We start from the raw sequence: 56,010 nt of genomic DNA, 5'->3' as shown, positions 1-56,010 counted from the left end.
ATTGTGCGGCGTTTGTTCGCGCCGCGAAAAGCGCCGTGGAAGCTCGCGGTTGCGCTGCACGGCACGCCGTTCCAAACGGCTGTGTGGAAGGCCCTGGCGAAAATCCCGCACGGGCAAACCGTGTCTTATGCCGATATCGCGCGGCGCGTGGGCAAGCCGAAGGCCGTGCGCGCCGTCGGCACCGCCGTGGGCTCGAACCCGGTTTCGGTGATCATCCCCTGTCACCGCGTGATCGGCAGCGACGGCGGCCTGCACGGCTTCGGCTGGGGCCTGCCCATGAAGCGCGCGCTGCTTGCGGCGGAAGGCGCGGATTGCGTGAAACCGGATCTGTTCGCGAAAGAAGCGGCGTAAGAATAATATGCGGCTTATCTATGTTGATGAATCCGGCAACACTGGCCTTAATCTAAAAGACCAACATCAGCCATACCTTGTTTTGACCGCCCTTATGGTGCCCCCAGACAAGGTATGTTTGATTGAAAATGCAATACGCAGCGTAGCCGAGAAATATTTTGGCCCGTAAGCGCGCAACACTGATTTTGAATTTCACGGCGCAAATATATATGGGCGCAAGGGCAGATATTTTAAAAACATTGACGCCAACAAAAGCTTTAAGCTTTTCGATGAGCTCATAGACCTTGCAATTTCCTTTGAAGACATGGCCGTAGGCTATGTTTGCATCAAGAAATGCAAATATTTTGCCCGGCCCCACATTCATCAAACAGCTTTTACCCTTCTTGTTGAAAAGGCGGAAGAGCGCCTCAAGCAATTGGATGTACACGGGCTGCTCATTGCCGACGAAAATCAGGAATTTGAACAACGGCTCATTGATGATCTGGATCGATACAAGCAGCTGGGAACGGATTTCGGATACAAGAAAATTCCCATAGAGAAAATCATCGACTCAGTTCACTTTGTAAAATCGAACAATAATTATATTGTTCAGCTGTGCGATGTTCTTTGTTTTATTCTCAACAAATCCTTCATAGCACATGATGAATTATCCAGCTTGTTTGAGACAGCCAAGAAAAGCAGCCCGGCCTTGGTTTTTAACACATGGCTGGATGACGTAGAAGCGCCAAAGGGCAAGGTTTATTTTTACAAGGCTAGGTATAAATTGAATGCAGCCAAGCCTTGGACCTTTTCTAAGGAATTTCCATAAAAAATGCCAACCAAGGTCATTGAAGACTGGAGCTCGCGTTGGCAAACCCTCTCTCGGCTGGCAGGGACAATGTAACACAAAATTCGTGTACAAAAACACAAAATTCGTGTGAGAAGAAAGAAATATACTTATATAACAAAGCGATAGCTACTTCCGCAGCGTTTCCTTGATTTTACCGACGATCCCGCCGCCGCCTTTTTCACCCTCGCGCGCAAATTCCTCAAGCAGCTCTTTTTGCCGCTTGCTCAGCTTGACAGGCGTTTCGACCGCGAGCTCGACATAAAGATCGCCGCGCGTGGCGGTACGCAAAACGCTCATGCCCTTCTGGCGCAGGCGCATTTGCTGCCCCGGCTGCGTGCCGGGCTCGATCTTGATTTCCATCTCCCCGCCCTCGATCAGCGGCACGTTCACGGCCCCGCCAAGCGCCGCCGAAGTCATTGCAACCGGCACGCGGCAAAACAGGTTGGCGCCTTCGCGCTGATATGATTTGTGCGGGTCGATGGTAAGGATCACATAAAGATCGCCCGGCTGGTTGCCGCGCATGCCGGCCTCGCCCTCGCCCGAAAGGCGGATGCGCGTGCCGTCTTCCACGCCCGCCGGCACGTTGACGGAAAGTTTGCGTTCGTTCCGCACGCGGCCCTGCCCGGCGCAATTGCGGCACGGATCCTTGATCACCTGCCCCTGTCCGGCGCAGCTGGCGCAGGCGCGCTCGATCGTAAAAAAGCCCTGCTGCGCGCGCACGCGGCCCCGGCCGTTGCAGGTCGTGCAATCGCTCGCGCCGCTGCCCGGTTTTGCGCCGGTGCCGGCGCAGCTTTCGCAGCTGATCGAGGAAACGACGTTGATAACCTTTTCCACGCCGGCAAAGGCTTCCTCAAGCGTCAGCGGCAAATCGTGGCGCAGATCGGCGCCGCGCCCCTGCCCGGCGCGCCCCCGCGCGCCGCCCATGATATCGCCGAACATCTCGTCGAAAATATCGGCAAAGCCGGTGGCAAAATCGAAGCCGCCGAAACCTGCGCCGCCGAAACCGCCGGGGCCGCCTTGTTCGAACGCGGCATGGCCGAACCGGTCATAGGCGGCGCGCTTTTCGCCGTCCTGCAAGACCGCATAGGCTTCGTTGATTTCCTTGAACTTGGATTCCGCCGCCTTGTCGCCCGGGTTCTTGTCCGGATGGAACTGCATCGCCAGCTTGCGGTAGGCCTTTTTTATTTCGGCCGTATCCACGTCCTTGGCGATGCCAAGCGTCTGGTAATAGCAAACTTTCATGCCAAGCCTGCATCGGGGTTGCGCCCGGTGTTACGCGCCTGCGTCATGCGCACTCTCCGTCAATCAGGCGGATTTGCTTTGCTTGCCGTCGTCGCCGCCCACTTCGGAAAATTCGGCGTCCACAACCTGCTCCTCGCCCTGCTTGGCCGCGCCATCACCGGCGGGTGCCGTGCCTTCGGCGCCCGCTTCCTGCTGCTGCTTGTACATGGCCTCGCCGAGCTTCATCGAAGCCTGCGCCAGCGCGTCTGTCTTGCTGCGGATGGTATCGGCCTCGCCGCTGTCGAGCACGGCCTTCAGATCGGCCGTTGCCGCTTCGATCGCACTCTTGTCCTCGGCGCTCACCTTGTCGCCCGCGTCCGCAAGCGTCTTTTCGGTGCTGTGGATCAACGCGTCGGCATGGTTCCGGGCCTCGATGCTCTCGCGGCGCTTCTTGTCGCCTTCCGCGTTCGCCTCGGCCTCCTTGACCATCTTGTCGATCTCGCTGTCCGAAAGGCCGCCCGAAGCCTGAATGCGGATCGTCTGTTCCTTGTTCGTGGCCTTGTCCTTTGCCGCCACATGCACGATGCCGTTGGCGTCGATATCGAACGTCACCTCGATCTGCGGCACGCCGCGCGGCGCGGGCGGGATACCGACAAGATCGAATTGCCCCAAAAGCTTGTTATCGGCCGCCATTTCGCGTTCGCCCTGGAACACCCGGATCGTCACCGCATTCTGGCTGTCCTCGGCGGTCGAAAACACCTGGCTTTTCTTGGTCGGGATCGTGGTGTTGCGATCGATCAGGCGCGTGAACACGCCGCCAAGCGTTTCGATGCCCAGCGAAAGCGGGGTAACATCGAGCAACAGAACGTCCTTCACCTCGCCCTTCAGCACGCCGCCCTGAATGGCGGCACCGATGGCGACCACCTCGTCCGGGTTCACGCCGCGATGGGGTTCCTTGCCGAAAATTTCCTTCACCGTTTCGATCACCTTGGGCATGCGCGTCATGCCGCCGACCAAAATCACCTCGTCGATATCCGAAGGCTTCAGATCGGCATCCTTCAGCGCTTTTTCGCACGGGCCCTTGGTGCGGGCGATCAGTTCGCCCACCAGCGCTTCCAGCTTGGCGCGCGTGAGCTTCACGCTCAGATGCTTCGGCCCCGAAGCGTCGGCGGTGATAAAGGGCAGGTTCACTTCGGTCTGCAACTGCGTCGAAAGCTCGATCTTCGCCTTCTCGGCCGCTTCCTTCAAACGTTGCAACGCCAGCCTGTCCTGGCGCAGATCGATGCTCTGTTCCTTTTTGAACTCGTCTGCCAGAAAATCGATGATGCGGTTATCGAAATCTTCGCCGCCGAGGAAGGTATCGCCGTTGGTCGATTTCACCTCATACACGCCTTCGCTGATCTCAAGGATCGAAACGTCGAACGTGCCGCCGCCAAGGTCATAAACCGCGATCTTGCCCTGGCCCTTTTTTTCCATGCCGTAGGCAAGCGCGGCGGCCGTCGGCTCGTTGATAATGCGCAGAACCTCAAGCCCGGCGATCTTGCCGGCATCCTTGGTCGCCTGCCGCTGGCTGTCGTTAAAATAGGCGGGCACGGTGATCACGGCCTGCGTGACCTTTTCGCCCAAATAGGCTTCGGCGGTTTCCTTCATCTTGATCAGAATGAACGCGGAAATTTCGGAAGGGCTGTATTGCTTGCCGCCCGCATCGACCCACGCATCGCCGTTATTGTGCTTGACGATCTTGTAGGGCATGAGGCCGAGATCTTTTTGCACCATCGGGTCGCTATAGGGGCGGCCGATCAGGCGCTTCACGGCATAGACGGTGTTTTGGGAATTGGTCACGGCCTGGCGCTTCGCGGCCTGACCGACCAGGCGTTCACCGGCATTGGAAAAGGCAACGATGGATGGCGTGGTGCGCGCGCCTTCGGTGTTTTCGATCACCTTGGTCGATGAACCTTCCATCACGGCGACGCAGGAATTGGTGGTGCCGAGATCGATGCCGATAACTTTTCCCATAATCTATATCCTTCTTGTTCTTCGGTTTGATGGTGACGGCCGCGCCTTCGGGCGGGGCCAAAAATCCTTTGCTTCCATGTATATAGGTGCCCGCCTGCGGCTCTGCAATGGGCAGGGCCAATTTTTTATACCCAAGGCCTCTGAAAAACCTATATGAAACAGATGGTTACAGATGACGCCGGCAAATTTTTATGCCGTTTCGTCCACCTTGTGCGGCGGCGCTTCGGCGCCGCCCTTTGAAACGCCGACCAAGGCTTCGCGCAGCAAACGATCATGGATCATATAGCCGGCCTGCATCACCTGCACCACGGTGCCGGCGGGATGGCCGGGGTCGTCGATCTCGACCATCACGCGGTGGAAATTGGGGTCGAACGGCTGGCCCAGCGGTTCCATTTTGATAATGCCGAAGCGTTCCAGCACGGACACAAGCTGCCGCCCGGTCGCCTGCACGCCCGCCAGCAAATTCTTGAAGCCGGGGTCCTGATCGCCTTCCGGCACGGCGGCGGTCGCGCGATCAAGGTTATCGCCGACCGCCAGCATTTCCTTGGCGAAGTTGCTCACGGCGTATTTCGCCATGTCTTCGCGTTCTTTGGCCGCGCGCTTGCGGGTGTTTTCGGCATCCGCCAGTGCGCGCAGCGCCTGTTCCTTCAGCTGCGCCGCTTGCGCTTCAAGCAGGGCGGCGCGGTCTTCGGCTTCCGGCTGCTGGTCGGCGGCGATATCTTCGGTTTCCGGCTTCTCGGTCATACAGCCTTATATAGGGCGCGCGGGCGGCTTTGCCAAGCCGGGCAAAACACTTTAGCTTCACGCCATGCAAGCGGAAACCAATATGGAAATTCATAAAATCGCCGTCATCGTCGGGGTCGATCTGATCGGCGATGCGCTCGTGAAGCTGCCTTTCGCGCGCGCGCTGCGCGCCGCATGGCCGCAGGCCAAAATCCATTGGCTGACCAGCAAGGGCAAAAGCGCCTATGGCGGCCCGCTGCGCGCCGAAACGCGCGGCCTTATCGATGAAGTGATCGAACAGCCCGCATGGCTGCCGCACACCGGCAACCGCACGGCCGATACAGCCGCCGCGCCGCATTACGATCTTATCATCGACACGCGCGGGCGCTGGAAGGAAGCGTTGCTTGCCAGAAAACTGCCGCACAAGCTTTTCATCACGCCCGCCTGGCGCTTTCTGTTTTCCGACCGCAAACCCGGCTTGATCGCGCCGCTGCTGCAGCCGAAGAAACCGCATCTCGTCGATCGGCTGCTGCAGCTCGTCGCGCTCGCGAGCGGGCGTGAACCGAAACCGGAAGGCAAACTGCAGCTCGATCAGGCTTTGGTGCAAAAGGCGCGCGCGCTGCTGCCGCACGGGCGCACCTATGTGGGCTTTGCACCCGGCGCCGGCAACCGCCTTAAGGTCTGGCCGCGCGAAAAATTCATTGCCGCCGCGCAGGCGCAAACCGCGCAGCCAAGCGGCGCACGGCAACGCGTGCCTGTCTTCGTCCTTGGCCCGGACGAAATCGACTGGCGCGCGCCGATAGCCGAAGCTGTGCCGCAGGCGCTGTTCCCGCTGCAGGACCGCGCGCACTGGGAAAACGAGAAAATCAGCCTCGGGGAAACGCTGGCGCTGGGCGCGACGCTGACATGTTGCGCCGCCAACGACAGCGGCACGTCGCACATGCTGGCAGCGGCGGGTTGCCCGCTCGTCAGCCTGTTCGGGCCGACAGACCCCGCCAAGCTTGCGCCGCGCGCGCCGCGGGGGCGCATTTTGCGCGCGCAAAATTTCGGCATGCGCGCAGATATGGATGCGATCCCGGTCGAAGCCGTGACCGGCGCGCTCGACGATTTGCTGAAAGAAATTATCTAGGCGACTTCGATGCGGTTGCGTCCCGCCTTTTTCGCGCGGTACAGCGCCTGATCGGCGGCGTGCAGCATTTCCTCGATCGTATGTTCGCGCTTCGATTCGATCAGCCCGAATGACGCGGTGACCGAAAGCGGCTGTTTGCCGGTCACGGCAATGGGGGTTTCGGCGAACGCGCCGCGCAAACGTTCGACCACCACCTGCGCCTGCGCCAGCGGCGTTTCCTTGAGGCAGATCAGGAACTCCTCGCCGCCCAGCCGGTATGCGTCGTCGAACGAACGAATCGAGCGGCTGATGATATCGGCGGCGGCGGCCAGCACATGATCGCCCACATCGTGGCCGTGATTGTCGTTGATCGCCTTGAAGTGGTCGATATCGGCGATGGCAAGGCAGAAGGCTTGCCCGGTGCGCGCGAAACGTCCCTGCTCGCGCATCAGGTCTTCCGCAAGACCGACGCGGGAACGCAGCCCCGTCAAAAGATCAAGCCCGGAAGCCGCGACCGCGAAGGCGCGCTCGAGCCGGCGCACACCGTTCATGAAGGCGTGGTATTTGCCGGTGACGGCGTTGTAATCGGCCTCGCTCACGCTTTCGCCTTCCGGCGCCTTCATCAGCACCAGCCGTGCGAGCGTATGCAGCTGGTCATGCAGAACGGCGATGCGGTCGATCACCGGCTGGTCTTGCGGCAATTGCTGCGCGGGGCCCTTGAACCATGCGGCAAAGCCGGGCGGGGGCAGAAAATTCTTGGCCTGTTCGGCGCGCCCGGCAATGGCGATAAAGGCCAAACGGTGCCATGCGACGAACCAATCGATATGGTCGTCGATCACGCGGGCCAGCGATGTTTCGCCTGTCAGGATCATGGGCGGCCATTATGGATGCGCGCGGGTAAAGTTTCGCTTAAAGGTAAGCCTGCCAGCAGTTTATGGCAAATTTTACGCCGCATACGCCTGTTATGCGGCCCCAAAAGCAAAACGGCCGCACCGCCATGGTTGCATGGGGCGACCGTTTCGAACTTAGCAGGAAAAATCGTTACGCGGCCTTTTTGGCCTTCTGCGCCTTTTCAATGCGCTTCTTCAGCTTCTTGGTCACGGGCGTCAGCTCGCTCGGCTTGGCGCCAAGCAGATAGGCGTCGATGCCGCCGCGGTGTTCCACCGTGCGCACGCCGTTCGCGGTCAGGCGCAACGGCACCATGGTGCCGAGAATTTCGGACGGAAAGCTGCACTGCTGCAGGTTCGGCTGCCAGCGGCGGCGCGTCTTGTTGTTGGCGTGGCTGACGTTGTTGCCGAAATGCGGCTTCTTGCCGGTTACGGCGCATTGGCGTGCCATGACGAAGTTCCTTCAAGTCAAAAAACGTTATCGAAGCGGGGTTTATAGGGAAGCCGGGGGCACGGAGTCAAGCTGTTTCTATCCCGCCTTAGGCTATTCAACCTTGTAAATCAATCACTTAAAGAAAAAGGCCGCAGGGTTTCCCCTGCGGCCCATGTTCTCTGGCGTATGCCGGGATTTAGAAGTCCATCCCGCCCATGCCGCCCATACCACCCATACCGCCGCCCATACCGGCACCGCCGGCTTCTTCCTTCTTGGGCTTTTCGGCGATCATGGCTTCGGTGGTGATCAGCAGCGCCGCGACGCTCGAGGCGTTCTGCAGCGCGCTGCGCACGACCTTGGCCGGATCGATAATGCCAGCCTTCAGAAGGTCGCAATATTCGCCCTTCTGCGCATCGAAGCCGTAGCTGGTGTCGTTCTGGTCGGTCAAACGGCCGACGATGACCGAACCGTCCTGACCGGCGTTTTCGGCGATCTGACGCACCGGCGCTTGCAGCGCGCGGCGGACAATCTCGATGCCGCGGCGTTCGTCGTCGTTGCCGGCACGCAGCTTCTCGATCGCCTTCGCGGCGTACAGAAGCGCGGTGCCGCCCCCGGCGACAATGCCTTCCTCGACCGCGGCGCGGGTCGCGTGCATCGCGTCATCGACGCGATCCTTGCGTTCCTTCACCTCAACCTCGGTCGCACCGCCGACGCGGATCACGGCCACGCCGCCCGCCAGCTTGGCGAGGCGTTCCTGCAGCTTTTCGCGATCATAGTCGGAAGAGGTTTCTTCAACCTGCTGGCGGATCTGGCCGCAGCGGGCTTCGATATCCTTCTTCTTGCCGGCGCCGTCGATGACGGTGGTGTTGTCCTTGTCGATACGGACCTTCTTCGAAGTGCCGAGCATATCGACCGTGACATTCTCAAGCTTGATCCCGAGATCTTCGGAAATCACCTGGCCGCCGGTCAAAATCGCCATGTCTTCCAGCATCGCCTTGCGACGATCGCCGAAGCCCGGCGCCTTGACGGCCGCGACCTTGAGGCCGCCGCGCAGCTTGTTGACCACGAGCGTGGCAAGCGCCTCGCCCTCGACCTCTTCCGCGACAATCAGCAGCGGACGGCCGGATTGCACGACGCTTTCCAAAACCGGCAACAACGATTGCAGGCTCGAAAGCTTCTTTTCGTGCAGCAGGATGTAGGGGTTTTCCAGCTCGCAGATCATTTTTTCCGCGTTGGTGATGAAGTAGGGGCTGAGATAGCCGCGATCGAACTGCATGCCTTCGACGACATCCAGCTCGGTCTCGAGGCTCTTGGCTTCCTCGATCGTGATCACGCCTTCCTTGCCGACCTTTTCCATCGCGTCGGCAAGCATTTTGCCGATTTCCTTGTCGCCGTTGGCGGAAATGGTGCCGACCTGCGCGATCTGCTCGCTGGTCGAAACCTTCTTCGCAAGGCCCTGGATGTATTCGACGACGGCTTCGACAGCCTTATCGACGCCGCGCTTCAGGTCCATCGGGTTCATGCCCGCGGCCACGGCCTTCGCGCCTTCGGTCACGATTTCGCGCGCCAGCACGGTCGCGGTGGTGGTGCCGTCGCCGGCACCGTCGCCCGTCTTGCTTGCGGCTTCGCGCACGATCTGCGCGCCCATGTTTTCGAACTTGTCGGCAAGCTCGACTTCCTTCGCAACCGTCACACCGTCCTTGGTGATACGGGGTGCGCCGAACGATTTTTCGATCAGCACGTTACGGCCCTTGGGACCGAGCGTGACGGAAACCGCGTTGGCGATGATCTGCACGCCGCGAAGCATGCGGTCGCGCGCGTCGGATGAAAAACGTACTTCCTTGGCAGCCATGGTATTTTCCTCTCTCTAAGCTTGTGGTGTTATTCGTGTGTGGTTCAGGCCGCCTTCTTGGCCTTGCCGGCGTTTTCGATCACGCCCATGATGTCGCTTTCCTTCATGATCAGGAATTCGGAACCATCGATCTTCACTTCGGTGCCCGACCATTTGCCGAACAGCACGCGCTCGCCCGCCTTCACATCGCACGGGACCAGCTTGCCGCTTTCGTCGCGCGCGCCGGGGCCGACGGCGACAACCTCGCCTTCCTGCGGCTTTTCCTGGGCGGTGTCGGGAATGATGATGCCGCCGGATGTCTTGGTTTCGCCTTCGAGGCGGCGTACGACCACGCGGTCATGCAGGGGACGGAATTTCATATTTTCTGCTCCTTATTTGCAGTTGGGTTGTTTCTGGCCCGGAACATACGCCTGTTAGCACTCTGTTCCGGCGAGTGCCAGAGATGTAGGGCATTGCCATCCGGGTTTCAAGGCCTGTGTCATACTAAAAATATCTATATTTATCATATATTTATCAATGATTTAACCGCCGCTTAACAGCCCTGGCATATGATTTACCTATATTAAACAGCTGTTACGGGCTGCGGCAGCTTTTGGCGCAGGTATTTTTTAAAAGGATTTAGGCCATGAATTTTCGCCACGCCCTGATAGCTTCGCTCGCACTCTGTTGCCTCGCGCTGCCCGCAGCCGCCATGGATGACACCCGCGATAACGGCCAGAGCGAAACCGTGCAAACCGAACCGCAATGCTTCGCCCTGCAGGGCGGATCCAGCAATACGCTCGCCAGCCGGTTAAACTGCAACATTGCGACTGCGTCGTTCCCGGGCGTTTCGGGCACGCCCATCCGCCCGTTCGGTGAATGCGTCTATATCGACAACAGCAGCGAGAGAACCTATTTCGTCCCGCTTGCGACGGCAATGGAATGGGGCGAGTTCAAAAAACATCCGCCGCAGGGCGTGAGCTTTCGTTCATGCGTGGAAACCGAGGAGCCGCCGCCCACCGTCACGCCGCCAACAGAAGAATGTATTTTCGGGTGTGACAAAGGCTATGCGCTCGGCAACGTGTATAAACTCAAGGGATGGGATACGGCTTCCTGCGTCAACAGCACCTCCGGTTGCTGGGGTTATGGCGTGGCCGAGGAAACCGTACCGAATGATATTTGCACACGCTCCATCGTTACAACCGTAGAAAGCAAAACCATCAATGTGCCAAACCGCGATTTCCGCCGCGGCTTCCCGCATGTGCCCAATCTGGTTGAAGGTTTTGTGATCGACTACAACGGCGCAATCACCGCCGAACAGGAAGGCGATTATACCTTCTATGTAAACGCGGACGACGCCGCAATCCTGAAGGTTGACGGCAGGCTGCTGGTCAACATGAACAGGATCCAAGGTCAGCGCGCGGCCTACGCCACCATACACCTGACCAAGGGCGATCATGATTTCCGTCTGATCTATGCGCAGATGCCACGCTACTTTATCGCACTGGAATTCCACTGGCGCACGCCGGGCAGCGGCATCTTCAAGCCGGTGCCGTTGAAAAAACGCGCCACTACGCCGGTCTGCGAACCGATCTACTAAGCCAGCCGCATTGCCCCCGGCTCCGGCCGGGGGCTGTGCCGCGCCGGCCACGGCGAGGGGCTTTCGCACTGCAAAAAGCACAAAAATGGCGGCCAGGGGCCAAGAATCAGCTTATGATGGGCTGTCATGTTAATAAATTTTGAGAGATTAGCCTTTACGATGGTTAACGGGAGCAGGGTGACATAAGCAGACGCAGGAGGCGTTGGTTCATGGCTAGCTTGCATTTACAACTGTCCGATTACCGGCTGACGACGGCAGAAATTATCTACCGCCTGCCCGATCACCCCGACCTTCTTCAAAGCTACATATGGCAGGAACTTGATCTGGCGCCGAAATTCCCGGTGCTCAAGAAATTCCTGCGTTTCTGGGAAACCAACCTCGAGGGCAAGCTTTATATGGTCAAGGTTGCGCACAAGCAGCTGATCTCGCCCTGCGAAACGCGCTTCTTCGAAGGTGAATTCGCGGTTCACTAAGCCGCGCCGGATCGCAGCGGGCGGGCCCCGCACGCCCCCATAATGCCCCAATTCCCGCCTTGCGCGCAGCCCGCAAAAACTGCTTTCATGCGCGCATGCAAACTGCGCCGTTCGATATCGCTGCTTTCTGGCTTGCCCACACGCAAGTCGCGCTCGCCGTCATGGCCGTCATGGCCGCGCTGCTGCCGCTGACGTCGCCGATGTTTTCCCCGCGCTACCGCTTCGGCATCCATCTTTTTATCGGCATCAATCTGGTCGCGCTGCCGCTTGGTATTGCGGTGGCATGGATGCAGCATGCGTTGCTGCTGTTTTGCTTCCACGGCTTTATGCTTTACCTGTTGTTGTCAGGCTGGCGCGCCATGAACGCCGCAACGCCGGGTCTGATCGATCGCTGCATTCCGGGGCTTCTCGCTGCGGTCGGGGCGGCTGTTCTGCTTGAAACGCTTTCTGGCCCCGTCAATGCACGCGGTTTTCTGCTTTTGCTGTTCGCGCTGCAAGCCTTCGCGCTGGCCGCCTATGATTGGCGCTTGCTCGCGCGGCCCGTCGCGCCATGGCTGACGCGCCATGTTGGCGGCATGCTCGGCGCGCTCGCCGCCAACATATCGGTGCTTGCAGTCGCCTTCATGCCCCAAACCTGGCAATTTGTGTGGCCCGCATTGCTGATCGTCGCGGCGGGCGTTATGGCGTGGCGGCGCATGCAGGCACGCAGCCGCACGGGTGTGCTTTATGCCAGCCCGCGCGTAATGGGCGCGGCCCGCTTCCCGGGCAAATAGCCCCGTGCCCGCCGCCAATCGCGCGCTTATCGTCTGGCTTCTGTTCTGTTGCGCGCTGGTCGCTGGCGTCACATCGGTCGGCGCGGTGACGCGGCTGACCGAATCCGGCCTTTCGATCACGCAATGGAAGCCCGTGACCGGCGCGCTGCCGCCTTTGTCCGCCGCGGCATGGGAAACGGAATTTGCCGCCTACCGCGAAACCCCGCAATACCGGCTGCTGAATGCGGGTATGGAGCTTCCCGCCTTCAAGCGCATCTATTTCTGGGAATGGAGCCACCGTTTGCTGGCCCGGCTGGCCGGGCTTACCTTCGCGCTGCCGTTTTTCTTTTTCCTTGCGCGCGGCATGGTGCCGCGGCAATTGCGCCCGCGTCTTTGGCTGATCCTCGGCCTCGGCGCGCTGCAAGGCGGCATCGGCTGGCTCATGGTGCAAAGCGGGCTTACGGGCAATATGGTCAGCGTCAGCCATTTGCGGCTCGCGCTGCATCTTTCCATGGCGCTGATCGTGTTTGCGCTGCTGCTGTGGACCGCGCTCGATATTTTGCGCGCGGGCGCGGCGAAAAACCCGGCCATCACCTTTTGCCTGCGCCGGCATGGCTGGTCCGGGCTTGTGTTCCTCGCGCTCGCCATCATATACGGCGCGCTGGTCGCGGGCCTGGATGCCGGGCTGGCCTACAACACCTTCCCGCTGATGAACGGGCATATCCTGCCGCCCGAAGCGTGGACGCTGCAGCCATGGTGGAAAAATTTTCTCGATAACACCGCGCTGGTGCAATTCACGCACCGCACACTGGCGATCATCGCCGCGCTGCTGGCTTTCACTTGGGGTTTAAGGTTGCGGGCGCTTGGCGCGCGCGGCGCGGCTGGCTGGCTGCTGGCGTTTGCGCTGTTTCAACCCGCGCTTGGTATCGCAACCGTGTTGTTTGCGGCGCCGCTGGCGCTGGCGGCCATGCACCAGATGGGCGCGTTGGTGCTGCTCGCGGTCATGCTCGTGAACCTGCATATGGTGGAGACGGCAAAAACCGAAGCGGCCTGCCTGAAAAGAAAAACAAAAAAGATTCGCTAGGCTGTGACAGATGCGAAGGAGCGGCGAGAACCGGCGCACAACGTACTTTTGGGGTACGTGAGCACCGGAAGCGCAGCCATCCCGAGCAGATGGCGGCCTAGTAGAATTTCTACGCGGCGCGGCGGATAACGTCGCTGTCGGCAACCATCTGCAAGGTTTCTTCCACCCATGCTTGCGGGGCCGGACCTTGCGCAGTCAGGATGTTGCCGTCAACCGAGGTTGCATCGTCGTCGATCTCGGCACCCGCCGCCAGCAAATCGGCGCGCTGCGCTTGCGGCGCTGTCACGGTGCGGCCGCCGATGCGGGCCCCGAGCGCCAGAAGGGCAACGCCTTCGCCGATCGCGCTGATGGGCTTGCCGGCATCGAGGAAGTGATTGACGATGCGGCGCGTATGCAGGTTTTCCTTAAGCTTGTCGATGCCACGCTGGCCGCCGGGCAGCACCAGAACTTCGAAATCGGAACCGAGCGCTTCGTTGATCGCGCCATCGACCGGGTAATAATGGCCCCAGCTGTCGCCATGCCAGCTGTTCACCAGGCCCTGTTCGGGGGCGATGGTGCGCACGGTCGCGCCCGCCCTGGTCAGCGCGCGCTGGATTTCGGTGAGCTGCGGTTCATCGACCCCGTTCGCAACAAGGATGGCGACCGGCTTGCCTGCAAGCGATGAACTCATTTTTGGCTCCCTTTTTTCATGTTTTCTGTGCGCAAGAGACTCGGAAACGCCTGCGCCGGTATTTTCCCGGCACCGCGATGGTTGTCTGTTGTCACGATTCGACGCGGCTTATGCCATAAACGCGGCGCGGAAAGCAACCCAAAAGCGCGATTTTTTTCGCTTTTTTTTCCGCGATATCATAACGGTAACCATAAATGCCGTATTTGCTGCATGCGCTGCATGCGACGGGCGCACGCTTGGCGCGCGGCGTGCGCGCCTGTTATACCGTTTCTGCCCGCACGAGGTTGCCGCCATGCCCGATTCGTTTTTATCCCTGCTCGCTTCGCCGCATATCAGCTATATCGCCGCCGCCTATGGCGCGTGGCTGCTTGGCGTATGCGGGCTCGTATTCTGCGCATTAACGGAACGGCGGAAAAACCTTGCCCGCTTGCGCGCAGCCGCAAGCGGGCGCGGCGCCTATATTGATAAGGTCGCCTGAGCCATGCCGATTGTCTCGCCCCATGCGGCGCGGCGGCGTTGGCGGCTGTTCGGCGTGCTGGGCACGCTGTTCGGGCTTGGGCTCGCGGCCGCGCTGGTGCTGCTGGCGCTCGGCGATGATCTATCCTACTTCCGCACGCCAAGCGATATCGCGGCGGGTACGGTAGGCGAAATGCCCGCGCATCGCAGCTTCCGGCTCGGCGGCATGGTGGAAAAAGGCAGCCTCGCGCGCGACGAAGCCGATAACCTTGTCATCATCTTCACCATCACCGATTTTAAAAACAGCGTATCCGTACGCTATCGCGGCATCCCGCCCGATCTGTTCCGCGAAGGGCAGGGCGTGATCGCGGAAGGCAAAATGGGCAAAGACGGCGTGTTCACGGCGGCGCGGCTGCTTGCGAAACACGATGAAAACTACATGCCGCCCGAACTTGCGAAGGCGCTGGGAAAACCGTGATCATCGAACTTGGCCATTTTGCCGTTATCCTCGCGCTGCTTGCCGCGCTGCTGCAAGCCGCGCTGCCGCTCGCGGGCGCCGTAAACGGCAACGGCGCATGGATGGCGGTCGCGCGGCCGGCGGCCTATGTGCAATGCGCGCTGATCGCTTGCGGTTTCCTCGCGCTCATGGCCGCGCATGTGACCGACGATTTCAGCGTGCTGAATGTCGTGCAGCATAGCCATACGCTCAAGCCGCTTTTGTATAAATTCGCGGGCGTGTGGGGCAACCATGAAGGGTCCTTGCTGCTGTGGGTGCTTCTGCTGGCACTGTTCGGCGCGGCGCTGGCGCGGTTTCCGGGCGCGCTCGCGCCCGCGCAAATCGCGCGCATTCTTTCCGTGCAAGGCATGGTCGGTGCGGGGTTTTTGCTGTTCATACTTTTTACCTCGAACCCGTTCGCGCGTCTGTTCCCGCCCGCGCTGAACGGCGAAGATCTCAACCCGCTGCTGCAAGACCCGGCGCTCGCGCTGCATCCGCCCCTGCTTTATGCGGGCTATGTCGGTTTCTCGCTCGCGTTTTCCTTTTCCGCCGCCGCGCTTCTGGAAGGCAGGCTTGCGCAAGCCTGGGCGCGGACGCTGCGTCCGTGGGTGCTGACGGCCTGGGGTTTTCTCACGGCCGGCATCGCGCTCGGGTCCTTCTGGGCCTATTACGAACTTGGCTGGGGCGGCTGGTGGTTCTGGGATCCGGTTGAAAATGCTTCCTTGCTGCCGTGGCTTTCGGGCACGGCGCTGGTGCATTGCGTCGCCGCCGTGGCGGCGCGCGGCACGCTGCGCACATGGGCGGCTTTGCTTGCCATCATCACGTTCGGCTTCAGCCTGCTCGGCACCTTTCTCGTGCGCTCGGGCGTGCTGACATCGGTGCACGCCTTCGCGGTCGATCCGCTGCGCGGCATCTTTATCCTTGTCCTGCTGGCGCTGGCGGTGGGCGGCGGGCTTGCGCTGTTCGCGGCGCGCGCGCCGCGGCTTGGTACGGACGCCGGTTTCGCGCCCGTAAGCCGCGAAGGCGGGCTTGTGCTCAACAATCTTTTTCTGCTGACCGCTTGCGCCACCGTTTTGCTTGGCACGCTCTATCCGCTCGCGCTCGATGCGCTGGGCGCGGGCGCGGTTTCGGTCGGCGCGCCCTATTTCAACAAACTCTTCGTGCCGCTGGCGCTGCCGCTGCTTGTCATCATGGCGGCGGGGCCGGGGCTGCCCTGGCGGCGGGGGGATTTGCTGCCCGCGCTGAAACGGCTGCGCGCCGCAGGGCTTTTGACATTCTGCATACTGATCCTCGCCGCTTATCTTGCGGGCGGGCGCAATGTTCTAGCCATCGCCGCGCTGGCGGCGGGCTTCTGGGTGATTGCCGCAAGCGTAAGCGACCGCGCAATCTGGCGCGCGCCGCGCACGCTGCCGGCTGCGCAGTGGCGGCGCATTTTCGCCCATGCCGGGCTCGGGCTTGCGGTCATCGGCATGGCGGGCAGCGCCTTCACCAGCGAAACCGTAACGGCCATGCGCGCGGGGCAGAAAGCGCAAATCGCCGGCCATACCGTGCAATTTGATGGCGCCCATGCCGTCGCGGGGCCGAATTACGGCGCGTGGCGGGGCGATTTCGCGCTCTGGCGCGGCACCGGCTTCGTCGCGCCGTTGCAGACGGAAAAACGTTACTACCCGGTCGCGAACATGCACACCACCGAAGCGGCGATCGCGCCCGGCTGGCGCGGCAATATCTTTGCCACGCTCGGGGAGAAGCTGGAGGGCGAGGGGAAGGATGCCGTCTGGAGCGTGCGCATCGCCTTCCACCCGCTGATCATGCTGATCTGGCTCGGCGCGCTTTTCATGGCGGGCGCGGGCCTGCTAGGCTGGGCGGGTAAACGCGCCCATGAAAAACCGGAAAAAGAATAATGCACGAACAATCGCCGCCGCCCGCAAAGCGCAAGCCGCTCGCCTTCATTCCGCTGCTGGTGTTCGGCGCGATCGCATGCCTGTTCGCCTTTTCCTTGCTGGCATCGCCGCCCGAAAGCCGGACCGCAAGCCGCGTGGGCGAATCCGCGCCCGATTACAGCTTCCCGCTGCTGGCTGAAAAAGCCCACACCAAGGGCGAATTTTCGCCCGTTTCCATGCGCGGCCGCGCCTATGTGATCAACTTTTTCGCTTCATGGTGCATGCCCTGCCGCGCCGAACACCCGCTTTTGCAAGAACTGGCGAAAGAAAAAGGGGTCGAGCTTATCGGCATCGCCTACAAGGATTTTCCGCGCAATCTCGATAAATTCCTTTTGCAAATGGGCAATCCGTTCAGCGCCGTGGCTGTCGATACGCCCGGCCGCGGCGGGATCGAATGGGGCCTGACCGGCGTGCCGGAAACCTATGTGATCGACGCTTCGGGCGTGATCGCGTGGCACCATGTCGGCCCGCTTACGGAAAAAAAGATCGCGGAGGGCCTGCTGCCTACGCTGGCGGCTTTGCGCGAACAAACGGCGCCATGATCGCGCGCGTTTTCCTTGCGTTCCTTTTTCTGCTTTGCGCGGGCAGCGCATCGGCCATAGAAGCTGACGAAATCTTGCCGGATGCCGCGCTCGAAGCGCGCGCGGTTGCGGTTGGCGCGCAATTGCGCTGCGTCGTGTGCAAGATGCAATCGATCAACGATTCGCCCGCGCCGCTGGCGCGCGATCTGCGGTTGCTGGTGCGGCAAAAAATAACGGACGGCATGAATGATGATGCGGTGATCGGTTTCGTGCGTGCACGATACGGGGATTACGTATTGCTGGAACCGCCGGTGCAGCCCAACACGTGGGCGTTATGGCTCGGACCGTTGATCATTTTGGCGGCGGGCGGGGGGCTCGCGCTGGCTTATGTGCGGCGGCGCGCGAAGGCGGGGGCATGACGCCGGATCTTGCGTTGTTCTGGGCGCTTGCCGCATTTATCGCGGCCCTGGCCATTGGCGCGCTGCTCGGGCCGCTTATGCGCGGGCACGGCAGCGGGCTTGGTTGGGCGCTTGTGATTGCGCTGCCGCTGGCGGCGGTGGCGCTGTACCTGCTGCTTGGCAATCCGCAACTGGCATCAGGCTAACGCGGCGATAAAGCGGCCAACAGGCGCGCAAGCATGCCGGTCGTGGCCGTGCGGCTTTCATTGCGCTCCACAAAACTGCCGAGATAGCCTTCGTCCGGCTCCCCGTCCTTGCCGCCTTCCGGGCCGGCGCCCGAAGGTTCGTAAGAACCGTTCGGGTGAATGATCAGCACATCATCGCTGTAAATGCTTTCTATTCTCACGCCGCCGTCCGGCGTGCGGGTGATATCATAGCTGCCGGCGTCGCCATCAATAATATTGCCGTTCGCATCCACCGTCACATCCATGCCGGGGTTGCCGGAGGTCGTCAGATTTACACTGCCGTCGCTGTCAAAAACCGCGGTGATGCCGTAATCGCCGGTATCAACGACGGCGGTCGTGTAGCCGTTCACAAGCGGGTCGGGCCTGCTTTCTGTCCCCGACACATCCAAGGGGTGCTGTGCCTCGGCGCCGGATAAATGCGGCAAGCCAATCATCAGCCCTGCCGCCGCATAGCCTTGCGGCGCGGTTGCATGCGGTAGCGTCGCAAATCCCAAACAGGCGGAAGCGGCACCGATTATCGCAGACCAAACCCCGAAGACATTCCGGTTCGCGGGATCAAGCAGGCGCGTGGCGGCCAGAACACCGAAACCGATGGCAAGGAAGGGCGCAATGACAGCGGCGCCGGGAATAAACATCGCCGAAGCGGCGCCAAGAAAACCGGCGGCCGCGATCGAAGTCCCGATGCCGTCCTTGCGCAACGCGCCGTTCATGAACCCGCGTACGAAGCCCGCGCCGGCAAACAAAAGCAAGGCCGGGCCAAGCACGGACAGCGTGGCCGCCGCCCACGGCGCGGCAAGGCCCAGCACAAGGGCAAACTTCAACCCCACCGCCAGCGTGGCCGCTGACAGGAGAATGGTTTTGGTGATTTCCTCGCTGCCGAGCTTGAAACTGTCGGCAATTGGCGGTGGCGTGCCCGCTATGCTTGCTGTTGTCATCCCTGTCCTTTTTTGGCCTGTCCCGGTTTCAGGTTCTTTATGGCCAAACCCCTATTACCTTTTTAAAGGAATAAATTGCATATAGTATTTTTCGGCCCCGGAATATGCCAAAATGGCTCATGGTATGAAAGAAAATTGTTTGTCCGGGGTTTTGCAGTAATAAAATTATAAAAGGCGGTTTTTATGCATTTCATGTCATAAAATATGCCGTTCATAAGGAGTTTATGGCTATCAAGGCCCGTATTTCATGTCCATATGTCAGAATAAAGCTATAAAACCCCAGATTTCACGGTCAAAAACACGTTTTTTCTGTAAAATCTTGATAAATTAGCGTTCTAACCTGCAATTTCCCGATTAAACACACGATTTTTCGTGTTTTTGTGCATAGTTACCGTGAAAACTCGTTCCATCAGCGAAAAAAATCTAGGGGAATCCGCGCCCGGCATGCTATGCATGCTGCCCGGCGGGATATTGATGGCCAATAAAGGCGGCCCGCGGCCGCATAAAAGCTATAAATATCAGCAAGTTGTGTAGCTGTCCGGGTACACCGGCCAGCGCCGCCCGAGGCATATATCAGGGATCAGGGTGAAGGAAATGACCATGGCCGCAGCAAAGAAAACCAAGAAAGCCCCCGCAAAGGCGAGCGCCAAGAAACCCAAGGCCGCCAAGAAACCCAAGGCGGGCAAGAAGTCCAAATTCAAAGGCAATGTGGTGGCCTTCAAACTGCCGCGCCCGAGCCTGATTTCCCAGTTCACCGCCTCCTCCACCAGCCCGACCGGCAAGTTTCCGCCGCGCGTGCAGGTTTTGATCGACAAGGAAGAAATCACCAACGCCGTGTACGGCTATTGCCGTTCGCTCGACCGCGCCGACGAACATTTGCTGCGTTCGATCTTCCATCCGGATGCGACACTCGATTTCGGCCCCGGCCTGTTTCAGGGCGCGGGCAGCGATTTCATGGGCTGGATCGCCTCGGTGATGCAGCAGGTAAAATCCTCGCACACCAATGTCGGCAATCTCCGCATCGAGGTAAAGGGCGATGCCGCCTATGTCGAAAGCTATTTCACCGCGCATCATCGTCTCGATAAGCCCACGGGCCGCGAAGATCTTTTCATCGCCGGCCGCTGGCTCGACCGGTTCGAACGCCGCCCCAGCGGCAGCGCGGGCGTCTGGAAGATCGTCCACCGCAAGCAACTGATGGATTGGGTCCGCACCGAACCGGTGGCCGATATCTTCTACCACCTGAACCCGGATGCCTTGTGGGGCCATCGCGGCAAAAGCGATATGTCCTACAACATGGAACAGTTCCCCGGTAACAACGGCGGCGGCAAAATGCCCGCTTTCCTTGGCCGCCGCTACGAAGGCAAAAGCATCAAGTTCTAGGGCGGGCGCAAGCGCCGGTCTTCCAACAGCCGGGGCGGCGCGGCTAGCCATGCCGCCCGGGCCTTTCTATACTGTTGTCCCATGTGGCTGACGCTGATCCTCAATTACTTCACCGCATGGCCGCGCGTGCTGGCCGTGCTTGCGCTTGCCTGCGGCGGTGCGCTGGCGACCGCGCTTGTATCCCAATATGCCTTCGGGGCCGAACCCTGCGTGCTTTGCATCTTGCAGCGCTGGCCGCTGGCGCTGGCCTTCGCGCTGTCGCTCGCGGGGCTTGTGCTGCAGATCGGCGGACATACGGTAAGGCGCCGGGCGCGCGTGCTTCTGCTTGGCGTTGCGGCGCTGGCCTTGCTTGCCGCGGCGGCGCTGGCCTTTTTCCACACCGGGGTCGAACAGCACTGGTGGGCGGGCACGGCGGGCTGCACGATTGATCACGCGGGCGCGGCCGATGCGGCGGCGCTGCGCGAACAGTTGCTCGCGCGCATCACGGCGCGCTGCGACGAAATCAGCTGGACCTTCCTTGGTTTTTCCATGGCCAACTGGAACATGCCTTTCTCGCTTGCACTTTCCACCCTCGCGGTGCTTGCCGCGCGGCGCGCGCGGCGCGAAAAATTCAAATAGGAACCCGCTCATGCCGCGCGCAAACAAGAAGCCACAAAAAAAAGCGGCTGCGCCACACCTGCCGGGCGGGCGGGCTTTGCACGATGAAATCGCGCGCATGATCCGCGTCGATCATGCGGGGGAATTCGGCGCGCAGCGCATCTATGCCGGTCAAATCGCGGTGCTGGGCAAAAGCAAAGCCGGCCCGGTGCTCCGCCATATGGCGGAGCAGGAGGAGGCGCACCTGCAGGCTTTCTCGCGGTTACTGGTGGAGCGCGCGGCGCGGCCCACCGCGCTGCACCCGCTCTGGCGCGTGCTCGGTTTCGCGCTCGGCGCCGGTACGGCCGCGCTCGGGGAAAAAGCGGCGATGGCCTGCACCGTCGCGGTCGAGGAAGTGATCGATGAGCATTACGCGAAGCAATTGCGCAAACTGGGCAAGGACGATCCCGAACTCGCGGGCCTTATCGCCAAATTCCGCGCCGAGGAGATCGAGCATAAAAATATCGGCCTCGACCACGATGCCGAAAAACTTCCCTATTACCGCGGGCTGCGCGCCCTGATACGCCGCGGCGCAAAAACCGCGATCTGGCTTTCGGAGCATATCTAATTGTCTGTTGCGTTCTCTTTCACGGCCTTTCTTATTCTATACAGCTCCAACAATGAGCGCGTAATCTTGCCCTCGTAATTCTCTAGTCCATAAGCTTCCAAGACTGTTCGGTCCAAGTTTCTCCGGTCTTCCATATGTAGCTCATCCCTTACATGTAAAACATCTCTGTTTTTTATTACATCAAATGCTTCTTTTATATCACTGCGTTGTTGTTCTGCTAATAGAGCCGGATTAAGCATGTAAAATACACTTCTAAGCTTTGTTGGTTGCAAATCTAAAGCACCAAGAGCCCTGCCAAAGCCAGCCGCTTCTATAAAGAACATGCCCAACGTAGTATTAAGAAGTGCATGCGCCAACGCTACATCAAGATGACTGGAAAGCTTTGTCATTCTGATAAGTCGTTGATCAACAAAACCCTGTCGACTCATCATGGCTGCAAACAGACGATCTTCTGGATTCATGCCCAACACTATATCCGCCAACGTGTTTGGCGCCATTTCATACCAATAGCACCCCGGACTGGCCAGAACTTCCGTTAGCGGCTGGCCACTATTATTATAGGCTCCCTCAAAACTTCTTATCCAACGGACGGCCCCATGATGTCCGAGCCTTTCCAGATCCTCAATACTTTCTGAACAACAGAACGCCTCTACATCAGATCTTGCCATGTAAGTATGAACATCAGCCATGGTTCTAAGAACCGACACAATGTAGTCAGATTCAATCCCGTGACCCTGCTGAGGGTAGAACAGGTTATTCCAGCCTCTCCGTTGTCCGCGTGCTATCTGGAACAGACTGGAAACCTTGGTCAAACTGGTTCTAATATCCAGAATCCAGCGAACATCAGAAAAGAAACATGCCCAGCTAGCACATACCTGTTCGATTTCTGCCAGCTCTTCATCAGAGTAAGTGTTAATGCGCAAAAGATCACTGACATGATCACCTGTAGATGCAAGTACATCGGCAATCATTGCGTTCGTTTTGTCCACATTCCAATCCGATAACGGTTTAAGGGTTGTTACAAATTTTACTGGCTCCTGCCTTGTATGTTCAGATTTTTTCTCGAGCACAAGCAATGTTGTAACAACCTCAGCATTTTCAAACCACCTCCCGGCACCAGATATAACGACAGTTCTTATACAGAAACGTTGCGCCATCACGGCACGCAACTTCTTTCCCCACTCCGTACCCAGCCATGCGTTCGAAACAATGACACCAGCCCTGCCTTGCGGTTGCAGCAATTTTTCTAAATAAACAATAATATAAGCAAACAAGTCGGATTTTTTGGATATTTGATCCTCTTCTTCTATGGACTGTAAAAATAATCTTATTCCTTGATCATCATGTTCAATGCTCTCAAATCTTACGAATGGCAGGTTGGAAACAATGCTAGACATTAAAGGAAGCATACGAGAAATCTTATTACCTGTATTGGGATCTGCGAGAACAACGGCATTGTTTTCTCGTAAATCAAACACATCGCTGCAGAATATTTGCACAACACTGCCCATAGCCTGAGGATCTGCAAGTGCCATGGTGCATAATGACAAAGGGAATTGGAATTTATCCGAAGCCCAAAGTGTCGAAAGGGCGCCCTCAACGGTCTGGTTACGGCTGCGTTTCAGTTCGTAAGCAGCGCGCACTATTGTACCGGTTCCACAGCAAGGGTCCATGACGTGTCCGATGCGGTTCTCCACAGCCAGCCCAACTAGAAAACACGCAAGTGCATTGGGTGTTGCATATTGGCCTGCCGCTTTGCGGCGGGAAAGTTGCAAAGCGTTCTCCATGACCCTCTGCAAAACCTCCTGCGAAACGGAAACACGGCCCGCTTCGGTCAAAAGGTCGTTAACTTGACACAAGCCCTGCCATGCCTCTTCTCCGATATGTTCACTTGCTATGGTCGGAAAGAGAATCTGTAAGAAGTCACATTGTACAGAAATATTTTGGAAAATTCTTGCTGCTTCTGTCAAACTGCATCCTAAAGATACCGTCTCTACAACAACAGCAACTTGATGAAAACTTTTTAAATATTGGCAGAATAGAAACCTGTTAAGCCACCCAGTCAAAGCGACCATGGCAATAATATTGTACTCAACATTGCCACCTGGTTTTTTGCCGTACTCCGATGCATTGAGATTCCACCACCGCTGTATTTCCGCTTCTATAAAAGCGGATGTGTTGGCCATATTTTTTATAGAACCCGCAGCCACACCTTTAAATTCGTCAATAAATCCTGCCATGAACCCGTCATCAATAATTTCGTGCAAAGCTGACGACTTCAACTCACCGTTCATGAAAAAGTTATTGAGGTCGTCCAAAATCTCTCCAAGAAGAGCCTCCCAAAGCGGCATGCTTTCTCTGACCATCTCTCGTTCGGTAACACCTAATGGTCCCCACCTTTTGCGTTCCAGAAAAACCCCATTTACACCCTTGATGTAAAGAACGGCTTCATTCACATTCCACAAAAGAAAGCTGTTAACCTGAAGACGGTTGGCTTTCTTCTCTGCGTTGCTGTAAAAATCAGGGTCAGAAACCGGAGTATCAGGAAATTTGAGCTCCCATCCATGCCGTACACGCACGCCTTGTTCATCTCCAAACAAAAGTACGTCCGGAAACAAACTCCCATTGCTTCCCCTAAGCGTATGCTCACCGCCTGCAGCAATTATTGGCTTTGTTCTGTTTGTACAATAAGCATTTATACGGCTGATAAGTTCAATACCCCATGCGCGTTCGTTGTAATGCACGCTAGGCATCAGCGTATCAAGGTTGGCACTGCCTCATGGGCACGTAAGCGACGTTCAATAACCTTGATGTAATCAATTTTCCTGTTTTTAAAAAGATGTGTTTCCTGATTTTTTTCAATGCCGCAGTAATGACGGCCCTCCAGATGCGCGGCAACTAGAAAACTACCGCTGCCGCATGCATTATCCAGAACAACATCACCCGGATTTGTAAACGTTCTTATAAGATATCTTCCCAAGTCGACTGGTTTTTGTGTTGGGTGCCAAACTTCTCTCTCGGGTTCACTCTCGGCTGTCTTAAAATATACAATGTCCACCGGGTAGCGTGCGCCATCACTTTTCACATGGCAAGGCAAAAAATCGCCATAGCTTCCGGACAGTTGATTTTTCCTAACGCCTTTATCATACGGCGTTCCATTTCGCATTTGCGGATTATAAGTTGGTTGACTGTTATAAAACACACAGACATCTTCATGTTTCCGCAGTGGTTGTTTCCTGGCATTGAGAAAGTTCGTAGATTTGGATTTTTCCCAAACAATTTTGTATTTGAACCATGTTTCGTTTGATAAAATAAGTTTTGCGGTAAACATTCCCTGCGCCGTCAGAACAACAACGCCATTTGGCTTTAGAATGCGCCTGTAATGACTCCACAAATTACCAAGATCTATGATGGAATCCCACGCATTTTGTGTCGTCCCATAGGGAAGATCGCATAAAATCATATCAATCACATGATCAGGAATACGCCTCATGACATCCAAGCAATCACCTTCAAATACACTGTTTACAAAATCCAGATCATTGCACGAGGTGATCGGTGATTTTTGGGCGGAATACATGTTCAAATCACCCAGAAATTCCCCAAGCAGTGTTGATGCGTGCCGCATATTTTAGCCTCTGGTTGGCAGACAGATTTAATAAAACTGGGAACGTTAATTTTGGAACCAGAAAGGAGAACATTTCGGCAACATAGTAACCTGTCTCAGTGTGTTTAGGCAAACAAAAATTGTTTCTGCAAATATTTATAAACTGTGGATCAATAAATTAAACCGGGTCCAGTTCGGTATCCCAGTACAGATAATCCCGCCAGCTCTGGTGCAAAAAGTTGGGCGGGAAGGCGCGGCCGTTTTCCTGCAATTCCATGCTGGTCGGCCGCCACGGATCGTGGCGCGGATGCATGTTGCACTGGCGCGGCAATTGCGAGCCCTTGCGCAGGTTACACGCGCTGCACGCGGTTACAACATTGTTCCATGTCGTGCGGCCGCCGCGCATCTTGGGGATCACATGGTCGAAGGTCAGGTCATGCGTGTTGTGCCGCTCGCCGCAATACTGGCATGAAAAACTGTCGCGCAAAAACACGTTGAACCGCGTAAAGGCGGGATAACGCATGGAGGGGATATATTCCTTGAGCGCGATCACGCTCGGCAACTTCATCTCGAAGCTGGGCGAATGCACGGTGCGGTCATATTCGGAAAGGATGCTGACGCGATCGAGGAAAACGGCCTTCACCGCATCCTGCCACGACCATAACGACAGGGGAAAATAGCTAAGCGGACGGTAATCCGCATTTAAAACAAGCGCCGGGCAGGCTTCAAACGACACTGGTGACCTCGCTTTCGCTTGGATGCTAAGCGGACCGGCAAGCGCCACCATGCCGGCACGGAATCAACGTTCTTATTTTATCTAAAGAAACTTAACGAATGATGCAAGCCGCGTTGCGGCGTTAATGCTTTTCGTTGCGGTGCAGCAACGAACAGGCAAGCATTTGGCGGAAAAGGAATTTGCCGCGGCGGCGCGCACAAGGCCGCGTCCGCGCGTTCAGCCGCCCAATACCTTTTTCAGGAAGTCGCCGCCCGCCTTGATCCCCGCATCGTCAATCCCGTGACCGAGCATCGGGCATGTCAGATTTTGCACATCGATACCCGCTTGGCGCAAATGCGCGCTCGCATAACTCATAGCGGGATATGGCACAACGGTATCAAGCGCACCGTGCACCAGAAAAACCGGCGGCTTGCTTTTAACCTCGGCGGCCAGAACTTCGCTGCCAAGCAACGCGCCGGAATAGCCAAGCACGCCCGCCAGCGGTTCAGCGCGGCGCAGCGCGACATGCAGCGCCATCATCGTGCCTTGCGAAAACCCGACAAGCGCGGTTTGCGCCGCCGCCACGCCGCATGCCTGCATGGTCTTGTCGATGAACTCGTTCAGAATTTCGGCCGCGTCGCGCGCGCCTGCAAGCATTTGCGCCGGGGTCCATTCGCGCAAGGTGAACCACTGAAAGCTGTGGCCATAGCCCGGCGGCGCCATATCGCACGGTGCGGGCGCGTGCGGGGCCGCAAAGAATGCGTGCGGCAAAAGCGGCGCCCAGGCCGGCACAAGCCCGATCAGGTCATCGCCCGAAGCGCCAAGGCCGTGCAACAAAATGACAAGCTGCTTCGCTTTGCCGCCGCTTTGCGGCGGCACGCTAGGGCCCGTGAGCACGCCCCTGTCTTACTTGGCGGCGGGCGCGAGCGCGGCGTAAACCACCCGCGCGCTCATGGTGACTTTTTGCGCCCGTTCCATCGGCTCGGCCCCGCCCGTATCGGCGGCAAACGTCGCCATTTCGGCGCGCATGGTCTTCATCATCATCGGCCGCATCGGCGGGCTGGCGCCGCCGAAGCCGATCTCGCCGATACGATAGTTACGGCCGGGCAGCGTGGCATTGATGGTCGCAAGCTGTTCGCCCGCCTGTTTCACAAGCTGCGCGCGCAGGCCGGCGCGCGCCGCTTCCATTTCGGCCAAGGTCGGGCTGAAATCGATATCCATAACCTTGATCTGCATGCCCGCCTTGCTTTGCTTTTTCGCGATATCGTGCAAACCGCCGAGCGCGGCTTCGGGCAAACGCGCTTCATAGGTGGCGTTCCAGCGCTCAAGCCCGGTGCTGTCCTGCCCGCGCGAAAAACCCGTCAGCTTCCATTCGCCCTTCGCGAGGCCGGATACCGCCTTCACCATCGCATCGCGCATGGTGCCCGCCGCTTCGCCGGAAACCGCGGCATCCACCGTCACGCTTACGCGCGCGGTTTGCGTCGTCACCCAGTCTTCGGCGACCAGATCGAACGTCACGGTATCATCGGGCTTGTAATCTTCGGCCAGCGCGGCCGGGCTGATGGCAAGCAGGGTGACGAAAAGGGCGGGAAGAAGGGCTGTTTTCATGATGATCCTCGGGATAGTTCGGAAAGGGGCCGGGAAGGAATAACGCCGGATTGTGGCACAACCGGGGTCAGAAATCCAAATTGCCGTAGTTTTTTGCGGGAAGCAGCCCCGGCACATGGTCGCCCAGCAGCGGGCGGAATGTGGGGCGGGATTTGATGCGGGCGTACCAGTTGCGCGCCTCGACATGGTCCTGCCACGGCACGTCGCCAAGGTAATCGATAACCGAAAGATGCGCGGCGGCGGCGATATCGGCCATCGAAAGCTCGTCGCCCGCCAGCCAGTTGCGCCGCTCGGTCAGCCAGCCGATGTAATCGAGGTGGTGGTGGATATTGGCGTAACCGGCCCTGATCACACGGCTGTCGGGTTCGCCCGAACCCATCAGGCGCTTGAGCGCCTTTTCGCCGTAAAGATAAAGCGCAACCTCGGCATAGAATTTATGATCGAACCACGAAACCAGCCGCCGCACCTCGGCGCGCGAAGCCGCGTCCTTGCCCAAAAGCGGCACCTTGCTCACGGTCTCATTGAGATATTCGCAAATCGCCACGCTGTCGGCCAAAACGCGCTGCTCGGCCAGATCGTGCAAAACCAGCACAGGCACATCGCCCGCGGGGTTGAGCGTCAGCAATTCGTCGCGCCTGTCCCACGGTTCTTCGAACACCAGCTCATGCGGCACATCCTTTTCGAGCAGGACAAGCCGAACCTTGCGGCAAAAGGGGTCGAGCGGGTGATGGTAAAGCGTGGTCTTCATGCTTCCCGTCAATTAGCACGGATCGGCGCGGCGGTTAACCGGCAATTTGACATTTTCCGCGCCGGGCGCGACATCAAGAACATGATCCGGTTTATGGCGTTCACGGCATGACACAGTTTTCGGCCACAGGCCTTGCCTGCCGACGCGGGGCGCGGCTTGTGTTTCGCGATATCGGCTTTGCGCTGGCGGCGGGCGATGCGCTTGCGCTGACGGGGCCGAACGGCGCGGGCAAATCTTCCTTGCTGCGGCTCGCGGCTGGGTTGCTCGCGCCGCTGCGCGGCGCGCTGGCGTGGCAGGGCGAAGCGGTGATGCCCGGCAACCCGGCCCATGGCGCGCGGCTTCATTACATAGGCCATGAAGGCGCGGTGAAGCCGGGGCTGACATGCGCCGAACATCTGCGTTACTGGGCTGCACTGTCGGGCGGGCGGGTCGATACGCCGGGCTGCGATGCGCTTTTAAAAATTTTTGCGTTGGACGGCGCGGGCGGCCTGCTGGCCAAAACGCTTTCCGCCGGGCAAAAACGCCGGCTGTCCCTGACCCGTTTATTGCTGGCGCGGCGGCCGCTCTGGCTGCTCGATGAACCGGCCTCCGCGCTCGACGGCGCCGCCATATCCGCGCTGCAAGCGGCGACCGAACGGCACCGCGCGCAGGGCGGTATTGTCATTGCCGCCGGGCATGGCGCGCTGCCATGGCAATCCACGCACACCATCAATCTGGGCGGGCCGCAAGCGGCGATCGGCGGCGCGGCATGAACGGGGCGGGCACCATTGTCTTGACCGAGCTGCGCGCGGCGTGGCGCAACCCGGCTGCGTTTATCACCGGCGTGCTGTTTTTCTTCCTCGTTATCCTGCTCGCGCCCTTCACGCTGGGGCCGGAGCCGGAAATTCTTACCCGCATCGCGCCGGGCATGGTTTGGCTCGCTGTGATATTTGCCGGGCTGATGGGGCTTGAACGTTTGCTGGCGGAAGACGGCGCTGACGGCACCGCCGATCTGCTCGCGCTTTCGCCGCTGCCGCTGCCGTGGCTGCTGACGCTCAAATTCCTTGCGCACTGGCTGGTGGCGGGGCTGCCGCTGCTGGCGCTGATGCCGCTGGCGGCGGTTTTGCTGCATATATCCTTCGCGCTTTTGCCGCTGCTGATGCTCAGCGCCGCGCTCGGCGCCCTGCTGCTCACGCTTCTGGGCGGCTGCGCCGTGGCGCTCACCCTTGGCCTGCCGCGCGGGATCGCGCTGGTCGCGCTTCTGCTGGTGCCGCTTATGATCCCCGGCGTAATTTTCGGTGTCGCCACGCTCGATGCCGCGCAAACCGGCGGCAATTTTGTAACGCCCTTGTTCTTGCTGGCGGCAATGACGGTAGCGGCGCTGGTGGCCGCCCCGTGGGCGGCGGCGGCGGCCTTGCGCCACAGCCTTGAATGATGGGATGAAAAGCCGATGAACCTGCACGCTTTCGCCAGTCCCGCCCGTTTCAGCCGCCTTGCGCGTTTCTTGCTGCCCGCCCTCGCGCTCGGCGCCGCCGCGCTGCTTGCATGGGGGCTGTATCTGGCGCTGCTCGCATCCCCGCCCGATTATCAGCAGGGCGAAACCGTCCGCATCATGTACATCCATGTTCCCTGCGCCTGGGTCGCGCTCGGTCTTTATGCCGCGCTCGGGCTCGCGGCCGGGACGGGCCTTATCTGGAAGCACGCGCTGGCTTTTGTGTTCTGCCGCGCGGGCGCGCCTGTGGGCGCGGTGTTCACGGCCGTTTGCCTTGTAACGGGCTGCCTGTGGGGCCAGCCGATGTGGGGGACATGGTGGGTGTGGGATGCGCGCCTGACCAGCGTGCTGATTTTATTTCTTTTGTACCTCGGCGTCATCACGCTTACGCGCGCGCTCGAAAGCGCTTCGGGCGGGCAACAGCGCGCCGACCGCGCGGGCGCGGTTTTACTTCTGATCGGGCTCGTCAATTTGCCGGTGATTCATTTTTCCGTGAACTGGTGGCAAACGCTGCACCAAACCTCGGGCGCGCTGCGGCTTTCCGGCTCCAGCCTCGATCCGGCGATGCTGAAGCCGCTGCTGGTGATAGGCGCGGCGCATATGCTTCTCGCGGGCGCGCTTATCATCATACGCATGCAAAGCGAACTGGCCCGCCGCCGCGCCGAAGCGCTGGAAATGCAAGACTTGCTCGGTTAGCGCCCTTCCCGCCACCATACGATCACGGTCAAGCCAAGCAGCAGCGCCAGAAGCGCCCATGCGGGCAACAAAGGCCGGCTTTCCGCGCCGGTCACGATATAATCGCCGCCGCGCACAAGCCCAAGCCAACCGTTCCCGGCTGCGCGCGCGCCCCTGGCGGTGCGGCGCACGTCTATGCCTCCCGGGAAATCTTCAAGCCAGAAAACCCCGCCACGCGTGGCCTCGGCCAGCGGTTTCAAAACGTCGGCGCTTGCGCGCATGTCGCGCCATTCAGGCGCATCCATGTGCCCGGCCGGCACCGCAACATAATGGCTGTCGTCATACAAACGGTACACGCCTTCGCTTTCCACGTGTTGTGTGGCGACAAAAACGCCGGGGCGTTCGCCCGGTGCCAGATCGATGATTTGCGCGCTGCCGTTCGGCGCGGTCATTTGCACAGGCGGCACGCGGGCATCAAGGCTGCGCCTTTCGATCGTAATATCGAACCCTGCGCCCGCCGGCACGGCGCGGGCGGAAAGCGATTCCTCGTCCAGTTCCGGTTCGCGCATCAGCCAGTGCGCGAGCCTGCGCAGCAATTCCGCCTGCGGCCCGCCGCCCTGATAGCCGCGCGACCACAGCCATATCTGGTCGCTTAAAAGCTGGCCCACACGACCCTTGCCAAAATGATCAAGCACGAAAACCGGCCGGCCGCCATCACCCTGCATCAGCACGATGCCGCGCAGCAATTCTGTATCCGTTTGCTGCAGCCATGGCCCGCCCACGGGCACGGGCGGGCGCGCTTCCGGCGCTTCGCCCGCCAGCCCGGCGGTGATCGGATGGCGCAAACCATCCGCGGTCAGCGCCGGGGTAAAGGCGCGGTTGGTCACCGCACCGGTCGGCCTGGTCGGCAGCACGCGGCCAAGCGGCGTGCCGTAAAGGCTTTCATCGCCCGCATAGCCGGCACCGCCGATATCGAGGAACGCGCCGCCGTTTTCCACATAAGTTGCGATATTACGCAAATATTCTTCGGGCAGAATGCCCAGCTTGCGCACGCGATCAAAGATCACGAGATCGAACCGGGCCAGCTTTAATTCAAACAATTCCTTCACCGGAAAGGCGATCAGCGACATTTCCTGCATCGGCGTCGCATCCTGTTTGGCGGGCGGGCGCAAAATCGTGAAATGCACAAGCTCGACCGCCGGGTCGGCCTTCAGCAAATTACGCCAGGTGCGTTCGCCCGGGTGCGGCGCGCCGGAAACCAGAAGCACCCGCAGCCGGTCGCGCACGCCGTGCACATTGAACGCCGCCCTGTTGTTTATATCTGTCAGCTCGCCTTCCGCATGGTCGATGGTCAGCTCGAAGATATTGTCGCCCGGATGGCCGATGGGAAGCGCGATATCCGTATCCTTGCCCGGCACGGCGTTCACCGTAATCGTTTTATCGATATCGTATCGCACGGTCACCGGCACCGGCGCATCCCCGCCCGCGGGCCTGTCTTCCACCCGCACGCTTGCGGTCGCATCCCTGCCCACGATGCCGAAACCCGGCGCGCGCGCGATCACGAGCCGCCGGTCGAACGCGTTTTTCTTCCCGGTCAAGAGCGCATGCACCGGGCCAAAGCGCCGCAGCGATGCAATCTTTTCCGGCACATCATGCACTTGCCCGTCGGTGATCATGATCGTACCGGCGATGCGCTGCGCCGGCACATCGGCCAGCGCCTGCTGCATTGCGCCGACAAGGTCGGTTTCCGCCAGCCCGCCGGCCCGCACGATACGCACATCAACGTCATCAAACGCGCCAAGCTGTTCCTGCAATTTTGCAAGCGCGTCCTGCGTTTGCTGCGCGCGCTCCCCAAGCTTCTGGCTTCCGCTTTCATCCACGATCACGGCCGCGACATCACTCACCGGCTTGCGGTTTTCTTTCAAAAACGAAGGGTTGAGCAGCACGAGCGCAAAGGCGGCGGCAAGCAAAAGCCGCAGCCAGCCACCGCGCACGCCGCGGCGCAGCGCGAAAAACCCGATCGCGCAGGCAAGCAACAACAGGCCCGCGAACAAAGGCAGCGGCACCATGGGGTTGAAAACGATCAGCGTGCCATCCATGCGCTACGGCCCCAATCTTTCCAAAATTGCGGGCACATGCACCTGATCGGCCTTGTAATTGCCGGTCAGCGCATACATCACCAGATTGACGCCGAAGCGATAAGCCATCTCCCGCTGCCGCTCGCCGCCGGGCATCACGGCATGCAACGGCTTTCCGTTTCCATCGCGCGCCCAGGCGGCGGCCCAATCGTTGCCGCCCACAAGCAAGCCCGCAACGCCGTCATGCCGGGCCGAAGATTCGGGCTCCAGCCACAATGGCCCGCCTTCGGTGCGGCCCGGCGCGCCATCGAGCAGATAGAAGGCGCGCAGCAAAACATGTTCGCGCGGCAGCGGCATCAGCGCCGGCACATCGACGCCGCGCAAAATCCGCTCCAGCGGCACCGGCGCATCCAGGTTTGCACCGCCGCCATCGCGCGTGTCGATTAAAATCATCCCGCCATGCGCGAGATAGGCGTTGACGTTATCCGCCGCCGTCGGCTGCAGGGGCGGGGAGGCGGGCGAAGCGGTCCAGTAAATCAGCGGATAGAAAGCCAGCTCGTCGCGCGCCAGATCAACCCCCGAAACGCTGATTTCGTCGATCGCCGTGCGCTGCTTTAAAATTTCGGTAAGCGCGCGGAGCCCAGCCGCGGTTGTCGTATCGCTCACATAATCGCCGGTCTTGACGTAAGCGAGTGTCGTGATGCGCGCGGCATCGGTATCGTCCGCCCGCGCATGCGGCGCGGCGAAGCATAGCGCCGCCACAAGCGCGGCTGCGGCCCCGCGCGGCATGCGGCGCCTGATAAAACCGCGCAGCCAAAGTCCGGCCAGCCAGTCGGCCAGCAAAAGCAGGCATGCGGCCATAAGCAAGGACGGGCGGAAATCGATGCCGCGCGCGCCTTCCGCCAGCGGCTTCAACGGCGCGGCGCCGAAGGGCTGCAAATCGCCGATCGTTTCGCCAAGGTTGAAAGCATGGCGCGCCGCCGCGGTGCCGTAAAAGCCGGGCGGCTGATGCGCATTGGGCACGGTCTGCGCCAGCGTTTCTGCCGTAAGCGGCAGCGTGACCGGCGGCGGCGGCGTTTGCAGCCGCCCGAATCCGTCCAGCACCGAAAGCGGCGGGAGCGTACCCAAAAGCAGCGGGTCTTCCGTTCCGGCCGCAAGGCCTGTGATGCGTTCCAGCATTTGCACGAACAGGCCCGAAAGCGGCAGCGTGGACCAGCCGGCGCGCGCCGGCACATGGAACAGCACGATCATCCCGCGCCCTGTTTTGTGCGCGGTCACGAGCGGCGTGCCATCGGCCAGTTGCGCCCATGTGCGTTCGGGCAAATCGGCCGTCGGTTCGGCCAGCACCTGCCGGCTCACCGTCACGTCGGGCGGAATTTCAAGCCCCCGGAACGGGGAAGCGGGCGGAAAGGCATCAAGCGTTTGCGGGTTTGCCCAGGAAAGCGAACCCCCGAGCGCGCGGTCGCCCGCGCGCAGCCGCACCGGCAAAAGCGCATCGCCCGGCTTTTCCTCGTGGCTCATTTCGTCCTGCAAATTCGGGCCCGCGAAGCGCACCAGCACGCCGCCGGCCTTGATCCAGCGGCGTAAATCCTCGGTATGCTCGTTATAAGGCAGGTTGTGCGTGACGATCAGAATCGAAATATCCTTTTCCAGCAAATCGCGCCAGTCACCGGTCACGGTTGCCGCAAATGGTTCGATCGCGCGGGCGGGGTAATAAAGATCGCTAAGCAAGGGCCGTTCCTTGAGCGCGCTTTCGTCGCCCGAAAGCCCGATAAGGTGCCGCCGCCACTGTTCATCGAGCAAAAGCGTGGCGGCCGCGCCGCGGCGGCGCTCGAGCGTCAGCGCCGTGACCCGGTTGCGAATCTCGCGCGGCAACGCAAGCGTAACGCCCACATGGCTTGCGCCGCTGGTAAAGCTCGCGCTCTGGCGCGCGATCACGGCGCCGTCCGCGCCCTGCGCCGCCACCGTAATGTCGGCGGCGCCGCTGGCGGGCGTGCGGCTTACGGTCACGGTCAGCGCATCGCCCGCAATTTGCGGTGCGTGCAGCACGAAAATGCTTTCCTCCCCCGCAAACACGTCAACCGGCCCGGCATCGTGCAGGTACGCATATAATGCATCGGTTTCCGGCGCACGCAGCCCGTCGCTGAACCATGCGGCATAGGTCTGCGCGGACAAGCCGCGTTCCCGCAAAAGCGCAAGCACGGCGGCATGCTCGGTGCGCCAGGGCTGCGGACGCATGGTTTCAAGCAGATGCGCAAGCGCCTGCGCGGGCTGCGGCCCCGTCAGGCGCACGGCGCCGGTTTCGGCATCCGGCGCGGTCGGCAGCAATATCACATCGCGCCCTTCCCGCGCCGCCTGCGCGAACAGCCGGCGCGCCGCATCCTGCCGCGCCGCCCAGCCATAGGCGGCGGCCCAGCCGTTATCGATCACGGCCAGCACAGGCCCCTTGCCCGGCAATGCGGCGGGCGGCTTATAAAGCGGCTGCGCCGCACCAAGAATAACGAGCGTCGCGATCAAAAGCCGCAACGCCAAAAGCCACCATGGCGTGGTGGCGGGCGTTTGTTCATCCTGCACAACATCGCGCAAAAGCACCGCGCCGGGAAAGCGCAGCTTGCGCGGCGGCGGCGGCGTAAGCCGCAAAAGCCACCACAGCACGGGCAGCGCCAGAAACGCGGCCAGCGCCCAGGGCGCGGCGAAGCTTAAAAGCGCGGTCATGCCCGCCCCGCGGCCCGCGCACCTTGCCGGCGGTTATTTTGCTGATGTTCCGGCGGCTGCAGCCATGTGAACAATTGCATCAAACATGCGCGCGGGTCGGATGCGGTATCGTGCACTAGGAAATGCCAGCCCGCCTGCCGCGCCAGCGCGCGCACAGCTTCCTGCCGCTCGGTCATGCGTTTGCGGTAAAGATCCGCCAGCGCCTCGGCCCGGCGCAAATCGAGCGGCTCCGCGCCTTCGCTGTCTTCCATCAAAACATGCCCCGCGAAGGGGAATGATATTTCCGCGGGGTCGAGCACCTGCACGAGCGCGCCGCTGCAACCGCGCGTAGCCGCGCCCTGCAGCGCAGCCGCGAGCGCCGGAAGCGGCATCAGAAAATCGCTGAACATCGCGGCGACGCCGTTGCGCGGCAATGCGGGCGGATGCGGCAATGCGCCCGCGCGCGCCTGCCGGCTTAAATATTGCGCCAAACGGGGCAATGCGCCGCGGTTGCGCAAAGGCGCGCGCTGCTCGCCGTTCAGCGCCAGCACCTGCTCGCCCCCCCGAAGCGCGAGGCAGCCAAGCGCGCAGGCAAGCAACAGCGCACGATAGGATTTGGAAGAATGCCGGTCGTCGGACGCATAATGCATGGAAGGCGAAAGATCGGTCCAAAGACAAAGCGTCTGCACCGCTTCCCATTCATGTTCGCGCACATAGATGTGTTCGCGCTTCGCCGATTGGCGCCAGTCGATGCGCGCCGCGTCGTCGCCCGGGCCGTAGCGGCGGAATTGCCAGAACCCTTCGCCCACGCCGGGCCTGCGCCGCCCGTGCGCGCCGCCATGAAGGCCTGCCGCAAGGCGTGCCGCGCCGAGCTGCAGCGGCGGCAACGGCGCCGCCAGCGCCAGCGCCAGTTCTTCAAGTTGCGGCGCACGCCAGCTCATGGCAGCTCTTGCACCAGCAAGCGGTCAGGCATCCCCGAAGCGCCTAAATGCTCTTCCGAATCTTCTTCAGGTGTCGGCATATAAACCATGCCCGCATGATCACGGCCCATGCAGTTGTTGTTGTAAGCTACCTTAAAATAATATTCGCCCATCGTGGGTATTATGCCCACGATTTTCTCGTCAGCAATAAAGATAAACTTCCATAAAGAGTCATCATCGACATTGAAATCTTCAAGCGTAAGTCCTGAAATATCCGCCTTAACAAGCTGCTTGAGTTTTTTTTCATCCCGGGTCGGCGTATATGGCGAAAGCACGCATACTGTATCCCAATCGAAATTGGCCACATCCCTGAAATAAATTTTATCCTCGCCTTGCTCTATTTTCTTGTCCGCTGCGGCAAAGAAATCTTTTTCTATTTGCGGGCGAAGAAACAACGTAACGGGATGAATAGACATCACAAACACAGCCAGCAGAGCAATCAGCGCAGTCAACGCATAAACCGCGTTCCTGAACCATCGCCATGCGGTTTTTGCGGCTTTCCCGGCAGCCATGGAACTACCCGGCCGCTTCGGCCAGCAGCGCGATAATGTCTTTCAGTTGCACGCCCTCGGCGCGCGCGGAAAATTGCAGCGCCATGCGATGCTGCAGCGCGGGCATAAGCAGCGCCAGCACGTCATCGAGCGAGGGGGAAAGGCGGCCATCGAGCAGCGCGCGGGCGCGGCTGGCCAGCGCGAGCGCCTGCGCCGCACGCGGCCCCGGCCCCCACGCCACATATTCCTTCACCGCGTCGATATTCGTGCTTTCCGGCCTGCCCTGCCGCACGATGGCCATGATCCCGTCCACCACGCGGTCGCTGATCGGCATGCGGCGCACCAGCTTCTGCGCCGCCAGCAATTGCGCGGCGCTGAAGCGCGGCGTCACCGCCGCATCGTTCGCGCCGGTGGTCGCGATGGTCATGTGCCGTTCGGCGGCGGCATCGGGGTAATCGATATCGATCTGCAACATGAAACGATCGAGCTGCGCTTCGGGCAGCGGGTAGGTGCCTTCCTGTTCGATCGGGTTTTGCGTCGCCAGCACATGGAACGGCGCGGGCAATGCGTGATCCTGCCCCGCAATGGTCACGCTGCGTTCCTGCATCGCCTGCAAAAGCGCCGATTGCGTGCGCGGGCTGGCGCGGTTGATTTCGTCCGCCATCAGAAGCTGCGTGAAAACGGGCCCGTGGATAAAGCGGAAAGCACGGCTGCCGCTTTCGGTTTCCTCGAGGATTTCTGAGCCGAGAATATCGGCGGGCATCAAATCGGGCGTGCATTGCACGCGCGCCGCGCGGATCCCGAGAGAGCGCGCAAGCGTATCAACCAGTTTCGTTTTGCCAAGGCCGGGCACGCCGACCAGCAAAAGATGCCCGCCCGAAAGCAGCGCGATCAGGCTTTGTTCGATAACCTTTTCCTGCCCGAAAATCGCGGCGCCAATCGCGGTACGCACATCTTTCAATTGCGCGGCCGTGCTCGCGGTTTCGGCGATCAGATCTTCCATGCCCGCGCCCGAAGCGTTGGGCGTGGCGCGGCGCGGGTTGGGGGCGGCGTCGGTTGCCGGGGTTATATGGCTCGTCACGGGGCTGGTCTCCGGGATAGTCGCATCGCGCTTTGGCGGCGCAGGTTCTGCGACACATCTTAGCGGTGCATGGGCCGCTTGGCCAGCCTTCAGGCGGTCTGCAGCGCTTCGGGTTCGCCGGTCCCGGCGGCGGCCGGCATGCCTGCGCGGGGCGCAAAAACCTCATCCCAGTTGCGGCGCAGCGCGGCATCAAGCTCGGCCATGCTTACGCTGCGGCCGGTATCGCGGCCAAGCGCTGCAAGCGAGGTCACGCCATGTTCGCGGATCCCGCACGGCACGATGCCGCGGAAATGTGCAAGATTGGGCGCAACATTGATGGCGACGCCGTGGAAGGTCACCCAGCGCCGCACGCGCACGCCGATGGCGGCGATCTTTTCTTCGTTGCCCGCATGATTGACCCAAATGCCGATGCGCCCCTTGCGGCGGCCCGAAACCACGCCGCAATCGGCGAGCGAGGCGATCACCCATTCTTCAAGATCGCTGATATAGCCGCGCAAATCCGGGCCGCATGCGCCATGGCGGCGGCGCAGATCCATCATCACGTAAGCGATGCGTTGCCCGGGGCCATGATAGGTATAGCGCCCGCCGCGCCCGGTCTGGAAAACCGGCATGCCGTTCGGGTTCAGAAGCTCGGCGGGGTCGGCGCTGGTGCCGGCGGTGTAAAGCGGGGGATGTTCGAGCAGCCAGACTTTTTCGCGCGCCGCGCCATCAATGATATCGCCGACACGTTCTTCCATCGCCGCCATCGCGTTCGCGTAAGGAACGGGAGCGGCGCTGACGGTCCATTCTATGCTGTGGCCGGTAGGGAGGGACGCGGTCTGCATTGGCTCATCATAAACCATTTCGCACCCGCAACAAAGCCCGTCTTATATGCCATTAACTCATTGACTATATTGTAGAATTCGCGCTGCTTGTCGGGCCGACAGGCCTTTGCTACACACAGTGTCCCACCCAACCAGAATGTGCGGTCGTGGCGGAATTGGTAGACGCGCAGCGTTGAGGTCGCTGTGGCAGAAATGTCGTGGAAGTTCGAGTCTTCTCGACCGCACCATTTTTCTAACCTCATGCAACAGACGGGTCACGGCCGCCATGCGCTCCGTCCTGCGCTCAAAAATACATAAGGCGACCGTCACGGACGCCGATCTTTCCTACATCGGCAGCATCACGCTCGATATGGATCTCGCCGACAAGGCGGGTCTGTGGCCGGGGGAAAAGGTCATGGTCGTGAGCAACACATCGGGTGCGCGGCTTGAAACCTATGTGATTGCGGGCGAGCGCGGCAGCGGCACGGTGTGCATGAACGGCGCGGCGGCGCATTTGATCAAGAAGGGCGAGGAAATTATCGTCATGGGCTTCGAGCTGACCGAAACCCCGGTTACGCCGAAATCCATCCTCGTCGATGCGCGCAATCGCTTCGTGCGGTATCTGTAGTTTCAGGCGGCGCTTTCCTTGTTGCCGCTTTCCGCGTCTTCGCCGGTATCGTCGGCGCTCGCATCGAGCATATCGTCGCTTTCATCGCCCACGGTCACGATCTCGTCCGCCTCGCCCGCTTCTTCTTCCGGCGCGGCGGGGGCGGCGGAGGCGGGCACCGGCACGGCTTTGGGGCGGCGCGAAAGGAAGCCGGTATTGGCGCGCTCGACCGCTTCAAGCTCTTCGGCCGTCATGTCGATATAGGCAACCAGCGTAAGCAGCGCGTTGCGGACCGAAGCGGTATCGGCCTTGCTATGCGCGCCTTCGATCGCCTGCGCACCAACATAGGCGGCATAATCGGCGAACTGGCCGTAAAGCGAAGCAACCTTGCGCCCGAGCGAAGCACCAAGCAGGCCGATCTTGCTTACATGCGCCTGGAACACGATGGTCCGCAAACGCGGCCACTGGCCGATACCCTTGCCGTCCGCCTTCATATCGTGCGTTAGCTGTTCGGCCTTGGTCATGCAGATGCCGCGCGCCGCCGCCAGCTCGCCGCGTAGCGCAGCCGCGAGCGCGCGCCGTTCGCGGCGTTCGCTTTCGCTGCGCGCAATGCTCTGCCACAGCGTGTTGACCACGATATAAAGCAAAAGCAGCCAAACCGGCAAAAGCCAGTTGCCGTCCGCGCTTTTTGCTTGTTCGGGCAAGGCGGGGGCCTGCACCGGCGCCGGCGCTTCAATGGCCGCAGATGCGGGCGGCGGGGTTTCGGCTGCGGCTTCTTCTATATCCGCATGCCAGAGGCCGAGCTTTTTGCTCTGCGCCTTTTCTTCGGCCATTTCATAGGCGGCGGCGATATCCGCGCCATCAACGCTGCCGCGCGCCACAACCGCGTAGCCGTCGCGCAGCATCGCGAGCCCGAGATCGGGCGTTTTTTCCGTGCCGCACAGCGCAAGCAAGCGCCCGTCGCGTGCGCGGTCGCGCACCTCGCACGTCACTTCGGCGCCCGCCACCAGTTTATCAAGCCGCTGGCGCGCCTGCGGGCCGAGCGGAGCGGAAAGCTGCGGCGGCACCACGCCGAACAAACGCATTTCCTGTCCGCGCACCTGCAAATGTTCGCCGTCCAGCACCACGGCATCGCCGCTGATCTCGTCGCCCACAGCGATCTTGGGGGCTTTCTTGCCGCTCTCCAGCTTTTGCGAAGCCACGGGCGTACGCGGCGCGCGTTTGGGCGGCGGCATGTCATCGAGCGCAAAGGCGGCCGCAGCCGGCAAGCTGCCGGCCAGAAAAATCATGGATATCAGGAAGATAATAAAACGCATCGCGAAACTCCCTCCGCCAGCCTGATCTTATAGTAAGGTATGGCGGAAAAGACAAAAACTCTCTCATGCCCGCCTTTGGTGCCTTTTTATGGAACGATCCTGGACAATAGAATGCGCCGCCAGGCCGGTGCTGCTTTTTCTGCATAGCGAACCGCCCGTTTCCGATACGGCGCACCATGCAAGCGTATCCGCCGCCGAACGCAAGCGCGCCGCTGCCATGAACGCGCCCGCCCGCGCGCATACTTTCCTTTTTGCCCGCGCCTGCCTGCGCCGGCATCTCGGGCACTTGCTGGGCATAACGCCCGAAGCCGTGCCCGTTACGCTGCTTGAAAACGGCAAACCGGTTTTGCCCGGCGGCGAAGCCGCCTTCAGCCTTTCGCACAGCACCGGGCCGGATGGCACAAGAATCCTGATCGGCATCATGCGCGGCGCGGGCTATCTTGGTGTCGATCTCCAGCATATGGGCCCGGCCACGGATATCGAAGCGATCGCGAAGCGCTTTTTCAGCGCAGAGGAAAACGCCGAACTTGCCGCCGTGCCGCCCGCTTCGCGCCGCCGCACGGGCTTCGATATATGGTGCAAACGCGAGGCGCGCTTCAAGCTGGGAACAAATGATGCGCGCGCGGCCTTCGCGGACGGCGCATTGGATGATGGTTTTGTCTATGCGGTCTGCGCCGCCTAGTTTTCCACGCCGTTTGCTTTTTTCAATGGCGCGTAATCTTCTTCAAGTATGCGATCCGCCTGCCGCTGTACGCGCATGAAAACAAGGTCCGTCACGTTCGCATCTTTCAAAAATCCGCGCCGCTCCATCGCGGCGGCCAGCGGGTTGTGCAATGCCTTGTGGTAACCGAGATTGACGGGGATCAGCCCGTTCGGCCAGAACCAGTAAAGCGGCATCGCGCAATACAGGAAAACGGCGGCCGCAAACAGCGCCAGCGGGGTCTTGCCGGGCACGGAGGCAGCTTTTTCCCGCGGCGGCGCGTGCAGACAAAAAAAACAGACCAGCACAAGACAGTTTCCCAGCGTCGCCAGCGCAGCGTAGCGCGAATAATCGTAGCCCACCAGCACCGCGAAATAGGGAAAGGTAAATGCCGCCGCAAACCCGGCAAGTTCGGGCAAGCCCAGCCGTCGCGGCCCGCCCGCATGGCCTTGCCCGGGCACCGCGCAAAACCACAGCGGCAGAATGGCCAAAAGCGGATACAGGCAACCCGCCGCCGTCATCGGCAAATTATCTTCCCAGAAATAGGCCATGTCGTAAAAATTCGCGAGCGAGGATTTATTCAGATAGGCCAGAACCTTGCTGCCGAAATCCGGCGTCATGCCGTATTGCCCGAAAACATCGATGAATTGCACGGCGGCAGGGCTGATCGCGGCGGCAAACAGACATATGACGAAGCCCGCCAGCGCGGCGGGGAAAGCGGCGCGCTGCGCGCGCGTACGCCCGAACCACGCAACACACAGCGCAACAGGCAGCAGGATAAGCCCCGCCATTTCATGCACCTGCATGCCCGCCAGAAGCAGCGCCATGAAAACAACTATGCGCCCGCTCAGAATAGCCAGCGTCGCACAGATGCAAACGGCAATGATGATGTTATCGGGGATGCCCGGGTAAATGATCAGGTAGGGCAGCAGCGGAGAAACAAGGAAAAACCCGAGCGTACAAAAGAATGCGGGCCGGGGAAGGCGATGAAGCGCGAACAGCAAAAGCAGCGCGGCGGCACACAGCGCGGCGGCATTGAATACAAGGGTTGCGGCATTGATAAAGGCGGCGGGGTCGGCCGCATCGATGAACGGCGCCGCAAGCGCGCCCAAAAGCGCGCGGCGCACATAGCCAAATTCATAGGTAACGTACCAGAAATACCTGAACCAGCCGCCGAACGCTTCAAACGCGTTCGGCTGCGCACGAAAGGCGGAAGCCGTTACGGCGGCCAGAAACAGCAAAAAAACCCTGGCATTCCGCCGGTGCGGGCGCGGCGTGCCACTACCCATATATCAGCCCCGCGAAGCACAGCGCGAACAAGGCGGCGCAGGCCAGCATGGGCCGGTCGCGGTACAAAAGCGCGACCGGATCGCCCCCGCCCGCAGGCGCAAGCTGCAGATAACGCATGATCCCGAACAGCACGAACAGCGCGGACCATGTCACATGCGGCCCGAACCGGGTTTGCGCATAGTCCGAAATGCAGAAAAGCACATAGGTCGCGGCCAGCGCAGCCGCCAACACGGTAATGATAACGCCAAGATAGGCGGGGTCATAGGTTGCCGCCATCGTCATGGCTTTATCCTTTTCGACCGCCGCGATATCGCCGCGCCGCTTGCCGGCCGCAAGCATCAATGCGAGCAAGCCCGTTACCGCGACGATCCAGCCGGTTAGCGGCTCGTCTATCACGCTGCCGCCCGCAAAAAGCCGGAAAATATACCCGCTCGCCAGCAAAAAAAGTTCAAGCACCGGCACGCGTTTCAGCCCCAGCGAATACCCCGCATTGACGCCAAGGTAACACAGCACAATGGCATTGAAGGCCGCAGGGGCTTGCATGCCGTACATAAGCGCCGCGCCACCGGCCAAAAGCACGGCCAGAAAAATGGCGGCCGCGCGCGGCGAAAGTTTTTGCGTTGCCAGCGGGCGGCGGCGCGTGCGCGGGTGCGCGCCATCAGCCATGCGGTCGCAAAGGTCGTTGAACACATAAACCGCGCTGGCGGCGATACAGAAAAGCACGAAGGCCATCGCTAGCTGCGCGGCATCCGTATCCGCCATGCGGCCGGAGAAAAAAGCGGGCAGCAGCACGAGTGTGTTCTTGATCCAGTGCTGCGGCCGCATGATGGCGATAAGCGGCGGCAAAATGCCTGTTTGCGGGGCGTTGTTTTTCATCATTTCCTGTTTACACGCTCTGTCCGCGCACTGCCAGCCACGAAGCGGCGGCCCGCGCCGCCAGCGCCATCACCGTCGCCTGCGGATTGACCCCGGGCGCTTCCGGCATCGCGCTGGCATCCGCGATCACGGCATTTTTAAACCCGTAAAGGCGGCCAAACGGGTCCACCGCGCCCTGCGCGCGGTCCCCGTGCATGGGACAGCTGCCCATAAGATGGATCGCCATCATCTGCGCCCGCGCGGGCGCGCTTTCCATGATCCGCATCGCATCGATCGCACTTTCGCTGTCCCAGCCAGGGTGCCCAGCAAGCGAAGGGATAACGCGCCGCGCCCCTGCCGCCAGCAAGGCACCGGCAAGGCTTTCCAGCCCGCGCGCCAGCGCGGCGCGGTCGGTATCGGTCGGCGCATAGCGCACAAGCGGCTCCGCCATGCCCGGCAATGGCCGCACCCGCCCGCGCGCCTGCGCGCGCGCCATCGTGTAATAAAGCGCGCAATCGCGGTGACGGGGCAACAGCGCGGCGCGGTCGCGCCAGTTTTCCGCCAGCGCCATGCCAAAAAACCCCGGCGTGAAAACCGAGCCGCCCATGCGCAGCGAAGGCATGAATTCCGTTATCGCCGCCAGCGGCACGCGTTCGGCCATGGCGCCCGTGGGTTCACCGAAATCGGCCAGAACTTTCAGCACAGGATGCAGCCGCAAACTGTTCCCGATATTTTCCGTAATGCCGCTGCGGCGAAGCAGCGCGGGCGTATGGATCGCGCCCGCGGCAAGGAAAAGTTGCTTGCACGCAATATGCACGCGGCGGCGCTGGCCGTCCGGCCCGGTCGCATGCGCTTCCACGCCCCGCACAACCGCCCGGCCGCCCGCGCCGCGCTTCCATATGATTTTTCGCGCCTCGCATTGCGCCACAAGCCGCATGCCGCGTGCCTGCGCGCGCGGCAATAACGTTGCCGTCATCGAATGTCTGCGCCCGCCATCCGCGGCGCGGACAAGCGCTTCATGGCGCAAGCCCTTGCGCTGCGCGCCAAGCTGCAACAAACCGGCTACGCGGCCCGGCGGGCCGGTTTCCGGCGGTGCGGCCGGCACAAGTTCGGCCCACACCTTGTCATAATAGGGCCGCAGCGCGTCCGCGCCGAAATCCGCCAGCGCATGGATACGCGCCCATTCTTCGAGCAACGCATCCGGCACGCGCTGCATGATCCCGCTGTTAATTTCGGTGCCGCCGCCGACGCAGCGCGCCTCGGCATACGCAACCGGGACGGGGCCGAATGCGGCCGTTAGCCCGCCGCCGCGCCACATCGCCTGCACCTCGCTTGCGCTTGTCTTCGGCATGGCGCTTTGCGGCACATAAGGCCCTTCCTCGATCATCAGCACGTCCGCCCCGGCGCCCGCCAGCGCGTCAGCCGCCATGCAGCCGCCCGCGCCGGAGCCGACAACCAGCACCTCGCAATCCAGCGCGGCCGGCAACGAAAGCAAAAAATCGCCGTTCATGCCGCGCGCTCCCACAAAGCCTGCACGCGCCCGTCATCGCACCATGCAAGCAGCGCGAGCGTGCGGTAAAATCGCACATGCATGCGCGCGGGCTGCCATGCATTCTCCCATCGCTCAAGCAGCGCGGGCGTTGCCGGACGAAACAGCGAAAACAGTGCAAAAAGAATATCGAGCGTACAGATGGCGGCGCGGGTATAAAACGGCGCGCGCGCCAGCGCCGCATCAATATAGGCCGCGATATCGCCGCACACGGCATCCCGTGCGGGCGCGTCAAGCACGGGCCAGCCGGGCAGCGCGGCCCGTATGATGGCCCGGCGCGTCACGATGCTTTTCCCCCCATGCGCAGCAAAAAACGCACGAAATGCAGCATGCCTTGCCGTACGGGCCTTTTGTGCAGCGACGCATCGTGCCCGGCTTCGCCATCGCCATGGCGGCAATACCAGTCATAACCTTCTGTCAGAAGCGTGCGGTTATCATGGCGCGCGCGGAAACCAAGCATGCTGCGCGCCGGCTCCATATCGAAATAGAACGGTTTGTGATAGGTGCGGTAATGCCACGGCGCCAGCGGCGAAAGCCGCATGATATCGAGCAGCCGCAGCGCGGCGATTGCGGGCCCGGAAGGCAAACTTATAACGCGCGAACCCGTTCCCGCATACCGGCACAGAAATTCCAGATCGCCGCGCAGCGTGCCGAAATTCTCTGCGCCTATGTTAAAAGCGCCGCGCGCCTTGCGCGCGCAACACAAAAGACCGGCCTGCGCGATATCATCGACATGTACGAACTGGAACAAATTATCGCCGCTGCCGAACACCGGAATGTTGGCGCCCGCCCGGATCCATGAAAACAGGATCGCGAAAATCCCGAGCCGTCCGGGGCCGATCACGGTGCGCGGCCTTATCACGGCGGCAGGGAACCCGCTTTCCATTGCCGCCAGCACAAGGTCTTCGCCCGCCTTTTTTGCCCTGCCATAGGCTTCGAACGGCACGCGCGGCGATGCGCCCGTCACCGGCACGTTTTCGGGCACGCCAAACACGGTGCTCGATGACATATGCACGAATCTTCGCACGTTCGTGCGCCGCGCGGCTTCCAGAACCGTGCGCGTGCCCTCCACATTCACATGCCAAACCCGCCGTCTGTCCCTGGACAGCGGCACCAGCGCGGCGTTGTGATGCACGTGTGTTACGTCCTGCATCGCCGCACCAACGGCAGCGGCATCGGTCACATCGCCCTGCACAAAGGAAACGCCCTGCGGCAAATCGGGAGCGCGCCACAGGTCAAAAACCCGCACATGCGCGCCGTCGGCCAAAAGCGCGCGCGCAATCGCCGCGCCCACAAAGCCCGAACCGCCGGTGACCAAATGAACCATGTTTTATGCCTTATGCAGCAAGCGAATGCCAAAGATGGCAAGCCGGTCCGGCTTTGGCAAATGGCCGGTCAGGGCGGCGCGGCGGCAGCGCAGCCTTCCACCGACAGGCAGGCCCGCAAACCGTGGCTCATGCGCTTGAGCGTATCGCGGTCATGCGGGTCCGCGCTTGCGGGCCGCGGCGGCGCGGGTGGCAGTTCGCCTGCCTGCCTGCCAATATGCGCCTGCAGCGCGCGGGCCGCGTCGGCCAGCGGCGCATGCATTTTCTGGTGATAGGCAATATTCACCTGGCACAGCCCGAACGGCCACAGCAGCATGACCGGCGCGGCACAATATAAAACAAAGGCCGGCGCGGCTAGGGCGATGCGCACAGGCGCGGGCGGCGCGGCAGCAGCAGCGGGCGCGGCAAGGCGGGTAAGCGCATAGACCGCAAGCAGCGCATTGGAAAAAGTCGCGAAGGCGGCAAGGCGCGAGGTATCGAGCGCGAGCGCGAGCGCGCCATAAGGCAAAATCACAAGCACGCCCCCGCCAAGCCACATTTTCCAGCCCGCACCGGGCGCGCGCAAACGCCACGCGCCAAGCGCCAGCAACGGCACAACTGCAAACAGCGGGTAAAGCGCGGCAATCAGGCTGCCTGCGGGAAAATTGCGCCACAGCGTCAGCGTTTCTCGCACGTTGTCGGCTAGCGGCAGGTTAAGATACGCTACGATATCCTGCGCCAGTGAAGGCGGCATGCCGTAAAGCACATATTTTTCCGCCATGTCCATGGTGGCCGGGTTCAAAATGCCGGCAACGAAAACAAAGGCGGCCACGGCGCACGCGCCAAACGCGGCTTTCTTCCCGCCGCGCGTTCCCAAAAGCGCGGCGCAGCCGGCCAGCGGCAGCAAAACCACCACGGCTTCCTCATGCACCAGCGCGCCGATTGCAAAAAGCGCGGCAAAGACCCATGCATGGCCGCGCATCAACGCCAGCGTCGCGGCGGTGCATAAGGCAAGGATAAAGCCGTCCAGCGCCCCATCATAAGGCATCAGATAGGGCAGCATGGGCGTTGTCGCCACAAAAATGGCGAAGGCTGCGAACAGCGCACGGTCGCGCCCACGCCACACAATCAGCAAAAGCACGGCGACGCCGGCGACGGCCAGCATGTTCACGGCAATCGTCGCGGCGGCGATAAAGTCAGTAGTGGCGGCGGGATCGCTCAGAAACGGTTTCGCCAGCGTGCCCGCAAGCCCGCGGCGCACGAAGCCGTGTTCGTAATCCGTCAACCAGTTATGGCGCCACCATATATTGGAAAAACCGCAGGCGCCCGGCTGCCCGCGCAACATCGATACAAGGGCCAGCAGGCCCATGAACAGGAAACCGCCAACAGTTTTTGCGGCGGCAGGGGCGGGCATACAGGGTTATTCTTCTTCCGCTGTTGCGGCGGGGGCGGATGGCTTGCCTTCGGCAACATCGCCCGCGGGCGCCAGAACAGTGATCGCCTGCGGCGCAACGATGTCGGTATCTTTTACGGCAAGTTCCTTCTTGGCACTTTCCAGTATGTCCGATTCCCAAAGCAAAAGGACATAGGGCCTGTCGCCGCCGGCAAACAAATGCATCCACAGCATGTTGCGCAGCCAGTCGCCCATCCCGCCGAGCTTCGTTGTCATTTGCCGCCATGATTGCGCAGGAATGGTCTGTACTTCAATCTGCTCAAGTTTCCCGGCCGGCGCCCTGTCAACAAGGCAGCCCGCCCTGTAATAACCCTTGGAAAACCTTGTCACCAACGGATTGTCGAACCATTGTATGGCTATTTTCTTGCACGGCGGAAGGCCCGGGTTTATGAAGGTCGCCGCATAGAAAGCCCCGATTATCTCGATTGTCTTGCGTTCCGTGATGGTCCGTTCGACATACAGCATATGCATGGCCGGAAGATTCACGGTTTCCGTATCGGGTTTGCCCGCGAACAGCCAAGCGCCCCCGCCCAGCAACGGCAGGATGACCAGCGCCGCGATGATGATCAGCGTCCATTTCAGCTTATTGGACAATACAGTTCCCCTGTTGCCGTGATGCTGGAAACAACACTATGCAGTGTATGCGCTTTTTATCCAATGGCAAGCGCAGGTGCGCTAAGCCCTGCCTAGCTGTTGCAGGCGCAGAAACGAACATAAACGCTCGCCGGGGTTGCGTCACAGGTGCCGCCCTGCGTGCAACGATAATAGCTGGTGCCATAATAGGTATAATACATACAGCCCATCGCACCTAAACTGGAGCAATCCACCCCGTTGGTAGCCGCCGTCGCGCCGAAATGCGCGCCGACCGTGCCGCAAGTCGTCCAGTTGCCGCCCATGCCTGATACGCCCGTGGCGTCGCAACCGCCATGGCTGCCGCAGAAAGTGTTGCAGGATTGACCGGACGAGGCCTGATAATAACAAACGCCGCTTGAACACCAGCCGGCGCAGGTCGCCACGCTGCAGCTCGCGTTCGTATAGGTTCCGCTTAACACGCCCGACGTGCAGGTCCGCGTCTGCGATACGCAGCTGGCGCCGCAGGCAACAGAGCTGGCCTGATAGGCCGTTACACCCTGCCCGTTATTGATCGTACCGCCCCATGGCAGCGTGCACGAACATTCCCCGATCGTCACGCCGCTCGGCGGGTTGTTGTAAAAGCTTGCCCACTGCGCCGAATCCACGTTGCTCACGGCGCACACCGTGGTGCCCGAACTGTTCGTCACGCGCTTGCAGGTGGTAAAGGCGGTAATATCCTGGCTCGTGCCGGTTGTTACCAATGTGCACGAATTACTTTGCGCCAGCGCAGGGGCGGCGGAAAACAGAAGCACGAAAAGGGCAAGAAGGGGGAAAAGCCTGCGTATCATAAGTTATTTGCCTTTCTTGTTTGCCGTCGCCGCAGCGTCCATACCGGGGATTACCTGCACCTGCAGCCAGCCCTTGCTGGTGCAAACATCAAGCCAGCCGGCTTCAAAGCGCGCAGTGTTCAAATATTCCTCGGCACATACCGGGACGGGACCAACGAAAAACTTGCCGGGCATTACAATGTTGTTCGGAACGCCGAACGAATCTTCCGGCTTGATCATCGCGGCCTTTTTGCCGCCGGCTGCCAAACCCGGCACCGGCTTCCAGCCGCCCTTGGCGCAGATAACAGGTTCCTTGCCTTGCTCATAGCGCACAAGATCGATGTTGCCGGCGTTGCATTTTACCTTGCTGCCGACGAACAGCGGCCCGTCCATGAACACGCCTTCAGGCTTGGGGGTGGCGACGCAGGCGGCCAGCAGAAGCGTGGCGGCCATGAAAACCGGGGCGGCAAGTGCGCGTTTCATCAGCATGCTTATCCGCATAGCATAAGATTCGCGCCCTGATAAGTTCCTTCATGAACTTCGCGGCGGCGCAGGGAAGATTTTTTCGCCCCTGCGGGCCGCGGCCTGCCCCGCCTGTCAAAATACGAAAATATGTTAGTCTTTACAGATAGTTAGATGGTGGCTTGCCTGCAGCCGCGCCAATCGCCATGTATGGGGGCAAATTCCGTTCGCGCGCAAGGAACCAAAATGGCTGAACAAACACCCGTTACCGTCCTTACCGGCTATCTCGGAGCCGGGAAAACCACGCTGCTCAACCGCATTTTGTCGGAGCAGCACGGCAAGAAATATGCCGTGGTGGTGAACGAGTTCGGCGAGATCGGCATCGATAACGAGCTTGTCGTGAACAGCGACGAGGAAATTTTCGAAATGAACAACGGCTGCATCTGCTGCACGGTGCGCGGCGATCTCATCCGCATCCTCGGCGGGCTGATGAAGCGCGCCGGCGGCTTCGACGGCATCATCATCGAAACCACGGGCCTCGCTGATCCCGGCCCGGTGACACAAACTTTTTTTGCCGACGAGGACGTGGCGGCAAAAACCCGGCTCGATGGCATCGTCACGGTGACGGATGCGCGGTATTTGCCCCTGCGCCTCAAAGACAGCCGCGAAGCGGCGCAGCAAATCGCCTTCGCCGATATCGTGCTGCTCAACAAAACCGATCTTGTGTCGCCGCCCGAACTTGACGCGATCGAACGCACGATCCGCAGCATCAACAGCACCGCAAAAATCATCCGCGCCGAAAAATGCGCGGTGCCGCTTGAAAGCGTGCTCGGGCTCGGCGCTTTCGATCTCAAACGCATCCTGGAGCGCGACCCGCATTTTCTTGAACCCGAAAAGGCGCACGACCATCATCACGATCATGGACATGATCACGATCACACATGCGACGAACATTGCGGACACGATCACGATCATGCCCATGCGCACGAACACAAACACGGGCACAACCACGTGCATGAAAGCGGTATCGCAAGCCTGTCGTTCAGCAGCGAAAAACCGCTCGATCCCGCGCGTTTCGAAAACTGGATGGCCGATCTGCGCGCCAACAAAGGCCCGGATTTGCTGCGCTACAAGGGCATCCTTAACCTCAAGGGCAGCGAGGAAAGGTTCGTCGTGCAGGGCGTTCACATGATGATGGATGCGGCCACGCTGCCGCCCTGGAAAGCGGGCGAAAAGCGCATCAGCCGTCTGGTTTTCATCGGCCGCGACCTTAACGAAGCCGAACTGCGGGCCGGCTTCGAAGCCTGCGCCGCCTGATGGGCGCTGCAACTTCCGCCATCGCCCGGGAATGGCAACTGGGCGCGCCTGTCGTGGGCATGTGCACCAACCTGCAGGGTAGCTGGCTCGGCATCGCGCTGGGTGACGGGCGGCTCGCGATGCTGAAGGCCGAAGAATTTCCCGATAACCCCAAATTCGTTGCCTTGCATGAAGGCGTTGCGCTGTCGCTGGCGCCCGATGCCGATGGCGCGGGGTTTCTTACGGGCGGCGATGACGGGCGCGTATGCGTGATCGAGCCGTCTTCGGACGCACCGACTATACTGGCAGAACATAAAGGCAAATGGATCGACCATGTCGCCGCCAGCGGCAAGGAAGGTTTGCGCGCCTATGCCATCGGCAAGGAACTTTTTTTGCTGGATGCGGAAGGCAAGCAGGCGGGCGCGCCGCTCCCGCACCCTTCTTCCATCGGCGGACTGGCCTTCACGCCCAAGGGCAAGCGCATCGCCGCCAGCCATTATAACGGCGTCAGCCTGTGGTGGACGCATGCGCGCGAACAGCAGCCGAACGTGCTGGCGTGGAAGGGATCGCATCTCGGCATCCTCTGGCACCCGGAAGGCAAGATCGTCATGACCACGATGCAGGAAGGCGCGCTGCATGGCTGGCGCCTGTCCGACATGAATGAAATGCGCATGGCGGGTTATGCCGGCAAGGTCCGTTCCATGGCATGGACCGCCAAATCGAAATACCTCGCCAGCTCCGGCGCGGGGGTGCCGGTATGCTGGCCCTTCACCGGCGGCGGGCCGTGGGGCAAGCCCCCCCTGACGCCGGGCAGCGAGCGACCCGCGCTTGTGACGCAGGTCGCGCCGCATCCGCGCGATGAAATGCTGGCAGCGGGCTATGCCGACGGCGCGGCCGCGCTGCTGCCGCTCGATGGCCGCAGCATCGATGTGATGATTGCGCCGGCGGTGGAAGGCGGCGCCATCGCGGGCCTTGCATGGAACGGGGACGGCGATTGCCTGTTCGCGGCGCGCGAAGACGGCACGCTTATGTTATTCACGCTGCAAAGCGTCGGGCGCGCGGTCAAGGGCGGCAAACCGTAGCGCCGGTCAGCCGTGCCGCGCGAAGCGCGCCGCCGCCCAATAGCCGAGCTTCTTCGAAGGCACCTCGGTAAGGTGATACAGCAACGTCGCCAGCGCGAAGCTGACGATAAAAATCGCGACGCATATCCCCCAATAAGGCAATGCGGTGGAAAGTTTGGAAGTTAAAACAAACAGCACCGGCAAATGTAAAAGATAAAACCCGTACGCCACGCGCCCGAGCCGCGGCAACGGCGTTGCCATGAAAACGCGCTGCGTCCAAGGTGAAAAACTGCACAACGCCACGATCGTGGCCACGGCCGCGCCGAACAGAATATCGAGCACATGGTATGTGGGCAGGCACATCACCCATATCACCGCCACCCAAAGCGCCGCCACGCCCCAGCGCGGCATGTGCGCGATCAGTGCGCCGATCTGTTCGCGGTGCCGGACAAGCAAAATACCGGCTATGAAGAATGGGATGAACCGCAGCGTGATCAACCAGCTGACGAACGCGTTTTCGGTTTCGCACAGCCACATATTGCTCTGCCCCGATGCCACGATGCCGGCGGTGCCAATAACGAACATCGCCGCACCCGCCAGCAATGCGCGCGGGGTCGAACGACAGAGCGGAATCAGCAGCGGAAAGATCAGCGATATGCGCACTTCATGCACCAGCGCCCACACAACGGTATTGAGCGTTTGCATACTGGTCACGCCGGTCAGCGCCAGCTGTTCATAAATACTTTTCCATGTCAGCGGCGCATGCGCGATTCCCGGGCGCCCCAGCATCAGGAAATCATTCAGCCACGGCCACGGCGTCAACGGAGTGTGATTGATGGTTGATATCAGGCTTTCGGCCGGCATGGTGCTCCACGGCGTCCATGTGAAATACAGCGGTGTAATCGAAGAGGCGTAGAAAAGCACGGTCGAAACAAGCGTGGCAGCGGCAAAGGGAACATAAAGCCGCGCCGCGCGCTTGGCCGCGAAAGGCAGCCAGCCCAAAGGGCGCGGCCCGAAAAACGGCAATGCCATCACATAACCGCTCAGCACAAAGAACACGATCGGAGCGTTGTGGTTGATGAAAACATAGAACGGAAAGAAATTGATAAAATCATCGACCGATTGCCCCGGCCACGTGCTGTAGGTATGCGTGAAAAAGACGCAAAGCGCCGCCAGCCCGCGCAAGGCATCGAGCGCGGCAATGCGCCCGGGTGCCGCATGGACACCGCCTGCTGCCGTCATTTGCTTCTCGTGGTTGTCTGGCCGGGAAAGCCCGCGGCCATACGTCCAAGCCTGCGCCCGATTTTTATCGACCACAGTTCAACCGTGTAATAGTGCGCGGTCGATAGCACAAACGTAAACACCAGGGCGGTAAGGCAAACAGCGCCGTAGGGAAATTGGCCCGCCATCTTCTGCATAACCATGGCAAGAAGCGACAAATGCAGAATATAGAAACTGTAGGTTGTCTTGCCCAACCATGGCAGCGGCGTGCATTCCAGAATCTTTTGCGTGCCGGCCGAGTGCACACACAGGCAAACAGCCACAGAAATCGCAAAGGCAAACAGGGGCGCCAGCACATGGTAGTCGGGCAAGGCAAACACCGACACAACAAGTAACCACGTCGCAAGGATCTTCCATCGCGCCATCTTGCCGATCCGTTCCGCCAGAACGGGGCTATGCTTCGCCAACAATATGCCGATAATGAAAAATGCCGCAAAACGCAGCGTGATCAGCCAACTGACCCAGAAATTTTCAGTCTGATGCAGCCACATATCGCTATCGCCTGTCACGACAATGGCGGCCGACGCAGCCGTATAAAGCGCGGCGGCAACCAACAATGCACGCCGCGTATCACGGCACAGTATAATGAGCGCCGGGAAAACCATAGACAGGCGAATCTCGTGCACCAGCGACCAGACAACGCTGTTCAATGTTGTGCTTGAACTTGTCCCGGCAAGGGACAACAGGTCGAGAACATGCTCCCAACTAGATGGCGTGGGCATTACATAAAAAACCCCCAGCATCAAAATCCGGTTGATAGCGTCATCGGCAAAAAGTTCTGTCGGCTCAACATGGGGGTAAGAAGACATTATTTGCCCGCCATCCGACAACACCCAATAGCGGTCGAGCACCAGCGTATTCGTTATGTGATACAAAAAAAACACCAGTAACGTGGTCGTTACCAAAGGTATATACAGCCTGCAAAAGCGCTTGACCATAAAAGGCAGCACGGCGGGTGCGCGGCCCCCGAAAAAAGGCAGCGCCAACACATAGGCGCTCAGTATATATAGCGCCGATATAATCGCTACAGTATTGAAAAGAGAGGAAAACGGAAACAGATGCCACCAATCGGCCGTGCTACGGCCCTGCCACGCAAAATCGATGTGTACAAGAAAAACACATATAACCGCGATGCTGCGCATCGCATCCAGCCCGACCAGACGCATAGGCACCGATGGCACCGCGGCACGTACTGCGTCAGGCATGGGCCGGGTCACCTTTCCTGCAATTTCCGTTTGCTGTCTTCCTCGGCCAGAAGCGCCTTGCGGTCGAGCTTGCCGATCAGCGTCTTGGGCAGCGCGGCACGGAATTCAACCAGCTTCGGCACCTCGATCTTCGACAGTTTATCGGAAAGAAAGTGCAGCAGCGCCGGCTCGTCCAGCTCGACCCCGGCCTTCAGCTTGATCCAGGCCTTCACGGTCTGGCCGCGATACGGATCGGGCACGCCGGCGACGATACATTCTTCCACCCCCGGATGCAGGTAGATCGCTTCCTCCACATGGCGGGGGTATATCTTGTATCCGCCGGCCGCGATCATATCCTTGATACGATCGACGATAAAAATATAGCCTTCCGCATCCATATACCCGACATCGCCGGTATGCAGCCGTGGCCCTTCCGGCGTTTGCACAAGTGCGTGCGCGGTTTCGTCTTCGTTGTTCCAGTAGCCCAGCATCACCTGCGGACCGCGGATGCAAACTTCGCCCTTTTCGCCCTGCGGGCGCACCGTCGCGCGATCTTCGAGGCTGACAATCTCGAGCACCGTGCCCGGCAGCGGCAGCCCGATCGAACCGGATTTATTGATCCCGCCGCTGTCGCCCGAAACCGGGTTGCAGCTGGCAACGGGGCCGCTTTCGCTCAAGCCATAGCCTTCGGCAAGGATACAGCCCGTCAATTTTTCGAAATCGCGCTTCACTTCCTGCGGCAGCCCGGCGCCGCCGGAAATGCAATAACGGATCGAGGAAAGATCGTATTTCGCCAGCCCGGGATAATTGCTGATCGCGTTGTAAATGGTGGGCACGGCGGGGAACAGGGTCGGCCGCTTTTTATGGATGGTTTTCACGAGCTGGTCGATCTGGAAGCGCGGCAGCAAAATCATCGCCGCGCCGGTCATCAGCGCGAAATTCATGCATGCCGTCATCGCGAACACATGGAAGAACGGGATCACGCACATCATGCGCTCCTGCCCCGGCCGCACTTCCGGGCACCACAGCACCGATTGCAGCGCGTTCACGGTGATGTTGGCGTGGGAAAGCATCGCGCCCTTGGGCACGCCGGTGGTGCCGCCCGTATATTGCAAAACCGCCACGTCGCGCGCCGGGTCCACGCTGGCGGGCGTATATTTGCCGTCGTTTTCGATCAGGCGCGCATAGGCTGTGTGGCGGGTATCGTCCGGCGCGGTCGCGATCTGCGCGCGCTTGAAGATTGAAAACAGAATGTTTTGCGGAAAGGGCAAAATATCCTGCATCCGGCAAACAATCACATGGCGCAACGGCGTGGTATCCAGCAATTTCGCCAGTTTGCCGTAGGTCATTTGCAAATTCAGCGTCACCATAATCTCGGCGCCGCTGTCCTTGATCATGTTGCCGACCTCGCGCTCGGCATAAAGCGGGTTGAAATTCACGACCACCCCGCCGCACTTCAAGATCGCGTAGTACATGATCACGTAATAAGGCGTGTTGGGCAGGAAAAGCCCGATGCGGTCGCCCTTCTTCACGCCCAGCTTCTGCAGCCCCGCGGCGGCGCGCGAAGCCAGTGCCGCCACTTCTTTATATGTATAGGTCTTGCCGAGAAAATCGATGCACAGGTTATCGGGCCATTTTACACCCGCCTCCTCCAGCATCGCCGCGCCGGGCGTGGTGCGCAGCGTGCCGTTCCAGTCAACGGCGGCGGGGTAGCGGGTAAGCCATGGATGGGAAGCGTTTTCGGGCAT

The 56,010-nt window shown here is 60.5% G+C and carries 58 protein-coding genes and 1 tRNA gene (1 of these 59 only partly in view); 25 read left to right on the top strand and 34 right to left on the bottom strand.

Annotated elements, in window-relative coordinates; genetic code table 11:
• The 3 genes in view from GC131_08930 to GC131_08920 are tightly spaced (at most 36 nt apart) and all read left to right on the top strand, a layout consistent with a single transcriptional unit that may run on beyond the window.
• Positions 1–351 carry the 3' portion of a methylated-DNA--[protein]-cysteine S-methyltransferase gene (locus GC131_08930; GenBank protein MBI1274187.1) on the top strand. The gene continues 183 nt to the left of window position 1, outside the view, so only the last 351 of its 534 coding nucleotides appear in the window; its start codon lies beyond the left edge, outside the window; it ends in the stop codon at positions 349–351.
• 7 nt (positions 352–358) lie between these two features.
• Positions 359–520: a DUF3800 domain-containing protein gene (locus GC131_08925; protein MBI1274186.1), complete on the top strand. Its 162-nt coding sequence runs from the start codon at positions 359–361 to the stop codon at positions 518–520.
• Positions 521–556: 36 nt separating this feature from the next.
• Positions 557–1,159: a DUF3800 domain-containing protein gene (locus GC131_08920; GenBank protein MBI1274185.1), complete on the top strand. Its 603-nt coding sequence runs from the start codon at positions 557–559 to the stop codon at positions 1,157–1,159.
• Between the two features lie 147 nt (positions 1,160–1,306).
• Here GC131_08920 and dnaJ read toward each other — a convergent pair whose 3' ends face one another.
• The 3 genes from dnaJ to grpE all read right to left on the bottom strand — a co-directional run bounded on the left by dnaJ (position 1,307) and on the right by grpE (position 5,161).
• On the bottom strand, positions 1,307–2,422 hold the full coding sequence (gene dnaJ / locus GC131_08915) for a molecular chaperone DnaJ (protein ID MBI1274184.1): 1,116 nt from the start codon (positions 2,420–2,422) through the stop codon (positions 1,307–1,309).
• A gap of 63 nt (positions 2,423–2,485) precedes the next feature.
• Positions 2,486–4,417, bottom strand: coding sequence for a molecular chaperone DnaK (gene dnaK, locus GC131_08910; protein MBI1274183.1), 1,932 nt, complete (start codon positions 4,415–4,417; stop codon positions 2,486–2,488).
• 189 nt (positions 4,418–4,606) lie between these two features.
• Positions 4,607–5,161 (bottom strand): nucleotide exchange factor GrpE, encoded by a 555-nt coding sequence (gene grpE, locus GC131_08905; GenBank protein MBI1274182.1) that lies wholly within the window; start codon positions 5,159–5,161, stop codon positions 4,607–4,609.
• A 64-nt stretch (positions 5,162–5,225) separates the two neighbouring features.
• Between grpE and GC131_08900 the strand changes: the two genes are divergently transcribed.
• Positions 5,226–6,269 carry a lipopolysaccharide heptosyltransferase family protein gene (locus tag GC131_08900; protein ID MBI1274181.1) on the top strand — a complete coding sequence of 348 codons (1,044 nt, stop codon included), beginning with the start codon at positions 5,226–5,228 and terminating at the stop codon, positions 6,267–6,269.
• On the opposite strand, the gene GC131_08895 is transcribed toward GC131_08900, so the two are convergent.
• The 4 genes from GC131_08895 to GC131_08880 form a co-directional block, all read right to left on the bottom strand.
• Entirely contained in the window at positions 6,266–7,120 is an 855-nt protein-coding gene (locus GC131_08895; GenBank protein ID MBI1274180.1) for a diguanylate cyclase, read from the bottom strand. The two genes, GC131_08900 and GC131_08895, sit on opposite strands and share 4 nt — an antisense overlap.
• A gap of 169 nt (positions 7,121–7,289) precedes the next feature.
• On the bottom strand, positions 7,290–7,586 hold the full coding sequence (locus GC131_08890; protein ID MBI1274179.1) for a 50S ribosomal protein L28: 297 nt from the start codon (positions 7,584–7,586) through the stop codon (positions 7,290–7,292).
• 178 nt (positions 7,587–7,764) lie between these two features.
• Entirely contained in the window at positions 7,765–9,420 is a 1,656-nt protein-coding gene (groL, locus tag GC131_08885) for a chaperonin GroEL (protein MBI1274178.1), read from the bottom strand.
• Between the two features lie 44 nt (positions 9,421–9,464).
• On the bottom strand, positions 9,465–9,779 hold the full coding sequence (locus GC131_08880; protein MBI1274177.1) for a co-chaperone GroES: 315 nt from the start codon (positions 9,777–9,779) through the stop codon (positions 9,465–9,467).
• Between the two features lie 266 nt (positions 9,780–10,045).
• Between GC131_08880 and GC131_08875 the strand changes: the two genes are divergently transcribed.
• The 4 genes from GC131_08875 (at position 10,046) to GC131_08860 (ending at position 13,308) form a co-directional block, all read left to right on the top strand.
• A complete protein-coding gene (locus GC131_08875; protein MBI1274176.1) occupies positions 10,046–10,999 on the top strand; it encodes a hypothetical protein in 954 nt (317 codons plus the stop codon).
• Positions 11,000–11,208: 209 nt separating this feature from the next.
• Positions 11,209–11,472, top strand: a complete 264-nt coding sequence (locus tag GC131_08870; protein MBI1274175.1) for a Usg family protein — start codon at positions 11,209–11,211, stop codon at positions 11,470–11,472.
• A gap of 95 nt (positions 11,473–11,567) precedes the next feature.
• A complete protein-coding gene (locus GC131_08865; protein MBI1274174.1) occupies positions 11,568–12,245 on the top strand; it encodes a hypothetical protein in 678 nt (225 codons plus the stop codon).
• Positions 12,246–12,249: 4 nt separating this feature from the next.
• A complete protein-coding gene (locus tag GC131_08860) occupies positions 12,250–13,308 on the top strand; it encodes a heme A synthase (GenBank protein MBI1274173.1) in 1,059 nt (352 codons plus the stop codon).
• Positions 13,309–13,417: 109 nt separating this feature from the next.
• On the opposite strand, the gene GC131_08855 is transcribed toward GC131_08860, so the two are convergent.
• The gene (locus GC131_08855) at positions 13,418–13,978 is read right to left on the bottom strand and encodes a peptidase C56 (GenBank protein MBI1274172.1); all 561 of its coding nucleotides are present in this window, start codon (positions 13,976–13,978) and stop codon (positions 13,418–13,420) included.
• Positions 13,979–14,270: 292 nt separating this feature from the next.
• Between GC131_08855 and GC131_08850 the strand changes: the two genes are divergently transcribed.
• From GC131_08850 to GC131_08825, 6 genes are read left to right on the top strand one after another with little or no spacing between them, the layout of a single operon-like run.
• Entirely contained in the window at positions 14,271–14,456 is a 186-nt protein-coding gene (locus GC131_08850; protein ID MBI1274171.1) for a hypothetical protein, read from the top strand.
• Positions 14,457–14,459: 3 nt separating this feature from the next.
• Complete coding sequence (gene ccmE / locus GC131_08845; GenBank protein ID MBI1274170.1) at positions 14,460–14,912, top strand: cytochrome c maturation protein CcmE; 453 nt, start codon at positions 14,460–14,462, stop codon at positions 14,910–14,912.
• On the top strand, positions 14,909–16,831 hold the full coding sequence (locus GC131_08840; GenBank protein ID MBI1274169.1) for a heme lyase CcmF/NrfE family subunit: 1,923 nt from the start codon (positions 14,909–14,911) through the stop codon (positions 16,829–16,831). The genes ccmE and GC131_08840 overlap by 4 nt, the downstream gene beginning before the upstream one ends.
• Entirely contained in the window at positions 16,831–17,412 is a 582-nt protein-coding gene (locus tag GC131_08835; GenBank protein MBI1274168.1) for a DsbE family thiol:disulfide interchange protein, read from the top strand. Before GC131_08840 ends, GC131_08835 begins: the two co-directional genes overlap by 1 nt.
• On the top strand, positions 17,265–17,810 hold the full coding sequence (locus GC131_08830; GenBank protein ID MBI1274167.1) for a cytochrome c-type biogenesis protein CcmH: 546 nt from the start codon (positions 17,265–17,267) through the stop codon (positions 17,808–17,810). Before GC131_08835 ends, GC131_08830 begins: the two co-directional genes overlap by 148 nt.
• Entirely contained in the window at positions 17,807–17,995 is a 189-nt protein-coding gene (locus GC131_08825; protein MBI1274166.1) for a hypothetical protein, read from the top strand. Before GC131_08830 ends, GC131_08825 begins: the two co-directional genes overlap by 4 nt.
• Here GC131_08825 and GC131_08820 read toward each other — a convergent pair.
• Positions 17,992–18,969 carry a hypothetical protein gene (locus GC131_08820; protein ID MBI1274165.1) on the bottom strand — a complete coding sequence of 326 codons (978 nt, stop codon included), beginning with the start codon at positions 18,967–18,969 and terminating at the stop codon, positions 17,992–17,994. The two genes, GC131_08825 and GC131_08820, sit on opposite strands and share 4 nt — an antisense overlap.
• Positions 18,970–19,563: 594 nt before the next feature.
• On the opposite strand from GC131_08820, the gene GC131_08815 reads away from it, so the two are divergent.
• The 3 genes from GC131_08815 to GC131_08805 all read left to right on the top strand — a co-directional run bounded on the left by GC131_08815 (position 19,564) and on the right by GC131_08805 (position 21,553).
• Positions 19,564–20,349, top strand: coding sequence for a hypothetical protein (locus GC131_08815; GenBank protein MBI1274164.1), 786 nt, complete (start codon positions 19,564–19,566; stop codon positions 20,347–20,349).
• An 81-nt stretch (positions 20,350–20,430) separates the two neighbouring features.
• Positions 20,431–20,967: a disulfide bond formation protein B gene (locus tag GC131_08810; protein MBI1274163.1), complete on the top strand. Its 537-nt coding sequence runs from the start codon at positions 20,431–20,433 to the stop codon at positions 20,965–20,967.
• 10 nt (positions 20,968–20,977) lie between these two features.
• Entirely contained in the window at positions 20,978–21,553 is a 576-nt protein-coding gene (locus GC131_08805) for a demethoxyubiquinone hydroxylase family protein (GenBank protein MBI1274162.1), read from the top strand.
• Here the strand turns inward: GC131_08805 and GC131_08800 are convergent.
• From GC131_08800 to GC131_08775, 6 genes are all read right to left on the bottom strand, one after another.
• Positions 21,550–24,306: an N-6 DNA methylase gene (locus GC131_08800; protein ID MBI1274161.1), complete on the bottom strand. Its 2,757-nt coding sequence runs from the start codon at positions 24,304–24,306 to the stop codon at positions 21,550–21,552. The two genes, GC131_08805 and GC131_08800, sit on opposite strands and share 4 nt — an antisense overlap.
• Positions 24,306–25,133 (bottom strand): site-specific DNA-methyltransferase, encoded by an 828-nt coding sequence (locus tag GC131_08795; protein MBI1274160.1) that lies wholly within the window; start codon positions 25,131–25,133, stop codon positions 24,306–24,308. The genes GC131_08800 and GC131_08795 overlap by 1 nt, the downstream gene beginning before the upstream one ends.
• A 205-nt stretch (positions 25,134–25,338) precedes the next feature.
• Positions 25,339–25,947 carry an HNH endonuclease gene (locus GC131_08790; protein MBI1274159.1) on the bottom strand — a complete coding sequence of 203 codons (609 nt, stop codon included), beginning with the start codon at positions 25,945–25,947 and terminating at the stop codon, positions 25,339–25,341.
• Between the two features lie 165 nt (positions 25,948–26,112).
• A complete protein-coding gene (locus GC131_08785; GenBank protein ID MBI1274158.1) occupies positions 26,113–26,772 on the bottom strand; it encodes a prolyl oligopeptidase family serine peptidase in 660 nt (219 codons plus the stop codon).
• Between the two features lie 9 nt (positions 26,773–26,781).
• Positions 26,782–27,483, bottom strand: a complete 702-nt coding sequence (locus GC131_08780; protein MBI1274157.1) for a hypothetical protein — start codon at positions 27,481–27,483, stop codon at positions 26,782–26,784.
• 67 nt (positions 27,484–27,550) lie between these two features.
• Positions 27,551–28,231, bottom strand: a complete 681-nt coding sequence (locus GC131_08775) for a glutathione S-transferase family protein (GenBank protein MBI1274156.1) — start codon at positions 28,229–28,231, stop codon at positions 27,551–27,553.
• A gap of 107 nt (positions 28,232–28,338) precedes the next feature.
• Between GC131_08775 and ccmA the strand changes: the two genes are divergently transcribed.
• The 3 genes from ccmA to GC131_08760 are packed head-to-tail and all read left to right on the top strand — an operon-like array spanning position 28,339 to position 30,398.
• Positions 28,339–28,983: a heme ABC exporter ATP-binding protein CcmA gene (ccmA, locus tag GC131_08770; protein ID MBI1274155.1), complete on the top strand. Its 645-nt coding sequence runs from the start codon at positions 28,339–28,341 to the stop codon at positions 28,981–28,983.
• On the top strand, positions 28,920–29,645 hold the full coding sequence (ccmB, locus tag GC131_08765; protein MBI1274154.1) for a heme exporter protein CcmB: 726 nt from the start codon (positions 28,920–28,922) through the stop codon (positions 29,643–29,645). Before ccmA ends, ccmB begins: the two co-directional genes overlap by 64 nt.
• A 21-nt stretch (positions 29,646–29,666) precedes the next feature.
• A complete protein-coding gene (locus tag GC131_08760) occupies positions 29,667–30,398 on the top strand; it encodes a heme transporter HemC (protein ID MBI1274153.1) in 732 nt (243 codons plus the stop codon).
• Here GC131_08760 and GC131_08755 read toward each other — a convergent pair.
• From GC131_08755 to lipB, 6 genes are all read right to left on the bottom strand, one after another.
• Entirely contained in the window at positions 30,395–32,476 is a 2,082-nt protein-coding gene (locus GC131_08755; protein ID MBI1274152.1) for a hypothetical protein, read from the bottom strand. The genes GC131_08760 and GC131_08755 overlap by 4 nt on opposite strands.
• Positions 32,477–32,479: 3 nt before the next feature.
• Positions 32,480–35,170, bottom strand: a complete 2,691-nt coding sequence (locus tag GC131_08750; protein ID MBI1274151.1) for a DUF4159 domain-containing protein — start codon at positions 35,168–35,170, stop codon at positions 32,480–32,482.
• Positions 35,167–36,090: a DUF58 domain-containing protein gene (locus GC131_08745; GenBank protein ID MBI1274150.1), complete on the bottom strand. Its 924-nt coding sequence runs from the start codon at positions 36,088–36,090 to the stop codon at positions 35,167–35,169. The genes GC131_08750 and GC131_08745 overlap by 4 nt, the downstream gene beginning before the upstream one ends.
• Positions 36,087–36,641, bottom strand: a complete 555-nt coding sequence (locus tag GC131_08740) for a hypothetical protein (GenBank protein MBI1274149.1) — start codon at positions 36,639–36,641, stop codon at positions 36,087–36,089. Before GC131_08740 ends, GC131_08745 begins: the two co-directional genes overlap by 4 nt.
• A gap of 4 nt (positions 36,642–36,645) precedes the next feature.
• Positions 36,646–37,623: an AAA domain-containing protein gene (locus tag GC131_08735; GenBank protein ID MBI1274148.1), complete on the bottom strand. Its 978-nt coding sequence runs from the start codon at positions 37,621–37,623 to the stop codon at positions 36,646–36,648.
• A gap of 167 nt (positions 37,624–37,790) precedes the next feature.
• On the bottom strand, positions 37,791–38,543 hold the full coding sequence (gene lipB, locus GC131_08730) for a lipoyl(octanoyl) transferase LipB (GenBank protein MBI1274147.1): 753 nt from the start codon (positions 38,541–38,543) through the stop codon (positions 37,791–37,793).
• A gap of 122 nt (positions 38,544–38,665) precedes the next feature.
• Between lipB and GC131_08725 the strand changes: the two genes are divergently transcribed.
• Both GC131_08725 and GC131_08720 read left to right on the top strand, forming a co-directional pair.
• Positions 38,666–38,752, top strand: a tRNA-Leu gene (locus GC131_08725).
• A gap of 38 nt (positions 38,753–38,790) precedes the next feature.
• Positions 38,791–39,132, top strand: a complete 342-nt coding sequence (locus GC131_08720; protein MBI1274146.1) for an aspartate 1-decarboxylase — start codon at positions 38,791–38,793, stop codon at positions 39,130–39,132.
• 2 nt (positions 39,133–39,134) lie between these two features.
• On the opposite strand, the gene GC131_08715 is transcribed toward GC131_08720, so the two are convergent.
• Positions 39,135–40,427 (bottom strand): hypothetical protein, encoded by a 1,293-nt coding sequence (locus GC131_08715; GenBank protein ID MBI1274145.1) that lies wholly within the window; start codon positions 40,425–40,427, stop codon positions 39,135–39,137.
• A gap of 88 nt (positions 40,428–40,515) precedes the next feature.
• Between GC131_08715 and GC131_08710 the strand changes: the two genes are divergently transcribed.
• Positions 40,516–41,109, top strand: coding sequence for a 4'-phosphopantetheinyl transferase superfamily protein (locus tag GC131_08710; protein ID MBI1274144.1), 594 nt, complete (start codon positions 40,516–40,518; stop codon positions 41,107–41,109).
• Here GC131_08710 and GC131_08705 read toward each other — a convergent pair.
• The 9 genes from GC131_08705 to GC131_08665 all read right to left on the bottom strand — a co-directional run bounded on the left by GC131_08705 (position 41,106) and on the right by GC131_08665 (position 49,467).
• Positions 41,106–42,416: a hypothetical protein gene (locus tag GC131_08705; protein ID MBI1274143.1), complete on the bottom strand. Its 1,311-nt coding sequence runs from the start codon at positions 42,414–42,416 to the stop codon at positions 41,106–41,108. The genes GC131_08710 and GC131_08705 overlap by 4 nt on opposite strands.
• Positions 42,409–43,296 carry a hypothetical protein gene (locus tag GC131_08700; GenBank protein MBI1274142.1) on the bottom strand — a complete coding sequence of 296 codons (888 nt, stop codon included), beginning with the start codon at positions 43,294–43,296 and terminating at the stop codon, positions 42,409–42,411. The genes GC131_08705 and GC131_08700 overlap by 8 nt, the downstream gene beginning before the upstream one ends.
• A gap of 7 nt (positions 43,297–43,303) precedes the next feature.
• Positions 43,304–44,782, bottom strand: coding sequence for an FAD-binding protein (locus tag GC131_08695; GenBank protein MBI1274141.1), 1,479 nt, complete (start codon positions 44,780–44,782; stop codon positions 43,304–43,306).
• Positions 44,779–45,105 carry a hypothetical protein gene (locus GC131_08690; protein MBI1274140.1) on the bottom strand — a complete coding sequence of 109 codons (327 nt, stop codon included), beginning with the start codon at positions 45,103–45,105 and terminating at the stop codon, positions 44,779–44,781. Before GC131_08690 ends, GC131_08695 begins: the two co-directional genes overlap by 4 nt.
• Positions 45,102–46,148 carry an NAD-dependent epimerase/dehydratase family protein gene (locus GC131_08685; protein ID MBI1274139.1) on the bottom strand — a complete coding sequence of 349 codons (1,047 nt, stop codon included), beginning with the start codon at positions 46,146–46,148 and terminating at the stop codon, positions 45,102–45,104. The genes GC131_08690 and GC131_08685 overlap by 4 nt, the downstream gene beginning before the upstream one ends.
• A 68-nt stretch (positions 46,149–46,216) precedes the next feature.
• Positions 46,217–47,539 (bottom strand): hypothetical protein, encoded by a 1,323-nt coding sequence (locus GC131_08680; protein ID MBI1274138.1) that lies wholly within the window; start codon positions 47,537–47,539, stop codon positions 46,217–46,219.
• 6 nt (positions 47,540–47,545) lie between these two features.
• A complete protein-coding gene (locus GC131_08675) occupies positions 47,546–48,172 on the bottom strand; it encodes a hypothetical protein (GenBank protein MBI1274137.1) in 627 nt (208 codons plus the stop codon).
• A gap of 92 nt (positions 48,173–48,264) precedes the next feature.
• On the bottom strand, positions 48,265–48,999 hold the full coding sequence (locus GC131_08670) for a hypothetical protein (protein MBI1274136.1): 735 nt from the start codon (positions 48,997–48,999) through the stop codon (positions 48,265–48,267).
• 3 nt (positions 49,000–49,002) lie between these two features.
• Positions 49,003–49,467, bottom strand: a complete 465-nt coding sequence (locus GC131_08665) for a hypothetical protein (protein ID MBI1274135.1) — start codon at positions 49,465–49,467, stop codon at positions 49,003–49,005.
• A 219-nt stretch (positions 49,468–49,686) separates the two neighbouring features.
• On the opposite strand from GC131_08665, the gene GC131_08660 reads away from it, so the two are divergent.
• Together GC131_08660 and GC131_08655 are read left to right on the top strand one after the other, a co-directional pair.
• Entirely contained in the window at positions 49,687–50,757 is a 1,071-nt protein-coding gene (locus GC131_08660; GenBank protein ID MBI1274134.1) for a GTP-binding protein, read from the top strand.
• Positions 50,757–51,818: a WD40 repeat domain-containing protein gene (locus GC131_08655; protein ID MBI1274133.1), complete on the top strand. Its 1,062-nt coding sequence runs from the start codon at positions 50,757–50,759 to the stop codon at positions 51,816–51,818. Before GC131_08660 ends, GC131_08655 begins: the two co-directional genes overlap by 1 nt.
• Before the next feature lie 6 nt (positions 51,819–51,824).
• Here GC131_08655 and GC131_08650 read toward each other — a convergent pair whose 3' ends face one another.
• From GC131_08650 to GC131_08640, 3 genes are read right to left on the bottom strand one after another with little or no spacing between them, the layout of a single operon-like run.
• Positions 51,825–53,039, bottom strand: coding sequence for an acyltransferase family protein (locus GC131_08650; GenBank protein MBI1274132.1), 1,215 nt, complete (start codon positions 53,037–53,039; stop codon positions 51,825–51,827).
• Positions 53,036–54,283, bottom strand: coding sequence for an acyltransferase family protein (locus GC131_08645; protein ID MBI1274131.1), 1,248 nt, complete (start codon positions 54,281–54,283; stop codon positions 53,036–53,038). Before GC131_08645 ends, GC131_08650 begins: the two co-directional genes overlap by 4 nt.
• Before the next feature lie 8 nt (positions 54,284–54,291).
• Positions 54,292–56,010 (bottom strand): AMP-binding protein, encoded by a 1,719-nt coding sequence (locus GC131_08640; GenBank protein ID MBI1274130.1) that lies wholly within the window; start codon positions 56,008–56,010, stop codon positions 54,292–54,294.

Source organism: Alphaproteobacteria bacterium (assembly GCA_016124955.1).
Classification (GTDB): domain Bacteria; phylum Pseudomonadota; class Alphaproteobacteria; order UBA9219; family RFNS01; genus RI-461.
The sequence above is the reverse complement of the archived record's forward strand: the minus strand, read 5'-3'. Positions and strand labels throughout refer to the sequence as shown.

Bases quoted from the DNA above. Each gene is read 5' to 3' on its own strand.
- GC131_08925 (MBI1274186.1), top strand. From the start codon at position 359: ATGCGGCTTATCTATGTTGATGAATCCGGCAACACTGGCCTTAATCTA.
- dnaJ (MBI1274184.1), bottom strand. From the start codon at position 2,422: ATGAAAGTTTGCTATTACCAGACGCTTGGCATCGCCAAGGACGTGGAT.
- dnaK (MBI1274183.1), bottom strand. From the start codon at position 4,417: ATGGGAAAAGTTATCGGCATCGATCTCGGCACCACCAATTCCTGCGTC.
- grpE (MBI1274182.1), bottom strand. From the start codon at position 5,161: ATGACCGAGAAGCCGGAAACCGAAGATATCGCCGCCGACCAGCAGCCG.
- GC131_08900 (MBI1274181.1), top strand. From the start codon at position 5,226: ATGCAAGCGGAAACCAATATGGAAATTCATAAAATCGCCGTCATCGTC.
- GC131_08895 (MBI1274180.1), bottom strand. From the start codon at position 7,120: ATGATCCTGACAGGCGAAACATCGCTGGCCCGCGTGATCGACGACCAT.
- GC131_08890 (MBI1274179.1), bottom strand. From the start codon at position 7,586: ATGGCACGCCAATGCGCCGTAACCGGCAAGAAGCCGCATTTCGGCAAC.
- groL (MBI1274178.1), bottom strand. From the start codon at position 9,420: ATGGCTGCCAAGGAAGTACGTTTTTCATCCGACGCGCGCGACCGCATG.
- GC131_08880 (MBI1274177.1), bottom strand. From the start codon at position 9,779: ATGAAATTCCGTCCCCTGCATGACCGCGTGGTCGTACGCCGCCTCGAA.
- GC131_08875 (MBI1274176.1), top strand. From the start codon at position 10,046: ATGAATTTTCGCCACGCCCTGATAGCTTCGCTCGCACTCTGTTGCCTC.
- GC131_08870 (MBI1274175.1), top strand. From the start codon at position 11,209: ATGGCTAGCTTGCATTTACAACTGTCCGATTACCGGCTGACGACGGCA.
- GC131_08865 (MBI1274174.1), top strand. From the start codon at position 11,568: ATGCAAACTGCGCCGTTCGATATCGCTGCTTTCTGGCTTGCCCACACG.
- GC131_08855 (MBI1274172.1), bottom strand. From the start codon at position 13,978: ATGAGTTCATCGCTTGCAGGCAAGCCGGTCGCCATCCTTGTTGCGAAC.
- GC131_08850 (MBI1274171.1), top strand. From the start codon at position 14,271: ATGCCCGATTCGTTTTTATCCCTGCTCGCTTCGCCGCATATCAGCTAT.
- ccmE (MBI1274170.1), top strand. From the start codon at position 14,460: ATGCCGATTGTCTCGCCCCATGCGGCGCGGCGGCGTTGGCGGCTGTTC.
- GC131_08835 (MBI1274168.1), top strand. From the start codon at position 16,831: ATGCACGAACAATCGCCGCCGCCCGCAAAGCGCAAGCCGCTCGCCTTC.
- GC131_08830 (MBI1274167.1), top strand. From the start codon at position 17,265: ATGGGGCCTGACCGGCGTGCCGGAAACCTATGTGATCGACGCTTCGGG.
- GC131_08825 (MBI1274166.1), top strand. From the start codon at position 17,807: ATGACGCCGGATCTTGCGTTGTTCTGGGCGCTTGCCGCATTTATCGCG.
- GC131_08820 (MBI1274165.1), bottom strand. From the start codon at position 18,969: ATGACAACAGCAAGCATAGCGGGCACGCCACCGCCAATTGCCGACAGT.
- GC131_08815 (MBI1274164.1), top strand. From the start codon at position 19,564: ATGACCATGGCCGCAGCAAAGAAAACCAAGAAAGCCCCCGCAAAGGCG.
- GC131_08810 (MBI1274163.1), top strand. From the start codon at position 20,431: ATGTGGCTGACGCTGATCCTCAATTACTTCACCGCATGGCCGCGCGTG.
- GC131_08805 (MBI1274162.1), top strand. From the start codon at position 20,978: ATGCCGCGCGCAAACAAGAAGCCACAAAAAAAAGCGGCTGCGCCACAC.
- GC131_08800 (MBI1274161.1), bottom strand. From the start codon at position 24,306: ATGCCTAGCGTGCATTACAACGAACGCGCATGGGGTATTGAACTTATC.
- GC131_08795 (MBI1274160.1), bottom strand. From the start codon at position 25,133: ATGTATTCCGCCCAAAAATCACCGATCACCTCGTGCAATGATCTGGAT.
- GC131_08790 (MBI1274159.1), bottom strand. From the start codon at position 25,947: ATGGTGGCGCTTGCCGGTCCGCTTAGCATCCAAGCGAAAGCGAGGTCA.
- GC131_08780 (MBI1274157.1), bottom strand. From the start codon at position 27,483: ATGAAAACAGCCCTTCTTCCCGCCCTTTTCGTCACCCTGCTTGCCATC.
- GC131_08775 (MBI1274156.1), bottom strand. From the start codon at position 28,231: ATGAAGACCACGCTTTACCATCACCCGCTCGACCCCTTTTGCCGCAAG.
- ccmA (MBI1274155.1), top strand. From the start codon at position 28,339: ATGACACAGTTTTCGGCCACAGGCCTTGCCTGCCGACGCGGGGCGCGG.
- ccmB (MBI1274154.1), top strand. From the start codon at position 28,920: ATGGCAATCCACGCACACCATCAATCTGGGCGGGCCGCAAGCGGCGAT.
- GC131_08755 (MBI1274152.1), bottom strand. From the start codon at position 32,476: ATGGATGGCACGCTGATCGTTTTCAACCCCATGGTGCCGCTGCCTTTG.
- GC131_08750 (MBI1274151.1), bottom strand. From the start codon at position 35,170: ATGACCGCGCTTTTAAGCTTCGCCGCGCCCTGGGCGCTGGCCGCGTTT.
- GC131_08745 (MBI1274150.1), bottom strand. From the start codon at position 36,090: ATGAGCTGGCGTGCGCCGCAACTTGAAGAACTGGCGCTGGCGCTGGCG.
- GC131_08740 (MBI1274149.1), bottom strand. From the start codon at position 36,641: ATGGCTGCCGGGAAAGCCGCAAAAACCGCATGGCGATGGTTCAGGAAC.
- GC131_08735 (MBI1274148.1), bottom strand. From the start codon at position 37,623: ATGGAAGATCTGATCGCCGAAACCGCGAGCACGGCCGCGCAATTGAAA.
- lipB (MBI1274147.1), bottom strand. From the start codon at position 38,543: ATGGTTTATGATGAGCCAATGCAGACCGCGTCCCTCCCTACCGGCCAC.
- GC131_08720 (MBI1274146.1), top strand. From the start codon at position 38,791: ATGCGCTCCGTCCTGCGCTCAAAAATACATAAGGCGACCGTCACGGAC.
- GC131_08715 (MBI1274145.1), bottom strand. From the start codon at position 40,427: ATGCGTTTTATTATCTTCCTGATATCCATGATTTTTCTGGCCGGCAGC.
- GC131_08710 (MBI1274144.1), top strand. From the start codon at position 40,516: ATGGAACGATCCTGGACAATAGAATGCGCCGCCAGGCCGGTGCTGCTT.
- GC131_08705 (MBI1274143.1), bottom strand. From the start codon at position 42,416: ATGGGTAGTGGCACGCCGCGCCCGCACCGGCGGAATGCCAGGGTTTTT.
- GC131_08700 (MBI1274142.1), bottom strand. From the start codon at position 43,296: ATGATGAAAAACAACGCCCCGCAAACAGGCATTTTGCCGCCGCTTATC.
- GC131_08695 (MBI1274141.1), bottom strand. From the start codon at position 44,782: ATGAACGGCGATTTTTTGCTTTCGTTGCCGGCCGCGCTGGATTGCGAG.
- GC131_08685 (MBI1274139.1), bottom strand. From the start codon at position 46,148: ATGGTTCATTTGGTCACCGGCGGTTCGGGCTTTGTGGGCGCGGCGATT.
- GC131_08680 (MBI1274138.1), bottom strand. From the start codon at position 47,539: ATGCCCGCCCCTGCCGCCGCAAAAACTGTTGGCGGTTTCCTGTTCATG.
- GC131_08670 (MBI1274136.1), bottom strand. From the start codon at position 48,999: ATGATACGCAGGCTTTTCCCCCTTCTTGCCCTTTTCGTGCTTCTGTTT.
- GC131_08665 (MBI1274135.1), bottom strand. From the start codon at position 49,467: ATGCTGATGAAACGCGCACTTGCCGCCCCGGTTTTCATGGCCGCCACG.
- GC131_08660 (MBI1274134.1), top strand. From the start codon at position 49,687: ATGGCTGAACAAACACCCGTTACCGTCCTTACCGGCTATCTCGGAGCC.
- GC131_08655 (MBI1274133.1), top strand. From the start codon at position 50,757: ATGGGCGCTGCAACTTCCGCCATCGCCCGGGAATGGCAACTGGGCGCG.
- GC131_08650 (MBI1274132.1), bottom strand. From the start codon at position 53,039: ATGACGGCAGCAGGCGGTGTCCATGCGGCACCCGGGCGCATTGCCGCG.
- GC131_08645 (MBI1274131.1), bottom strand. From the start codon at position 54,283: ATGCCTGACGCAGTACGTGCCGCGGTGCCATCGGTGCCTATGCGTCTG.
- GC131_08640 (MBI1274130.1), bottom strand. From the start codon at position 56,010: ATGCCCGAAAACGCTTCCCATCCATGGCTTACCCGCTACCCCGCCGCC.